Here is a 57671-nt window from a genome sequence, read left to right on the forward strand (position 1 = left end):
CTTCTGAATAAATCTTTCTTGGTCCTAAACGTTTTCCGCTTTTTATCATCTTTAAAATGGTTTTAAAACGGTCAACCTATATCAGGGAGTGACAGATAATGGATTTAAACTGGATAGATGCATTCTACATGACAGCCATCACCATTACAACGGTTGGCTACAGGGAGGTGGTATTACCTTCCGATGAAGCAAAAATATTCATCACTATACTTATACTCTCAAGTGTTGTTATCCTGGGGTTTGTAGTTTCAGTGGTGACTGAATATTTTATATCTTTCAGTTCTTTGAATGATTTAAGGCAAAAACGTAAATTGAAAAATATTCAAAAAATGGAAGATCATATTATTGTTTGCGGGTATGGAAGAAATGGCCAACAGGCAGCAAGTAAGCTTATGGAGTTTCATAGAGATTTTCTGGTTATAGATAAGGACCAGGAGGTTTTGGAGAAAAGCGACCTTAATCCTGAACAGTACCTGGTTGGAAATGCAAATGATGACGATGTTTTACTCACTGCAGGGATTGAAAAAGCCAGTAATCTTATCACGGCTTTACCTGACGATGCCGATAATTTATTTATCGTGTTAAGTGCCCGACAACTCAATAAGAACCTGAGAATCATTTCCCGAGCTACGGAAGAAACAAGTTATAAAAAGCTAAAACTGGCTGGTGCAAATAATGTCATCTTACCGGATAAGATTGGAGGCCAGCACATGGCCTCTTTAATTGTTAGTCCGGATTTACTGGAGTTTTGGGATAATTTAAGTTATGGGGACAGTAAAAGCGTTAACCTTGAACAAGTCTCTTTTGAGCAACTCTTTGACCACGAAACACCATCTACAATCCTGGAACTGGACTTAAGACAAAAAACAGGATGTACCATTATAGGTTTTAAGACTGCAGATGGAGAATACATCGTCAATCCCAATCCAAAAATTCAACTCACACCAAATTCAAAAATTATTGTGATCGGAAATTCTGATCAAATCAAGACTTTACAGGAAATTTATTCAATATAGCCTTTTTCACGCATCCAGTCATCGTTAAACATTTTACCTACATAACGGCTTCCATGATCGTGGAATAAAACGACCACTACATCCTCTTTTTTGAAGTGTTCCTTCAGCTGTAAAAGTCCTTTCACGGCGGCTCCGGCAGAATTCCCCAGAAACATACCCTCTTCTTTAGCCAGCCGCTGTGTATACACCGCAGCATCCTTATCGGTCACTTTGGTAAAGCCATCGATGCCATCAAACCTGACGTTTAAAGGCAGAATATCCTCTCCAATGCCTTCCGTTACATAAGAATAAATCTCATTTTCATCAAAAATACCCGTTTCATGGTATTTTTTGAATACGGAACCGTAGGTATCAATACCCCAGACTTTAATGTCCGGATTTTTCATTTTCAAATAACTGCTCACGCCTGAAATCGTTCCTCCTGTTCCTACTCCAACCACAAAATGCGTGATTTTACCATCGGTTTGTTCCCAAATCTCAGGGCCGGTAGTTTTGAAATGCGCTTTACAGTTAGAAGGGTTATCGTATTGATTTACATACCAGGAATTTGGCGTTTCCTTGGCCAGCCGCGCAGAGGTTGAATAATAAGAACGCGGATCATCTGGTGCCACATCTGTAGGACAGACATGCACGTCACAGCCCACAGCTCTTAAAATATCCATCTTCTCTTTACTTTGCTTATCACTCAGGACACAAACTACTTTGTAACCTTTAACGATGGCCACCAAAGCCAGTCCCATCCCCGTATTTCCTGAAGTTCCTTCTATAATCGTTCCTCCGGGCTTCAAAGCTCCGCAGGCTTCAGCATCTTCGATCATTTGCAGAGCCATTCTGTCTTTTACAGAGTTCCCGGGGTTGAAGGTCTCATACTTAGCCAAAACCAAAGCATCAATTTCTTCAACCATTTTATTCATTTTTACCAGTGGTGTTTTACCAATAGTTCCAAGGATATTTTCAGCGTAATCCATAATTTTTATTTAGTAGCGCAAATATAAAAAAGTAATATTCAAATTTTGAATTTTCAGCTTTAGACTAATTCCAATCTAGCTTTATTCAAACTTCATGGCTTTCACCGGGGAAATTTTAGTAATGATGACCGAGGGAATCAACAGCATCAATACACATAAGAGCAAAGTTCCTAAGTTGATGACTAAAATATAATCCAGACTGAGATAAATCGGAGCCTGTGAGACATAATAGGTTTCAGGATTGAGTGGAATCACTTTTAAATATTTCTGAATCAGTAACAAGGAGATTCCGATGAGATTCCCCCAAAACAAGCCTTTGAAAATCAAAAACCCGGCATTGTAAAGAAAGATTTTTCGGATAGACCAGTCTGAAGAGCCCAGGGCTTTTAAAATTCCTATCATCTGGGTACGTTCCAGAATCAACACCAGCAAAGCCGTAATCATATTGATGCCTGCTACCAAAATCATGATGCCAATGATGAGTATGATATTGAAATCGAACATTTTCAACCATTCAAAAATGGAGGGATAGAGTTCGATGATGGTGCTGGCATTCAGAAAAGAATCCACTTCCTGATACACTTTATAGCCCACCTCCTGAATCTCTGAAAAGTCTTCTACAAACAATTCAAACTGACCGATTTGATGGTCTTCCCAGTTGTTTAATCTTTGGATTTGTCTCAAATCGGCAATCACATAGGTTTCATCGAATTCTTTGAATCCTGAATCGAAGATTCCTGAAATCGTGAGGCCTAAAGACCTTGGAAGACGATCCTGGTTTTCTCTTACAAAGTAAACCACAAGTTTGTCACCGACCTGAAAGCCCAGGCGACTGGCCAGGTAATCTGAAATCAGCACTTCTTTGCTAATCTTGTCATCAAAAACCGGAAGCTGGCCTTTAACCAGATATTCTTCCAGATACTTCCAGCGGTAGTTCTCTCCTACGCCTTTCACGACAATGCCTTCAAAATCGGTTTCGGTTCTGATGATGCCGTATTTGGTAGCTACCTTCTGAATATGCTCAATTTCGGGAACTGCAGTAAATTCAGGATAAAAATCCTGCCGGGTAGAGATCGGGTTTTGGGTGACGTTTGACTGGTTGTTGGAAAAATTATTGATAACCATATGACCATTGAAAGCCGCAATCTTTTCCCGAATCTTATCCTGGAGTCCAAACCCGGTGCTAATCGCTACAAACATCATGATAATCCCAATGGCTATCGCAGAAACAGCAATTTTAATTATCGGAGCCGATATGTTACTTTTATGATCGGTTTTAGTAACGAGGCGTTTAGAAATAAAATATTCAAAATTCAAGTTGAGCTATGGTTTTAAAGAGATTCAAAAATACAGTTTATTTTATTCTTTTGGCATGTATTTCTTGCACGGCACAAGAGTCTAAAACGAAAGCCTTTAGCAGCCTTGGTGTCGCAGCCAACCGGACGGAAGCTTATCTGGATTTACTTCAGGATAAAAAAGTGGGGGTGGTAGGCAATCAGACCTCTGTAATCTTTACTTCTGAACTGGAATACGTTCACCTGGTCGATTCACTTTTGAATCGTAATATCAACATCAAAAAGGTTTTTGCTCCGGAACATGGATTTCGAGGCACTGCCGATGCCGGCGAACTCATCAAAGATGGCATAGATTCCAAAACAGGCATTCCTGTCATTTCACTGTATGGAAGTCAGAAGAAACCCAATCCGGAGCACCTGGAAGATATCGATATCATGGTCTTTGACATTCAGGATGTGGGGGCGCGCTTTTACACCTATATTTCCACTTTACATTACATCATGGAAGCCTGCGCCGAGCAGGGTATTCCGCTGCTCATTCTGGATCGGCCAAATCCAAACGGACATTATATAGACGGACCGGTTCTGGAAGAAGAATTCAAAAGTTTTGTAGGCATGCACCCTGTCCCGGTGGTGCATGGACTCAGCATTGCTGAATATGCTCAGATGATCAATGGAGAACACTGGCTCAACAACGGCATTCAATGTGAATTGGAAATTGTGGACATGGAAGCTTATTCACCGTCGATGGTCTATGATTTGCCCATCAAGCCTTCGCCAAATCTACCCAATGCCAAATCCATCAACCTGTATCCGAGCTTGTGTTTTTTTGAAGGGACCAATGTGAATGCCGGTCGGGGAACGTCCATGCAGTTTCAGGTCTTTGGCTCTCCATTCCTGGATCCTTTGGTTTTTGATTTTGAATATGTCCCCAAATCCACCGCTGGTGCCAAATATCCTAAACATGAAAATGAACTCTGTTTTGGCAGAAATCTTCAAAATCACAGCGATCTCGATTATGTAAATTTGGAATGGCTGCTTCAGGCGTATCATCACACCCAGGACCCGGCCTCATTTTTCAATGATTTTTTTAATAAACTAGCGGGAAATTCAAGCCTGCAGGAGCAAATTCAGCAGGGAAAAACAGCACGGGAAATAAGAGCGGGCTGGCAAACTGACCTGGAAGCCTACAAAGTCAAAATCCAGCCGTATTTCATGTATGAGAGAAGCCTCCCCTAACCCCTCCCAAGGAGGGGAATTGACTCACTGGTCTCTTTTTAAAATGTGATATTAAAACCTACTCCCTAACTCACTTACTCAAAAACTACTCCCCCTAAAACCTACCCCCTACGACCTAACTACCTACTCCAAAACCTCCCCATTCAGCTCCACCTTGTACTGAATATCTACGGTCTGGTCCAGCATCTTGGAAACCGAACAGTACTTCTCGAATGACAACTGAGCCGCACGCCGGGCTTTATTGGCAGGGATATCGCCTTTCAGTTTTACCAGTAATTTAATGGTATGGAAAATTTTGGGATCGGTGTCCTTTCTAAAACCTTCCACCTCTACATCCAAATCCTCGATCTCCAGGTTTTGTTTTTTCAGAATATGCACAATATCGATGCTGCTGCAGCCCGCAGTTCCCATCAAAATCAACTCCATGGGGCTGGGTGCCTGGGGATTGGGAGCCGATGAATTGTATAGCTCAATCTTGTGCCCTAAGCTGTTTTCAGCTTCGAAATGCACATCACTTTCCTTTTTTTTATGTAAACTAATTTTCATGATAGTCTGTTTTCTACAAAAAAAAGCAATCTAATTCGTAACTCTGCTAAAAATAACTTAATACAATTTAGAATGCTTCAAATTTATTATGTTTGCACCGAGGAAGGATTTGACTGATTGCAACCTCTTTTTTAAAATGCTAAAGCAGTTTTCTTGAGACCGTAGTCATAGTATATCCTTCCCTCGACTATAACCTTAAACTTTACTTTATGTCATATTTATTTACTTCAGAGAGTGTTTCTGAAGGACATCCCGATAAAATCGCCGACCAGATCAGCGATGCTTTACTCGATTCTTTTTTAGCTTTCGATTCCTCGTCCAAAGTGGCCTGCGAAACTCTGGTCACCACAGGACAAGTGGTTTTGGCAGGAGAAGTAAGAAGCAATACCTACCTGGATGTACAGCAAATCGCCAGAGACGTGATCAACGATATTGGGTATACCAAAGGGGCGTATCAGTTTTCCGGAGATTCCTGTGGTGTCATTTCCTTGATTCACGAGCAGTCTCAGGATATTTACCAGGGGGTTGACAAGGAGTCTAAAGAAAACCAGGGCGCCGGTGACCAGGGAATGATGTTTGGTTACGCGACCAGGGAAACCGAAAACTACATGCCTTTGGCACTGGATATTTCTCATAAGCTGCTTATAGAGCTGGCCAAACTCCGCCGAGTTGGCGACGAGATTTCTTATCTAAGACCAGATGCCAAGGCACAGGTCACTATCGAATATTCTGATGATAATGTGCCCCAGCGTATCGATACCATCGTGGTCTCCACCCAGCATGATGAATTTGATGAAGATGAAGCCATGCTTAAGAAAATTGCCGACGACATCAAATCCATCCTGATTCCAAGAGTCAAAGCTTTGTTTGATGAAGACACCCAGGCTCTGTTTGATGACGATATCACTTACCACATCAATCCCACTGGGAAATTTGTGATTGGCGGGCCCCACGGCGATGCCGGTCTTACAGGTAGAAAAATCATCGTCGATACCTACGGCGGGAAAGGCGCGCACGGTGGTGGTGCGTTTTCCGGCAAAGATCCCAGCAAAGTGGACAGGTCTGCGGCTTACGCGGCCAGACACGTTGCCAAAAATATGGTAGCTGCCGGTATTGCCGACGAAGTTTTAGTCCAGGTGTCTTATGCCATCGGTGTAAGTGAACCCACCTCTATTTTGGTGAACACAACCAACAAGCACATCGACCTCAGCGATGGTGAAATTGCCAAGAAAATCAGACAGATTTTTGACATGCGCCCGGGAATGATCGAAGAGCGTCTTAAACTTCGCAACCCGATCTATCGCGAAACGGCGGCTTATGGTCACATGGGTAAAGAACCCAGAGTCGTCACCAAAATCTTTCGCTCAGATTATTCTGGAGAAGTCAAACATCAGGTCGAGTTATTCACCTGGGAAAAACTGGATTACGTCGATAAACTGAAACAGGCTTTCGACTTATAAATCGTTTTTTTTCTGAATTTGTTTTGAGTTGGCTTAAATCCATTACGAGACTCAGCTTAAAAGCTTAAGTTAATTTCAGCTTAGCGTCCAGGCTTGTAAACTTGTCCCAAAAGACGGGACAAGTTTACAAAGCTCAGTACGTATTACTGTGATGTCCGTCTTAGGATGGTGACTAATCTTAGACGCATCGCTTTTAAGATGTCAGGGCTAACGCCCCTCTCATATACCTCACCTTCTATTTGATTACGAATTTAATTTATGTACCGAGGGGCAGAGCCCTGACATCTAGGCTTGGAGAAAAGAATTAAGGCCTTGTCTTACAACTTATAAATCACCTTAAACAGCACAATCCTGGGCTGTACAAAAATCCGCCGGTCGGAGACGATAAACTCATTCACTGAGTTTTGACGTTTGAAGCCGATATCAAATAAATTGGTGGCATTGACTTCAAAGCCCCAGGCTGAATCTTCTTTGCCATAAAACAAAGACGTATCCGCCAGCTCAAAGCGATTGATATCTCCAGTGGTTTGATTTTCGAAATAGTTGTAATCGTAATTGAATTCAAATATAAAGTTACCAAAATCATATTCAAGATTAGCAAAAGGCGATAGAGTGGTGAATTTATTGTTGATAACATCAGAATTTAGTCTGGAAAAGCTCTGTCTAACTCCTGTTTCTATATTGGGTAGCTTATCAAAACGCGTTCTTACTTTGGCATTATAACCGAAGTTGATACTTTCATAATCCAATACCTCATCATTGATGATTCTGGAATAGTCTGACAAGCTGGTGTTTCCTCCTAAAGTAAAGGTAAAATCTGGAATGCGTTTATTGATCGTAGCATATACACTGTACGTATTTTCGGGTAAGTTGGTAAAAATACTGGTGCTGATCTGGTCGATACCTTCTATCTGAGTTTGATTCCGAATACTGCTTTCGCGATGCGTATAGGATAAACGCGCATTATAAAATAAGCCCTTGAACATATTAAACTGACTGTAAAGTAAACTCGCTGAGTGATACACTTGGTTTTGCAGATTTTCATTCCCACGCTGGATTCGGTTAAAGCTCTGGAGACTCAGTCTATTGGCATAACTGGAAGCATTTCCAAAATTGGTATAGCGGTTATAATTCAGTCGCAGTTTTTCTGAAGATTTGAATTCATATTCAGCATAAAATTCTGGTAACAGAATAGCCGTCTGGTCATTCACAAGTTCTTCATTAAATTGAGAAATGTTCCAGTTATAATTTTGGACCACCAGCCCTGGCCGTAACACCAGTTCTCCAATCTGAGTTTTATATTGAAATCCTAAAGAGGCCTTAAACAGTTTAAAATCCATTTGATTATTAAATCCTGCTGACTCAAAACTATTGGTGCTGCCATCGTTTAAAATCTGCTCATCGAGCGTGCTTAGGTTATAGTTGAAATAGTCCACCCCTGCTACCGGATAAATATGATGAAAATCGGCCAGCACCCAGTAGTGTTTTGCATTCACACTAAGATTGCTGACTTGCTTTTGGTTGAGTTGGTTGAGCCTAAAATCATCACCTTCATCTACCAAAGGGATGATATTGGTAAACAAAGCCTGGTTGAAATCCCAAAGTCTGTCGGTAGTTTGGTCTTCACTTTTGATTTTAGCTTCCAGTTTTAAGGTGTGTTTATACGAAAACTGTTTATTGAGATTGAAGGTTTGTAGGAACTCAAAATTTTCCGGCTGGGTATTGGTATTGATAAACCGACTAGAATTCCCCACTTCAGAAGTTAAAAGGGATTGCGCCTCGGCTGTATTGTATTTAAAATTGGTATTGGCCCGCAGGTCGGTATCATCATTATTGTCATACCTTAATTTGATCTTACTGATACTAAATAATAAATCGTTATCATTAGACTGGTCTCTCACTTCATCTGGCGCTTCTGTAGTTTGGTAAGTGATGTCCTGAAGCGTTTGTGTTCTCATCTTGCTTTTATTGAAAATACTGTAAGCATCCAAACTAAAATTTCCGCCAAGTTCCTGGGAGAGACTGGCCGCTCCAAAATCATTTTTATTGAAGACGAAATCATCTTCTCTTAAGAACTGAGCAAAATCATCGGAATACAATCTGGAATACGCTCCCTGGTCTTCCAGAGCCAAGGCCATACCCCCTTCAAAATCTAAATAATCCTGGATGGTAAAGGACTTTTGACCCGTATTATTAAAATCGCCAATCGCATTCACGGCGGTTTTAGGGCTGTAATAGAACAGTTTAGGATGCAGTAAAAAGCGATCTTCTACTCCTGCTCCCGCTTCTACGTCTCCGAATACAAATTTCTTTTTTCCGTCTTTGAGTTTGATGTTCAAGGCCATTTTATCGCTGTCTTCCAGACCTTTTAGAAAAGCCACTTCGCTATAATTATCCAGAGCTTCTACCTCATCCACAGCATCGGCAGGGATATTATTGACGCCCAACTTTTCATCTCCCGTAAAAAAAGCCTTACCATCTACCATGAGTTTGGTCACAGGCTTTCCGTTGACGGTCACATTGCCTTCCCGATCTACTTCAATGCCTGGCAGTTTTTTAAGTATGTCTCTCAGCTTGCGCTCCTCCCCGGTTTTGAACTGGTCGGTCCGGTACGTGATGGTGTCTTCTTTCACGATCACTGCCATTTCCTGTTTAATCAGGATTTCTTCCAAACTTTCGGTGCTTTCCTGCATCACAAAATTTCTGGATACGTTCTCAGATAATTGAACGGTATCCGTAATTTTTTTAAAACCCAAATGCGTGATTTCGATTAAATACGGTTGATTCTCTTCCAACTTCAGTCTATACTCTCCCTTGGAGCTGCTGATGCTAAACTTGATTTGGGCATTGGCCTGTTGTAAAGGCGTAGCAATCACATTGGTATTGGCTAGCGGGTTGTCTAGACTATCGCTGATAAAGCCTTCGAGCTGGAAGGATTGTGCAGATGTAACAGTTGTGAATATTGAAAGGATAAAAAAACATGCAAAACGTTTAAACATATATGGACTAGGTTAATGATTTTCTGGCAGGTAGGAAAAGCTTTTAATTATCCATGTAGTCTGAATGCGCTTTTTGAGCCCTTTTATCTAAAGCTTCATAAGTAGTTAATTCCTGACCTGATCTTAATTTTATTATTTGCGGCTTTTCTTTTGTCTCTTGAACTTCAATAGCCCTTAAAGTTGAGTTATGATTCTCCAATTCTAAAACTGCTCCTGGCAGATCTCCGAATACACTTGGGCTAGCCTTAAAATTTAGACCTGGTGCAAACCATACATGTACAGGCATAAAACTTGACTTAATGTTTGGTTTATTGGGATTTAATTTTGGTAGTGCTTTAAAACATTTAAAACCTAAAATAGTTTTAGTTTCATTTAAAATCTCCCATGTCAAATAGTCCTCATTATCAACCTCTACAACTCGATCTGAAAAAAGTAAATTATTAGCCAGACTCGTACCTCTATCGTAATAAATGGGATAAACCGAGGTGACTAGAAGTTTCGCAGATGTTAAAGAAGTAGCATCAAATTGATCACTTTCCATCAGTTTATTAAATGTGGTGTAGTACGTTTCACCGTTTGATATCATCACAACGTTCAAAAATTCACTGATTTGATTGTATCTTTTTTTTTCTTTTGTAAAGTGATCTACTAAGTATTTTCCTGTTTTCTCAGGAAAATCAGGTGGTGGTATTTCATATTCATAGGTTATTTTGAAATTTTGAGAATAACTCGTCAAGTAAAATATACAAACTAATAATGCTAGTCTTTTCATAGAATCAATTGTTAAACATTTTGTTGGAACGTTCTCTTATTCTTTCGTTATAAGTTTTATAGCTAATTGTTTCATAATCCTCTAAAACTAATTCTTTCACTTCTCGATCGGTTTGATTTACAGATATAGCTTTTATTAGAGCCCTTCCGGTTTTATATTCTAAAATGGCTCCAGGCACATCTCCAAAAACACCAGGAGAAGCTATAAAGTTCAATTCTGGTGCAAACCAAACTTCTTCTGGGATGAAAACTCTATCTGGTAATTTATAACCTTCGTTTATAACAGAAACAGCTTTAAAACATTTATATCCCAAAATGGTTTTTGAAACTTTAGTAATTTCCCAGTTGAAATACCCCTTTGAAATAGATTTAACTGCAACATCATCAAACGAAGATGAAAATCCAAAAGACACACCATCCCTATTGTATATTCTAGGAAAAGCTGAAATCCCATATTTAGCAGTTTTTAAATCCGAACCATTTAAGCCGTCAATAAGCATAACATCACTGAAGCTTATCATGTAAGAGTCAGAATTGGATATAACCTCTATTGTAATTAACTCAGAAAGTTTTTCGTTTTTCCTATTTAAATTTCGAACAAAAGCTTTTTGAGTTTTACCCAATTTTTCTCCTTGCTCTGTATTTAAATCAAAACCAACAATTGAGGCTTTATATTCAATTTTATAATTTTGAGCAAAACATAGTTGCAAGCAAAAAACGAATGAAACAATGAACGAGATTTTTTTTTTCATGGTATACTTTAAAATGTTGTTGAAATTTTACTGAGGTCCATTTTTATGAAAGCTTAAGTTGATCTGGTTTTTTGTAAGTTTTTAATCTGTTTGTTTTTTCACATTCGAATTAGTCTTAAAACCACCTGGGTCTTCACATTACCTGCAATAATTGAAAGATAAAATCATTTATTCATATGAAATTTATCGATGAGCATTTTAGTTAAAGTTGAACACATTTAAATGGTTCATTTTATGATATTATTGCCTTGAACCTTTCATAATATCTGTAAATTCTTTTTCAGTTATAGTATTATGATTTGGGATTATAATTTCCTTTTGTTTTGAAAAATCAATATTAACAAATTCAAAACCTGAATATGCCTCTCCTTTTTTGTTAAATTGCTTTGTTTGTATGACTAGGCCTGGTAAACCTACAGCATAAGATGGCCCTATACTCAAAGGTATGTCTGGCACAAACCATGCTTCCATTTTAATGTTTTCATTTTCATCAAATTGAATAGCTTTTTTACATGTGTAGCCTTTAATTAATTTTATATCGCCAGTTATTTTCCAATTGACATTTAATTTTTCTTTGACTAAAAAAGTTTGGCCGCTAATTTCAGTATAATCATATCGTGTATTATTGTTATAGTCAATATAAGTTTCTGGCAACATCGAAGTGAGTTGATTATGAGTTATAGATTTATCACCAACTCCCATTCTTTTTTCAATTTTAAAGACACTTTTAGATCCATCAAAAATCAGTACAAAAGGTAACTCTTCTATAATTTTTTGTAGGTCGTAACCTGGTGTTTTTTGTTTAGGTTTATTATCATCGCTTGAAATATATTGTTTTGTCAGATTTATATATCTATACTCAATTTTTGCCTGATCTTGACTAAAGCTTGAAATAGAAATTGATAAAATCAAAACAATAATAGTGACTTTATTTATCATTTGATTAAAAATTAGCCCCACTTAAGTGGGGCGTTATCATTATAGGCAATTTTCTCTGTAATATTTATCAGTTTCAATGTAAGCAATTACTGATCCCCACATTGTATCCACACCTCCTGCTTGTTCGCCAGCTTCTGTTCCAGCAGCCCAAGCTTCATCCATACATTCACTAGTATCACCGATTTCTTTTATTTCTTCGGTTTGAGCATTCATTCCTAATGCTAAAGTACTTAGTGCGAAAGTTAATATTACTTTTTTCATGATATTTATTTTAAAATTATTATAATAAAATTTCGATGGTTTACATCGAGTCTCAGCTCAAGGCTGTACACATCCTCATGAAAAATTCGTATCATTGCAATACGTTAGAGATATGAATTTTCATGTCTTAAATCTGTGGAGCGCTTTTCATCCCGAAAAGCGCTTCCTTTTTTTCTAGCTAGAAGAACACTTTCATATTGAATAGAGTTATAGTTTGTTGATTCAAACCTAAAAAAAAAAAAAACGGTAGAGCGTAATTTTTCGTGTTAAATTTTAGAATATCATCAATATTTACGGTTTAACCGTAACATAATTACGACTAAAACGTACTTTTAGCAATAATAATGTAATTAGTAAGTGGTTTATATGAAAAAGCAATAATGGTGAATAATTTCAATTTAAATGTCAGGGCTAACGCTCCTTATTATTGCATTCTATTATTCGTTTTACAAAGATTGCGGGGCTACGCCCCCTCTCACATACCTCACCTCACTTGGTCACATAGATCGTAGGGCTAACGCCCCTATCATGTTTACTCGCACTCTTACTAAGATGTCAGGGCTACGCCCCTCTCATATACCTCGCCATCTTAGGCTATGAAGATTGCGGAGCGATGCCCCTTCCAGGTGTTTTTCGTTATAAATATTATTGGGCTCACGCTTTCATATATGCATTCCCTTAGGACATGAAGACTATTAGGCTACGCCCTTAAAAAAGAGGGCAGAGCCCTCAAATCTTCGTAAAACATGCATAAAATATATGTACCAAGGGGCAGAGCCCTGGCATCTATATCGGTGAAAGATTAAAGAATTGGCCTAAAACCAGATTACAACTTATAGATCACCGTAAACTTCAAAGGTCTTAAGATGAGTTTTAAAACTCAAATTATAGGTGTAGAAAAGTTCAGCTTTTCTGTAGAGGTCCTCAGGATTTGGCAAATGTCTTCTGCGCTTTTCTGGTTGGTATCAATCCCTAAACAGGCCACGTTATAAGGCTCGTACATCGCTTTTACGGTGACATTAAACAACCCAATGGTAGGTGTGTTTGTCGCTGCAGCCAGATGCATGATCCCGCAATCTCCGGTAATGAAAAGCGACGTCTGAGAGATAAACGATGCCAGTTCTCTGATGTTTTTACTATAAAAAGCGGGGATTTTAAAGTCTAAGGACGACACATTTTCTACCGGCAAAGCTTCAATGATGTTATGATCGGGATACTCTTTTTTTAAGGCCAGATAAAGATGATTCCACCATACTTTTGAAAAGCATTTTTTACCTGTCGCAAAGGTGTACAGGCAAATCGTGGGTTTATTTGAATCAGCATAGGTCGCCAGTAATTGTTTTCCCTGACCTAATTCTTTACCGGTCATTTTAAGTTCTAAATCCGGCAGTGATTTCTCTACAAGAGACTGCTTCAGAAAGTAGCGTAAACTGTAAATGGGATATTTTGAGATATGAGCGACATCAGCCGCATCAAAAAGCTTCATTTCTCGCTCGTACCCGAAAAATTTGTGTTTAGCTCTCGCAACTTTGGTTGATAAACGTCCGGAGGATGAAGAGGCTTCCGCATTGATCACCAGATCATAGCTGTGCTGTCTCAAACTAAACCACGAGTTCAAATAACGACCCAGTTCTTTAAAGTGCTGTTTAGGTAATCTGATGATCTTATCGATATACTCATAGTTTTCAAAAAGAACTTTTCCCAGATTACCTTTGAGGTATAAATCGATTTTGGCCTCGGGAAATTGCAGATGCACTTCTTTTATCAAGGGCATAATAAGCAATTGATTGCCAAGCCGATGGTTTGGGCGCGTAATTAAAACACGCTTTATCTCATCCGGATTGAAAAGGCTGATGCTTTGCTGTTTGAGTAGTTTTTTGGTTACCGATTTGGTTGCTTGTTTACGAACAACATTAATTCTATTTTTTAAACTCAAGTCATACCAAATTAGATTTTTTTAGGGTGGCAATATTAGTGAATATTAAAAATTAATTGTCCCAGATTTCAAAGTATATTATAAATCAAAATAAAATCAACAGTAAAGCATCCTTACACCTGTTAAATAAATTCTTCTCCAAATCATTTTATTTGTAGAAGCCTTTTGCATCACCTAACTTTACTCAAAAATAAACTTATGAAACATTTTTCCCTTTTATTAGCATCCCTTCTGCTCCTGGTAGCCTGCAACCAGAAAAAAGATAAGTCAGAAGATTCAACTACAGAGACGACTTCTGAAGTTACTTCAGAAAAAAACTGGAGCATTCTGGAAGAAATTGCCTATGCCAACGGTTACGAGAACTGGTCTGAGGTAGATTCCATTTCCTACACCTTCAATGCACAAAGCGGCGATAATATCTCCAGCCGTTCCTGGAAATGGAAGCCTAAAACAGGCGAGGTGTCATTGTCGACTCCAGACACTACCCTTACGTATAACACCAATGGCTTTGAAGAAGAAATCGCTTATGTAGACAGAAGATTTGTGAATGATAAATACTGGTTGTTGTTCCCGTTTCAGTTGATCTGGGATGAAAATTTCAATTATGAAGTTGCGGAGCAGGTCGTCTCTCCGGTTTCGGGCGAAATGATGCAGGAAATCGCCATTATGTATAAAGATGAAGCAGGTTATACCCCTGGAGATACCTACCACATTTATGTAGATAAAGATAACATGATACGTGAATGGTCCTATACCCCAAGTGGAAGCGATGAACCAAGACTGGCAACCACCTGGGAAGATTACCAGGACTTCAAAGGCCTCAAGATTGCTGAAATGCATAACACCAAAGAAGGCCAGTTTAAAATTTTCTTTACCGATATAAGCGTCAATTAATTTATGAAATACGACAATTCCAGGGCTTTTGCAGAAGAACAGGATCAAAATGATCCTTTACACCACTTTAGAAATCAGTTTCACTTCCCGGTCAAAGCAGACGGTTCTCCCAAGATTTATCTGTGCGGAAATTCTCTTGGGCTCCAGCCAAAACAAACGGCCGACTATGTTCAGCAGGAATTAGACGACTGGGCCAGATTTGGGGTGGAAGGACATACGGATGCCAGAACTCCCTGGCTGACCTCCCATGAAGATTTAGCTATCCCCATGGCTAAAATCGTGGGTGCAAAACCAGAGGAAGTCGTCATCATGAATACCTTGACGGTCAATCTTCACCTGATGATGGTATCGTTTTACAAACCGACTGGCAAAAAATTCAAAATCCTGATCGAAAGCGATGCGTTTCCTTCCGATAAGTATGCGGTGGAGTCTCAGCTGAAATTTCACAACATCGATCCTAAAGAAGGCCTGATTCTCTGGAATCCCAGACCCGGAGAACACCTTTGCCGACACGAAGATTTTGAAGAGCTTCTGGAAACCCATAAAGATGAAATTGCTTTGGTGATGGTAGGCAGCACCAACTACTATTCCGGTCAGGCCTTTGACCTGCAACGCATTGCCAAAGGCTGTCAGGACGAAAACATCACAGTGGGTTTCGACCTGGCCCATGGAGCCGGCAACATTCAGCCTAACTTACACGACATCGGCGCTGACTTTGCCGTGTGGTGTACTTATAAGTATTTGAATTCCGGGCCTGGTAGTCTTGGGGGTTGCTTTGTTCATGAAAAACACATTCAAAATCAAAGCCTCAATAAATTTGTAGGCTGGTGGGGACATAACAAAGCATCACGATTCAATATGCGTAAGGATTTTGATCCTACCCCAACGGCAGAGGGCTGGCAGTTGAGCAATCCACCGATTTTATCCCTGGCCGGAACACGCTCATCTTTGGATCTGTTTGAAAAAGCGGGTTTTGATAAGCTGAGAGAAAAGTCGGTGAAACTGACGGGTTTTCTTGAATTTTTAATTGATGAACTCGATCATGAGGGTATTTCGATTTTGACGCCCCGGTCACCGGAAGAACGCGGATGCCAGCTATCTATCCAAATGAAAAATGCCGAGCGTTCCCTGTTTGATCAGCTCACAGCAAAAGGCCTTGTTGCCGACTGGAGGGAACCCGATGTGATTCGCATTGCTCCTGCCCCGCTTTATAATTCATTTACAGACGTCTATGAATTTGTACACCTTTTAAAACACTGTCTACATGACCACTAAAGAACATATACTCATCATCGGTGCCGGACTTTGTGGTTCACTCCTCGCATTGAGGCTCGCGCAGCTGGGATATCCCGTGACGCTAACTGAAAAGCGATCAGATTTACGCAAAGCGAAACTGTCCGCCGGCCGCTCCATCAATCTGGCCTTATCCAACCGGGGGCTTAAAGGGCTAAAAATGGTAGGTCTGGAGAAAGAAGTGGAAAGCCTTTGTATCCCGATGTATGGTCGAATGCTACACAACCCCCAGGGTGAGATGCAGCTTTCAAAATACAGTGGCAGAGAGGGTGAATACATCAATTCCATTTCCAGAACGGGGCTTAACGCCCTGCTTTTAGACAAGCTGGAAACCTATCCCAATGTCGAGATTCAATTTGGAAACACCTGTACCCACGTGGACCTGAAGCAGGCAAACGCCAGTTTTAAGCAGGCAGAGACACACCCGCCTGAATCTGGTAGTCGGACAGGTTCAGAATTTACCCTGCAGGCCGATTATATTATCGGGACAGACGGCGCGGGTTCTGTGGTGCGACAGCAGATGGAAAAGGAAAAAGGATTTTTATTTAGTCGTTCTCAGGATTTCCTGACCCATGGCTATAAAGAACTGACCTTTCCTGCATCCAAAGACGGTGATTACGCCACGGAAAAAGGGGCTTTACACATCTGGCCACGAGGTGAGAACATGCTGATTGCCCTGCCCAATATGGATAAGAGCTTTACGGTAACCTTGTTTCTGGCTTATGAAGGCGGTAAATACAACTTCAATAATTTGACTACTGAAGAATTAGTTGAGGAGTACTTTAAGGAAGTCTATCCGGATGCTTACCAACTGATGCCCGATTTAAAAACTGATTTTTTTGAAAACCCAACAGCCCCGCTGGGCACCATTCGCTGTTTCCCCTGGACCTATGGAAAAACCCTGTTGATGGGAGATGCGTCACACGCTATTGTTCCGTTTTACGGACAGGGCATGAATGCCTCTTTTGAAGATGTGGTTGAGTTTGATAAGATGCTGGCAGACTCTGATTTTGATCTTGAGGTCACTTTTGAGCAGTTTAGCAAACACAGAAAACCCGATGCAGATGCTATTGCTGATTTGGCCCTGGACAATTTCCATGAAATGAAATCGCATACGGCCGACAAAGTGTTTTTAGAAAAGCGAAAACTGGAACTGGATTTTGAAAATGAATTTCCTTCAGCATATTATTCCAAATATGCGCTGGTCACGTTCAGGGAAGATCTGCCTTATTCGAAAGCCATACGTCAGGGACGAGCTCAGGATCTGGTGATTCAGGAAATGCTGAGAAAAAATATCCTGAAACCTGAGATGAGTCTTAAAGAAAAATTAAATTTGGTCCTTGAAGTTTCCGAAAAAGCGGAACACGACGAACTGATTTTTGACCTTAATTCATAAGCCATGAAGTTACTAGACGGTAAAGCAGTCTCCAAAGAAATCCTAAAAAAAGTAAAAACAGATATAGACCATCATATCGAAAAAAAACATCTGGGCTACAATTTGTCCCGGCCAAGCATAGCTATTGTTATGGTGGGTGAAAATGCGGCAAGTGAGTCTTACGTTCGTGGAAAGATAAAGGCATGCGATAAAGCTGAGATCAATCACAAAGTGATTCGGTTTGAGGAGTCTATTTCTACCTTTGAACTGATTTCAGAAATCAAAAAATTGAACAAATCCCATTTTGACGGGTTCATCGTTCAATTACCACTCCCCGACCATATCGATCCTAACTCCATCATCAACGAAATCAGTGCCTATAAAGATATTGACGGGTTTCATCCCCTCAATTTTGGAAAAATGGCTTTGGGGCAAAAATCGATGCGTCCGGCCACGGCTTACGGCATTTTGAAACTGCTTCAGCATTATGATATTCAAACCAACAGTCAGCATGTCGTCGTGATTGGAAGATCCAATATTGTTGGAAAACCCATTTCCATCATGCTGGGAAATGACTTTGAAGTGGGCCGTTCTACGGTAACCTCCTGCGATATTCACACCCCAAAAGCGCTGCTCAAAGAAGAATCCCGGAAAGCGGATATTGTTATCGTGGCTGTCGGAAAGCCTGGTTTTTTGACTTCAGACATGATCAAGGAAGGGGCCGTGGTGATCGATGTGGGCATCAATCGTTTAGACTCAGGCAAACTGGTTGGGGACTGTGATTTTGAGGACGTTTCTCAAAAAGCAAGTTACCTCACTCCTGTTCCGGGAGGCGTAGGCCCTATGACTATTGCCGGACTTATCCTCAACACCTATGAGGCCTGGAAGATGAAAAATCTGATAGAGGATTAGAGGGAGAGATATTAGAAGTTAGAAGTTAGATAGTAGAAAATTTAAAACATAGAGATGTCAAAACGAAAACTAAGAATCAACGGTCATTCTCATCTGCTTCCTTATCCTGAAGAGATTCCGGATTTCATGCGTGAAAAGGAAATTTTCTGGATCGATGATGATAAAAAATTCATGCTTCAAAAAGGCTGGAAGCGTCCGGTTACCGATTCTAGTTTTTTTCTTAACGAGAAGCTGGAATGGATGGAGCGTTACAACATCGACCATGCCGTTGTTCTCAACTTATCTCAGCTATACGGAAACGGGCTTCGCGTGGAAGAAATGAAAAAAGCCCTGCGTTTTCAAAATGACTTCAATGCCAAGATTCAACAAAATCACCCCAATAAATTCACCTGTGGATTTGTCGTACATCCCGGTTTTGTGCGAGGTGCCCTTTGGGAAATCGAGCGCTGCGTGGAGGAGCTGGATCTAAAATTGCTTTGTCTGCCGACTCACTATATGGATAGCATAGGTACCTGGCGATGTATTTTTGATGAAGAAAATGAACCCATTTTTGAACTGGCGAGCAAGTATAACCTGGCCGTTGAAATTCATCCCTATGACGGTGAAAAATTCATCAAACTCGAAAACACATCCTGGCGCTTTCACCTCATCTGGATGCTGGCTCAGTGTGCCGATGCGTATCATTTTTTAACCCTGAACGGCTACCCGGACAAGTATCCCAATATGCGCGTGTGTTTTGCACACGGAGGTCAGCTGGCACAAATCAATCTGGGCAGACGTATTCAGGGTTTTGATGGTCGGCCAGATTTATTTGAAGGTAAAGTTCACCCCCGAAAATCGGTTGGACATAAAAATATATTCTTTGACACCCTGGTTCATGATACCCGGTCTTTAAAACTGCTTTTAGAAAACCAGAAAAGCTCCCAGATCCTCGCGGGTCTGGATGATCCCTATCCACTGGGCGAAATGGAAAGCGAGCCCCAGTCGTCCTATCCTGGGAAGATTCTGGACCTGGCTTTAGAGCAAAAGGTCATCACCGAAATAGAAAAAGATGAAATCTGGTCGGATAACGTTCTGCAGTGGCTTTTTGGTGACGATCAAAAGAAAAAAGAAGAATTAGTCAATAAGATCATCAGTTAATGGATTTTATTTCAAAAGAACTTCAAACTTATGTTGAAGCTCATACTGAAGATGAGCCTGAATTACTTCAACGCTTGACCAAAGAAACCTGGCAAAAAGTGCTTCAGCCCAGGATGCTGAGCGGTCACTATCAGGGCAGAATACTAAGCTTGATCTCGAAGCTGATTAAGCCTGCATCCGTTTTAGAAATAGGCACCTATACCGGATATTCTGCTTTATGCCTTGCCGAAGGTCTTTCAAAAGGAGGGAAAATACATACCATAGACCGCAACGAAGAGCTTTACGATTTGCAAAGAAAATACTTCGACCTAAGTGGACATGGACAGCAGATTTTTCAATATACCGGGGATGCCAGGCAGATCATCCCGGAAATCCATGCTGAATTTGATCTGGTTTTTATCGATGCCGATAAGACCTCTTACCCTCTCTACTTTGAATTAATCATTGATAAACTGAAGGCGGGGGGACTCCTCTTATCGGACAATGTGCTGTGGAGCGGCAAAGTTGTAGAAGAGCTAAATCCTAAAGACAAGGACACGAAAGCTTTACTGGAATACAATCTGAAGCTTAAAGAAGACCCCAGAATAGAGACTGTTTTACTCCCCGTACGAGATGGATTCACCATTTCACGAAAACGCTAAACCTCAGTGAAAATTTTTGGTTTTATTTAATGGTTTTTTCAGAAGTAATACGTGACATGTTAAATATATTTGACAAAAAACAAACCATCAGATTTCTATCTTTTTTCCTGTTTTTGTGTATGGTGCAACTTGGCTTCGGCCAGTCCTATGAATTGGCAGGAACAGTCACGGACGATTCCGGTGAACCTATAGCTGGAGCAAGTATCTTAATTGCTGAAAAAAATAGAGGAACGGTTACCGATAAAAAGGGAGATTACACCATACAACTTGGTGAAGGTACGTATATCGTGAAAGTCACGTATCTAGGCTTCAAAACTGTTGAAAAGCAAATCAATCTAAATTCAGATAAAACACTAAACTTCTCTCTTATTCCGCAGACGGAAGACCTGGAAGAAGTCATTGTTACCGATAACATAGAAGGCATCAACATTAGAGATCCTGAAATGAGCGTGGGTAAACTCGATGCTTCCAGCATTAAAAAAATTCCTGTCATTTTTGGCGAAGTGGACTTGATTCGGTCTTTACTTCAGCTTCCTGGAGTTTCCAATGCCGGTGAAGGTGCTTCGGGCTTTAATGTAAGAGGAGGAGCTACAGATCAAAATTTAATATTGATAGATGATGCTTTGGTTTATAACTCGTCCCACCTCTTTGGTTTTTTCTCTATTTTCAATGCAGATGCGGTAGATTATTTAAAGCTTTATAAAGGCGGTATTCCAGCTAATTACGGCGGAAGAGTTTCCTCAGTTTTGGATATCAAACAAAAAACAGGTAACACCCAAAGGCTTAAAGGTGAGGGTGGCATTGGAGTCATTTCAAGTAAATTAACGCTTGAAGGGCCAATTCAAAAAAACAAAAGTTCATTTTTACTCAGTGGTCGCGGCACCTATGCGCATTTATTTTTAAAACTGACGGATAATGCCAACTCCGCTTATTTCTATGATTTAAATACTAAACTGAACTTTAATATCGATGAGAAAAATTCTCTGAGTTTCTCCGGATATTATGGTTTGGACTATGTCAATATCAATGATAGTTTTACCAATATTTACGGTAATGCTTTTGGCATTTTAGACTGGAAACATAAATTCGATAAAAACACCAGTTCAAGATTGAATTTTTCCTTCAGCCAGTATAACTATGAGCTCGATTTAGCCCTGGTGGGCTTCAACTTCAAAAATAACATTTCCAACTTTAATGTGAGTTATCAAATTGACCAGGTCGTCAATCCTGCTTTAAGCCTTTCCTACGGATTAAGCTCAATCCGATATCAGGTTAACCCCGGTGAAATTGTACCCACCATACCCGACTCTCCTATAAACCCAAGAAGCCTGGATAATAAATATGCCTTCGACAATGCTGCTTTTATTTCTGTGAGTCAGTCCCTGAGTGAAAGGATAAATATCCAGTACGGCCTGAGACTCAGTGCTTTTTTGAGAATGGAAGACGAATCAATCGATATCTATACAAATGATAATCCGCTGTTGTACGATGAAATCCGGGATATTTATGTGGAAGCCGAACCCATCGAAACTATTGATGGTAACACTTCCGAAGTAAATGAAAGTTTCATCAATCTGGAACCTAGGTTTGGAATATCTTATCTTTTGGATGACGACACCTCTATTAAAGCAAGTTATAACAGAATGGTCCAAAACCTCCACCTGCTCTCCAATACATCATCCCCTACTCCATTTGATGTCTGGACTCCAAGTGGTACCTACATCAAACCTCAGAAATTAGATCAATATGCCCTGGGCTACTTTAAAGATTTTAAAAACCTCCCTTTTACGCTGGAAACCGAAGTGTTCTATAAATACATCGATAACAGGATTGATTATATAGATGGCGCCAATTTAATTGCCAATGATGCTATAGAGCGTGTCATCCTAAATGGTGAAAGCAGAGCTTACGGACTGGAGTTTTATCTTAAGAAAAATACGGGAAGACTCACGGGCTGGCTGTCCTATACCTTATCCAGAAGCGAGCAGCGCACTCCCGGAAGAACGCCTGATGAAATCGGGATCAACAACGGGAACTGGTATCTCAATGGATACGACAAAACCCATGACATCTCTTTGACCAGCAGCTACGAGCTCAATGATAAGTGGCAATTGAACAGTAATTTTGTGTTACAAACCGGACGTCCGGTCAATTTTCCAGTAGGTCAGTTCGAATTTCAGGACCTGAATATTCCTGTGTTTGAAGGAAGAAATTTAAACCGGTTACCCACTTTTCACAGACTGGATGTATCTGCTACTTACACGCCGGAACAGGGAAAAAAGAACTGGTCTTCGTCGTGGAATTTTGGAATTTATAATGTGTATAACCGAAGAAATGCGGCTTCGCTCAACTTTGAGCAAAACCCTTCCACAGGACAGAATGAAGCCGTAAGATTTTCTATTTTTGGGATAGTCCCTTCTGTGAGTTATAGCTTTAAATTTTAAATGATGAGAAAACTCTTGTTTTTACTAAGTTTTGTTTGTGTGTTCACAGCCTGCGAAGACGTTGTGGAAGTCGATCTGGAAGAAGCCAAGTCAAGACTTGTAGTGGATGCTATTTTGCAGTGGGAAAAAGGATCTACTGGAGCAAACCAAAGCATAGAGCTTAGCCGGACTCGTGGTTTTTTTGAAGAAGAACCCATTCCGGTTTCAGGGGCTAAGGTTGTGGTAAGCAATAGTTCCGGGCTTGAATTCACTTTTGTGGAAACATCTCCAGGTGAATATGTCACCGGTAATTTTCAACCCGCACTGAATGAGCTTTACAGCTTAAGCATAGAAGTGAATGGGAGCGTCTATTCAGCAGAGGAAAGCCTGAAACCTGTAGTTCCCATAGATTTTATAGAACAAGACGATGCAGGCGGATTTTCCGGGGAAAATATAGAACTAAAAGTTTTTTATACAGATCCTGAAGGCATTGAGAATTATTATTTATTCAAGTTTTTCGCTCCATTCTTGGCTTTCCCCGAGTTTGATATTAACGATGATGAATTTAGTGATGGTAATCAGATATTTGATATCTTTTCTGAAGAAGACCTGGAGCCTGGAATGCCTGTAACCATTCAGCTGCATGGAATTTCAAAAGGCTATTATAATTTCCTGGAGATTTTACTGGCCCAGGCGGGAAGTGCTGGTGGTCCTTTTGAAACCCAACCGGCTACAGTCAGAGGGAATATCAAGAATAATAATGATGCTGACGAATTAATTTTTGGTTATTTTGGACTATCAGAAGTAGATGAAGTCATTTATACCGTTCAATAATGAGTAAAGAATTTCAAAAGATCACAGAGCAGTCTTCAAAGTACAGACATCTGGAAAACATGTCGACCCATGAACTTCTGGAAAATATGAATACAGAAGATCAGTTGGTGCCATTAGCTGTTCAGAAAGAAATTCAGGCCATTGAAAGCCTGGTGGACGTGATCGCAGAACAACTTCAGAAGAGAGGAAGGTTATTCTACATCGGGGCAGGAACCAGCGGCAGACTCGGCATACTGGATGCCAGTGAGTGCCCGCCCACCTTTGGAGTTTCTGCTGACCTGGTCAACGGCCTCATCGCCGGGGGCGATAAGGCGATAAGAAAAGCGGTAGAACATGCCGAGGACGACACCGATAAAGCCTGGAAAGACCTTGAAAACCATCACATCCATAAAGAAGATGTGGTGATAGGTATTGCTGCTTCTGGAACTACCCCCTATGTTATTGGCGGCCTGAAAGCCTGTCAGCAACATGGAATCATAACCGGCTGTATAGTTTGTAATCCCAATTCACCCATTTCAAAAGTTTCCGATTTCCCGATCGAAGTTATCGTAGGACCTGAGTTTGTCACCGGGAGTTCCAGAATGAAAGCTGGGACAGCACAAAAACTGGTCCTGAATATGATTTCCACCTCAGTGATGATCAAACTGGGGCGAGTAAAAGACAACAAAATGGTAGATATGCAACTGAGCAATGCCAAACTCAAAAAGCGCGGAAGCCTTTTGATTTCTGAAGCTTTAGGAGTTTCTGAAGAAAAAGCTGCAGAATTATTGAAACTCCATGGAGGTGTAAGAAAAGCAATTGACCATGAAACACACCAATAAAGAAACCTTGGCCAAAGGCGTAAGATTTCTGGCCGGGGCTTTACCCCTGGCCTTTATAGGCCCTGCTGTGGTTTTTAGTGCCTTCAATAATCAGGATAAACCTTTGTACTGGTTTATTCTGATTTTGGGAATTTTAGCCTGTGCGGGAGCTATTTATTTAATGTTTCGGGGTATTAAAACCCTGATGAGAGCCTTGTTTGACGATTGATACAGGAATTTACTCCTTAAATGGCTTCTTAAGCTGATTCCAAAAGTCCTGAGGATAGTTTTCATCATTTTCAAACCCAAGTTCAATATCCTTTCCATTCTCAGGAACATGAGCTGTTCCAAAGAGATAATCCCAAAGACTCAAGCTTAAGCCGAAATTCATGCCGAAGGGATGCTCAACCGGTAAGGCTTTAGAATGATGCCAGATATGCATTTTGGGATTGTTAAAGATGTATTTAAAAGGGCCATAGTCCCAGCCCAGATTGGCGTGATTGAGGTGACCTATCAAAACGCCAAACATGTGTACGATAAAAAATTCCTGGATCCCAAAGCCAATCATGGCCAGAGGAATATACTGAATCGCTTTATAAATGAGGGTTTCCATAAAATGAAATCTGAACTGAGCAGCAAAGCCCATTTCTTTGACGCTGTGATGAACTTTATGAAACTTCCACAACCAGGAACGTTTATGCAACTGAATATGTACATTCCATTGTATAAAATCAGCTACCAGAAACAGGATTAAAAACTGAGACCAGATCGGGAAATTCTGAATATGAAAGGCTATTATATTTTCAATACCGAATAGACCCAGAAAATCATTAAACAATTCTACAAATACGTTGGATATCGCATTATAACCTATGAGCGAAAAAATAAAGAAATTGAAGAACACATAAAAAACATCAAGCCAGAAGCCCTTGCGAATAATTTTCTGATCTTTTCGCCAGGGAATGATGATTTCCATAGATAGCACCAAAACCGATAGACCAATCAGCCACCAAAAGTAATTGGTGAGCGATGGGTTTTGAATTTCATTCATCAGGTAGTTAAAATAACCCGAAAATGAATTCAAAAAAATGTCTGTATATTTTTCCATAATCTGTTGCAAATTTAAATCCTCCACTTGAGTTCTTATGTATCATAAATCACAATAGTCTTTTAAATTTTAAACTGATAATTAAGCTTTATTATTTTTTAAATTTACCCTGTCATCCTATTGAAAAGTCTTATTTTTAGACGAATCGAATACAAACCAAGCCATGGATTTTAAAAATAAAAATGTTTTAATCACAGGAGCTTCAAGAGGAATAGGTAGAGCTACCGCTATAGCTTTTGCCAGCAAAGGGGCTAAAGTAGGGATCAACTTTAAAAGCCGAATCGATGAAGCTGAAAAAACACTTGCCGAACTTTCTGGAGACGGACATGAACTTTTTCAATACGACATTTCAAAAAAAGAAGAAGCCGCAGCACTCATCGGTGATTTTATAAATAAGTTTGACAAAATAGATGTGCTGGTTAATAATGCAGGAATTGCGATCTCTCACAACCTGGAGGAGGTAAACTTTGATGACTGGACGTCGGCCTGGGAAAAAACGCTGCAAACCAATCTTTTCGCTGCAGCGAACCTGTCTTATATCGTGGCCCGGCATATGATTAAGGCTGGAGGCGGAAATATCGTTAATGTGTCTTCCAGGGGAGCTTTTCGAGGTGAGCCTGAGCAGCCCGCTTATGGCGCAAGCAAAGCCGGTCTTAATGCCTTAAGTCAGTCCCTGGCCAAAAAACTGGCTCCCCATAAGATTTACGTTGGCGTGGTAGCGCCCGGGTTTACAGAAACAGACATGGCAACCGAAACCTTAACTCCTGATGAAAGAGAGACCATGCTCAATGAAACTCCGTTTCATAGGATGGCCAAACCTGAAGAAGTAGCGCATGCCATTTTATTTCTGGCCTCAGATGAAGCTGCTTACTCATCCGGGAGCATCATTGACGTGAATGGGGCAAGTTATCTGAGAAGCTAGCACTTAAAATTTGGGGTAAAACCGGCCGGTCTTTGATTTGTAGGCTTTATAATCGTCAAACATAGATTCAAGAAGGGATTCTTCATAGTTTGTTTTGTAATAAAACAAGACTAAAATGGCCAGACTGATGCAAAGCTTATAACCATCACCCAGCCAAAACGAAAAGCTGAACATAAAAATCAAAATTCCTGTATACATAGGATGTCGGCTTAGCCTGTAGGCTCCGTTAGTGATGAGTTTGGAATTTGGCTTAGGGGTGGGAAATGGAGACAGATGCAAATTCATTTGCAAAAGCGCTGCCACGGAAATAACGACACCCACCATACCGAGATAAAACCACAGGAAATGCTCCATAAAGCTGATCGAAAACCAGTGAATGTCGAGAAAAAATGCCAGTATCAATAAAAACTGAACAGCGACCAGACTTATGTCTTTGATTTTGGGCATGTGGTCTTTTTATACAAATATACCAATCCTTTTTTGCACTATTTTGTTTTTTTACAGTTTGCTGATTATTATCATTTTATGAGATTAAAGCGCTCAGTATTTTTGAATAAAAGCAATGTACATGCAAGCCTTAATTCAGAAATACAATGTTCCGGGACCCAGATACACAAGTTACCCAACGGTTCCCTTTTGGGATGAATCCACTTACACTAGATCTTCATGGATCAAAAGTTTACAAAAAGAGGATGCATCACGTGAAATAAGCTTGTACATCCACCTTCCATTTTGTGAAAGCTTATGTACGTTTTGTGCCTGCAACAAACGCATCACCAAAAGACACGAAGTTGAACTTCCCTATATAGAAGCCTTATTGAAAGAATGGAGCATGTATCTTGAGATTCTTCAGGAAAAACCAGTTTTAAAAGAAATACATCTTGGAGGAGGAACCCCTACTTTTTTCGATCCAGAGCATTTAAAATATCTTTTAGAAACCATCAAGGGCTCCTGCGAACTGCCGGAAGACATTAGCTTCAGTTTTGAAGGACATCCCAACAATACCACAGTAAATCATCTTAAAACCTTAAGCAGTCTCGGCTTTGACCGGGTGAGTTATGGCATTCAGGATTATAACCCCAAAGTCCAGCTCGCTATACACAGAATACAGTCTTTTGAAACCGTCAAAAGCATCACAGAGCAATCCCGTGCTTTCGGCTACAAGTCTGTGAGTCATGACTTAATTTATGGTTTACCAATGCAAACCCTGGAAGATGTCATCGCTACCATAAATAAAACCACCGCCTTGATGCCAGACCGCATTGCCTTTTACAGTTATGCCCATGTTCCCTGGACCAAAGGAAACGGTCAGCGCGGCTATGATGAAAAGGATTTACCCTCGGCAAAATTAAAACGCCAACAGTATGAGATGGGTAAGAAAATGCTTGAAGAAAAGGGCTATATCGAAATTGGTATGGATCACTTCGCTTTACCAGAGGATGAAATGGCCATCGCTTTTCAAAATAAAAGCCTCCACAGAAACTTTATGGGGTATACCACAACCAAAACCGACAAAATGATTGGACTTGGTGTTTCTGCCATCAGCGACAGCTGGTTTGGCTTTTCTCAAAATCAAAAAAACCTGAATCAGTATTACGACAGCCTGACACAAAATGAATTACCCGTGTCCAGAGGTCACATTTTAGATGAAACTGATCTTATAATCAGAAGAAAAATCTTAAATTTAATGTGCCACTTTGAATCGAATCTGGATGGATTAGATATAAATACCCAATTAGAGATAAAAAATGACTTAGCCGAATTTGAATCTGATATGCTATTGACAGTGCAAGATGACTTTATCCGAGTAAACCCCGCTGGCAAAGCTTTTATAAGAAACATATGTATGGCATTTGATTTAAGGTTAAAAGCTAAAAAATCAGAATCACAATTATTTTCAATGACTATTTAAACCTACCACTATGAAAAAAATACTTGTTCCCGTTGATTTTTCAACACCCTCCGAAAACGCACTTAAGGTTGCGGCAGAGCTTGCCAAAAGAAACGATGCTGAGCTTCATGTATTACACGTGATTGAACTTGCAGAATCGCTTTTCGGCGCAGAACAGTTTAATGTCAATGACGAACAGATCGTTTTCTTCATGAAACTGGCCAAGGAACGTTTTGAAAATTTCTTAAAAAAGGACTATTTGAAAGGCATTGATCTTATAGATCACGTTGAACCTGGATCTACTTCCATAGCCATCAGCGAAGTCGTGGAAAAAAATAATATCGATATGATCGTAATGGGCTCCAGTGGTTCATCAGGTTTAGAAGAGATCGTCATCGGCTCAAACACTGAGAAGGTTGTCAGATATTCTGAAGTTCCTGTCCTTGTCGTTAAAAATGAGATTAAAGACATCTCTATTAAAACTGTAGTTTTCGCTTCTGATTTTGAATTAGAAAATATTGAACCCTATAGAAAAGCAAAAAAATTTGCTGAGAGTTTTGATGCAAAAATGCAAATGCTTTATGTGAATTTACCTGGGAATCAATTCAGCAGTACCCTGGAAATTCAAGAACAGATGCGCGTGTTCCTCAACAAAGTGGAAATGCCACTTAACAAAAAAAATATTGAAATCTTCAATGATTACAGCATTGAACAAGGAGTTATTAATGGTGCAGAATATCTTAAGGCCGATCTGATTATTATTCCAACGCACGGAAGAAAAGGACTTTCCCATTTCTTTAACGGCAGTATCAGTGAAGATGTAGTCAATCATTCAGATCGTCCTGTCCTGACATTAAAGATTTAAATTTGATAAGCCTTTTTAAACCAAAAAAGCACCTTTTAAAAGGTGCTTTTTAATGTAATGTCTAGAAATAATTTAAGAATTGGACTGTATCACCTGAACAATCTCATCTTTTTGCAGGACTCCACTTTGTCTCCACTTTTGTTCTCCACTTTTGAAAATAATCATAGTTGGCACGCCTCTTACCTGGTATTTGGCAGCTAACTGTTCGTTTTTATCAACATCGATTTTGATAATTTTCACTTTATCTCCAAGTTCTTCTTTGACCTCTTTTAAAATGGGGGCCAACATCTTGCAGGGTCCACACCAGTCTGCAAAGAAATCGATTAAAACGGGAGTTTCACTTTGTATAATTTCATTAAATTTCTGGCTCATAAGTATATATTTAAAATATTAACTGGATAAAATCTACTCTTTACACAGATTTAAAACGCTCGTAAGCAGCCTTGGTCAGACGCTCACGCTGATCTGGATGGGCAATGGAGATTAAGGCTTCCGCTCTTTGTTTTAAATTTTTGCCGTAAAGATTAACCACACCATATTCAGTAACAATGTAATGAACGTGAGCACGTGTTGTCGTCACCCCTGCGCCTTCATTTAAGAAAGGCGTTATCTTAGAAATGCCTTTATTGGTGACCGAAGGCATGGCAATGATAGCTTTACCTCCATCAGATAACGAAGCGCCACGAATAAAATCCATCTGACCTCCCACGCCCGAAAACTGCATTTTTCCAATAGTATCCGCACAAACCTGACCTGTAAGGTCAATTTCTATGGCCGAATTGATTGCCGTTACCCTGGGGTTACGTCTAATAATCGCCGTATCGTTGGTGTAAGCGGCTTCTTTCATGTGCACCAAAGGATTGTCATCCATAAAATCGTAAAGTTTTTGAGACCCCACTGCAAAACAGGTTACAATTTTACCTGTTTTTACTTCCTTCTGACTTCCGTTAATCACACCGCTTTCTACCAGCGGCAAAATTCCATCTGAAAACATTTCGGTATGAATACCGAGGTTTTTGTGGTTTCCTAAATTTTTGAGGGCAGCATTGGGAATACCGCCAATTCCCATTTGTAAAGTTGCCCCATCTTCAACAAGACTAGCCACATTGGCACCGATTTTACTTTCCAGTTCAGATACCGGTGCCTGTTCATGACCAAATATGGGCTCATCGACTTCTATTGCAAAATCCAGTTCATTCAGGTGAATAATGCCATCCCCATGAGTTCTAGGGACTTTGGGATTGACTTGCGCAATCACCAGTTTTGCTGTTTGAATGGCTGGAATTGTAATATCCACAGATACTCCAAGCGAGCAAAATCCATGTTTATCTGGTGGTGAAACCTGAATAAAGGCAACATCCAGTGGCAAAATTGAACGCCTAAACAGTCTGTGAATTTCGCTAAGAAAAATAGGGATATAATCTCCGTTTCCTTTTCTCAACGAATTCCTTACATTTCCGCCTACAAAAACACTGTTTATTTTGAAAGCTTTAGAATATTGCTCTTCCGAGTATGCCGCCTGTCCTTCGGTATGCATGTGCATGATTTCAACATTTTCCAAAGATTCATGTCTGGAGACCAAAGCATCTATCAATTTTAAAGGGGTCATTGCAGCACCCTGAATGAACACTCTATCTCCTGATTTTACTTTTGAAACAGCCTCTTCAGCTGTTACTTTATTGAGTTGATATATCATATCTTTTGATCTTATGTTAAATAACAAAAATACAGACTCAAGTGCAAGTTGGCTATGACTTGAACAAAGATTTATATGATTTCAGTCAGTTTTAAGAAAGGTTTTTAAAGCCTAAAGTAAACCGCGATAACTTCCGAAGAAAATGAATCAGTCCTTCTGAAGCTGGCTCCAGCACCACACCTGCGCATCTTTGTAAGTCGAAAACACTTCATAGGGAACAGGCTGCTTTTGAAGCAGAAAAATCATCTTCAAGACCCATTGTATGGTTTTGTTTGGAATGACGTAAGCAGTTCCTTTGCAGTAGTCCTGCATCAGGCTTGTATTTTCCTTTAACCAGTTGGCCTGCAGTATCTGATGAGAAATCCTGGGCACAACCGCTTGGCTGGCATCAAAAACAATAGCCAATTTTTGCTGGGCAAAATAACAGTCATCCAATTCCTTTAGGTAAGCCTTAAAATTGGCATTGGTGCTTTTTTCTCCTGTGAATGTCACCGTGATAAGTGGAAATGCTGTTTGGTCAACCCTGGCGTATGAAGTCGTTTTCAAAATTTTTCTCTAAAATAAAAATAAACTTTTAAACTTCAAGGCTTAAAAAGGAATCATTCTTAGAAGGCAGCTCTGTACTCCCCATCAGGTACTCGTCTACTTCCCGTGCGGCTTCTCTTCCTTCCGAAATAGCCCATACGACCAAAGACTGCCCCCTGCGGGCATCTCCGGCTGCAAAAATGGATTCTACATTGGTTGTATAATCAGTGGAATCTATAATTCCAGATTTGGTTTGAGAAACACCAAGATGCTCCAAAAGAGAACTTTCCGGCTGAGTAAAACCAACAGCCAGCAAAGCAAGCTCACAGGGAATTAAACGTTCTGTACCTTCTATTTCTTTCATCTGTTGTCTTCCGCCTTCATTAACCCATTCCAGATCTACAAGCTTGATGTGGGTAAGTTCAGCTCTATCATTACCTATAAATGCTTTAGTCAGGGTGCTCCATTTTCGTTCGCCACCTTCTTCATGAGACGAAGAAGTTCTCAGGGTCATGGGCCACATTGGCCAGGGGTCGTTTTCTCCTCTTTTGCTTTGTGGTTTGGGCATCAACTCGAGTTGCAAGACCGAAGCTGCTCCTTGCCTGTGGGAAGTTCCAATACAGTCCGATCCCGTATCTCCTCCACCGATAACAACCACGTTCTTGCCCTTTGCTGAAATCTTGTCGTCAAATTTGATTCCTGCTATCTCTTTGTTTTGTAAGCTCAGGAAATCCATCGCATAATGAATGCCTTTAAGCTCACGACCGGGAATAGAGAGGTTTCTGGGAACCGTAGAACCCGTACAAACCACTATAGAATCAAAGTCATCCTTAAGCATATCCGGATTGATGGTTTTTCCAACCTCAGCATTCACTTTAAACCGAACACCTTCCTCATCCATGATTTGGATTCTACGATCCACCACCCATTTTTCTAGCTTAAAATCCGGAATACCATACCTCAGCAAACCACCTATAGCCGGATCTCTTTCGTAAACCGTCACCCAATGTCCTGCCTTATTGAGCTGATCGGCTGCGGCCAATCCCGCCGGACCTGAACCGATCACTGCTACTTTTTTTCCTGTCCGCTGTTTTGGAGGAGTTGCTTTGATATAGCCTAGTTCATGCGCTTTTTCTGCAATTGATTTTTCTATATGTTCAATCGCCACAGGAGGCTTATTGATGCCTAATACACAACTGGCTTCGCAGGGTGCCGGACAAATACGTCCTGTAAATTCGGGAAAGTTGTTGGTAGAATATAAAATCGAAGCTGCATCCTTCCAGTTTTCATCATGAACGGCTTCGTTGAATTCCGGAATGATGTTACCCAGCGGACAGCCCGAATGGCAAAACGGAACCCCGCAATCCATACATCGGGCCGCCTGAGTTTTGGTCTTTTCTTCTGGAAACGGCTCAAATATTTCTTTAAAATCGCCTATCCTTAGTTCCGGGGGTCTGCTACTTGGCAACTCCCTGTCATGTTTCAAAAATCCGTCGTGTTGTCCCATTAGGCTACTATTTTTTGTTCTTGTTTTTCTTTTTCTTCCAAAATACGCTTGTATTCGTGTGGAATGATTTTGACGAATTGCGTTTTCATGGCTTCAAAATCATCCAGAATCCCTTTAGCTTTTTGACTCCCGGTCAGTTGAAAATGGGTTTCTATTAAGCTTTTAAGCTCGTTAAAGTTATCTTTTGAGGGCGTTTCCAGGCCGACCATAGCAATATTGCAGTTCTTCTTAAAGCTGGCTTTCTCATCCAGTACATAAGCAATACCTCCGCTCATTCCAGCAGCGAAATTTTTACCGGTTTCTCCCAAAATCACAACTTTACCGCCTGTCATATACTCGCAGGCATGATCTCCAACCCCTTCCACAACCGCTTCCACTCCAGAATTCCTGACGGCAAAACGCTCGCCAGCCATGCCGTTGATGTAAGCTGTTCCTGAAGTTGCTCCGTAAAAAGCCACATTGCCTACGATGATATTTTCTTCTGATTTAAATCCAGCTGACTTAGGGGGGTAGATGATCAATTTTCCGCCAGACAAGCCTTTACCAAAATAATCATTGGATTCTCCTTCAATTTCAAAGGTGACTCCCTTGGCTAGAAAAGATCCAAAACTCTGTCCTGCAGAACCTTCAAATTTAGAATGAATTGTATCGTCTTTCAATCCCTCTGCTTTGAATTTTTTACTGATTTCATTGGATAAAATAGCTCCTGTAGCCCGATCTATGTTTCTGATGGAATAGGATTTTTTGACCTGAGTTCCCTGTTCAAAAACAGGCCTGGCATCGTCAAGAAGCTGCCGGTCCAGGACGTTATCGATTTCATGGTCCTGTTCTATCTGTTTAAAAACACCCACCTGTTCTGCGATGTTCTCCTGGTATAAAATCGGGCTTAAATCCAGGTCTTTCAATTTCCAAAAAGGGACGTCCTTGCTTATTTTCATCACTTCCGAATGACCAACCATAGCATTGATGGTTTTAAACCCCAGTTGGGACATGATTTCCCGCAGATCTTCCGCCAAAAATCTAAAGTAATTGACCACATGGTCTGGATTACCCGTAAATAGTTTTCTCAGTTCCGGATTTTGTGTGGCCACCCCCACAGGACAGGTATTGGTATGGCATTTTCTCATCATGATACAGCCTTCCACAATCAATGCGGCTGTGGAAATCCCCCATTCTTCAGCGCCTAGTAAGGTGGCTATGGCTATATCTCTTCCCGTTCTCAACTGACCATCGGCCTGAACCGTTATTCTGCTTCTTAAATTGTTTTTTACCAGCGTTTGATGCGCTTCAGAAAGTCCCAGCTCCCAGGGTAATCCGGCATGCCGAATGGAACTTAACGGAGAAGCTCCGGTACCCCCGTCGGCCCCGGAAATTAAAACGACATCGGCATTGGCTTTAGAGACCCCAGCGGCTACAGTGCCAACTCCCGCCTGGGAGACCAGTTTTACATTGATTCTGGCATGTCTATTGGCATTTTTTAAGTCGAAAATAAGTTGTGCTAAATCTTCGATGGAATAAATATCGTGGTGCGGTGGCGGTGAAATCAATCCAACGCCTGGCGTGGAGTGCCTTACTCTGCCAATCCACTCATCTACTTTATGGCCTGGTAACTGACCTCCTTCTCCCGGTTTGGCTCCCTGAGCCATTTTAATTTGTAATTCCTCGGCATTGGTGAGGTAATAACTGGTCACCCCAAATCGGCCTGAGGCTACCTGCTTAATCGCTGAACGTTCCCATTCCCCATTGGGTTTTACTTCAAATCTGGCTTCGTCTTCACCGCCCTCTCCACTATTGCTTTTGGCACCAATTCTATTCATAGCTATCGCTAAAGTAGAATGGGCTTCATGGGAAATGGAGCCAAAAGACATAGCCCCCGTTGCAAAGCGTTTCATGATCTCTTCTGCAGGTTCCACTTCAGAAAGCGGTATGGGCGTTCGTTTTTTAAATTCCAGTAAACCTCTTAAGGTCAGCGTATCTTTAAGTTGATCGTTGACCGTTTTGGCGAATTTTTTATACAGTGAAAAATTGTCTGTTTGCGTGGAACGTTGAAGCAGGTGAATGCTTTCCGGGTTAAACAGATGCTTTTCACCTTTTCGCTTCCACTGATAAACGCCACCAACTTCCAGGCTTTTTTTAACCTCTTCATTTTGGGGATAGGCCTTCTGATGCCTTACCAAAACCTCGCGGGCTAAACCATCAAAGTCGATACCTTCTATTCTTGAAATCGTGCCTTTAAAGCATTTTTCTATCACCGTAGTATGCAAGCCCAGTGCCTCAAAAATCTGAGCACTTTGATAAGACTGCACCGTACTGATTCCCATTTTTGAAAGAATTTTCAGCAAACCATAACCTATAGCCTGCTGATAGTTGGCCTGGGCCTTCTCTATACTGATGTCTGCATCAAGTTTTCCCTGAGTTTGAAGATGATCTATGGATTGAAGCGCTAAATAAGGGTGAACAGCGCTTGCTCCATAACCGATAAGCGTGGCGTAATGATGCGTTTCTCTCACGTCTCCCGCCTGAACCACTATACCGGATTTGGTTCTTAAATTCAGTTTGACCAGGTGGTGATGTACTGCTCCGGTAGAAAGTAATGAAGGAATGGGCGCCCGTGTTTTGCTTATAGGCTTATCGGTTAAAATAAGAACTTTTTTACCCGATTTCACAGCATCTTCTGCAGCTTTACAGGCCGCATCGATACCTCTTTCCAGGCTTCCCGGTTTTCCATCTGCATCAAATACACAATCGATAAAGGCATAATCAAAGCCTTTATCCTTTAAATTTTTGAACTTTTCAATATCAGAGTCCAGCAATACGGGCTGGGAAATATGTATCTGTTTGGTATGCAATTCAGTTTCGTCAAGAATATTCAGACTTTCTCCTACTCTTGTGAATAAGGACATAACCATTCGCTCTCGAATAGGATCTATAGGTGGATTACTCACCTGTGCAAACAATTGCTTGAAGTAATTGGCCACATGCTGGCTTTGCTTGCTCAAGATGGCCAGTGGCGTATCTGCTCCCATAGAGCCAATCGGTTCTGTTGCCCTGACGGCCATATCAGCCAGAATAACTTTCAATTCTTCTGAAGTATAGCCGAAGGCATTTTGGAGATGAAGAAGCTGTTCACCGGTAAGCTGCTCTTTTTCAAATTCGGGTACAGGTTGCAGCCTTAATTTGATACGCTGATTAACAATCCACTGCTGGTAAGGTTTATCCTTAACAATTCGGTTTTTGATTTCATCATCATAAAGCACTTTATTTTGATTCAAATCAGCCAAAATCATACGTCCCGGCTGAAGTCTTCCTTTCTTAATAATTTCTGAAGATTTTACCGGAAGTGCTCCGGCTTCAGAAGAGATAATGAGACGATTGGTAGACGTAATGCAATATCTTGAGGGCCTTAATCCGTTTCTGTCCAAAGTTGCGCCTACGCGTTTACCATCTGTAAAAATAAGGGCTGCCGGACCATCCCAGGGTTCCATAATGGAAGCATGGTATTTGTAAAACGCCTTTCGCTCTGGATCAATAGATTTATTGTCCTGCCAGGCTTCCGGAACAAGCATCATCATGACATGTTCCAAGGGGCGGCCGTCCATGACCAGCATTTCAACAAGGCTATCCAGGTTGGCAGAATCTGAATGTTCCGGATTGGTTACGGGTAATAAGCGCTGAAGGTCCTCCTCCGAAAAGACTTTCGATTTGAAGTTAGCTTCCTTAGACTTCATTTTAGTCACATTCCCGCGAATGGTATTGATTTCTCCATTATGAGATATAAAGTGAAAAGGCTGAGCCAGTTTCCAGTTGGGAAAGGTATTGGTAGAAAATCGGGAATGTATAATAGCAAAAGCAGATTTAAAATTTGGATTTCTTAAGTCCTCATAATAGTCTCTGAGCTGACTGGTTCTGAGCTGTCCTTTATAAATGATCGTCTTTGCAGACATACTACAGACATAAAAAGCCTTATTATTTCCCTGAACATGATGTCCTATATAATGCGTTGTATAATTTCTAAACACAAAGAGTTTTCGTTCCAGGTCTTCCTCAGACATATTGTTTTTGGGCTGAATAAGAATCTGCTGAATCGAGGGCTCTACGGGTTTTGCTCCCATCCCAGGCACTTTGGAATCCACAGGAACTAAACGATAACCCAGGATTTTGAGATTTAGCTCCTCTGCATGTTTTTCTAAAATACCGATGCATTGATTAGCAACACTTTGAACTTTTGGAAAAAAAAGCATTCCTATGCCTATGGGTTTTTCAGGATCGGTATCCGCATGAATTTCTTCAGCAATTTCTTCGATAAAATCATTATCGATTTGAATAAGAATACCAGCACCATCCCCTGTTTCCGGATCGGAGCCAGTCCCTCCGCGATGCTCCATATTCTCCAGCATGGTTAAGGCATCATCAATCACTCGATGTTCTTTTTTACCATCGATATTTATGACGCTTCCAATACCACAGGCATCATGTTCAAAACTCTCATCATACATGGATTCTCTCTTCATAACAAACTACTATTCTAAGGATTATTTCCTAAAACTAGTTAATTGCCAATAATATCATTAGCTAAAGAGATATAATTTAGTATTAATTATGTTAAAATTGAGTTATTATTGAACTTAATCGTTTTCGAAGCTGCTTACAAGTAGATAAAATGAAAATAGAAGTTTAATGACATTCCATGGAAGAAGTCACTTGAGTTTGTGCAGGTTTTGGTGAAACATAAGGAATACCTAAACCTAAACCTCTTAGAATAAACAAAACACCAATAATGGCGATAGCAATAGGAATAAGGCGTTTGAGGTTAAATTTTAAAACGGAATTAAGCCATGCTTTGGCATAAATGACAATACTCATGAGCGGAACAGTTCCCAGCCCGAAGAAAACCATGTATAAAGAACTTTCAAGCAAGCCTGAAATGGCAACAGATCCAAAGACAGCCATGTAGACAAGACCACAGGGCAGCAGACCATTCAGGAAACCCAGATAAAAGAAGGTGTCGAGCTCTTTCTTTTTCAACGATGCGCCAAGCTCGGACTTTAGTTTTCCTACCCATTTGAATACGGGTTTGCTCAAGTTGAGCTTACCTAGAACAGATTCAGAAAAAACAAGAGAAGAAAGCATCATAACCCCAATGATAATGGAGACTTGCTGTTGGAAACCAAAGAGGGCAAAACTTTCACCAATAAGCCCAAAAACAAGTCCTATTAGCGCATAAGTGGTTATTCTTCCTAAGTGATACAAGAAAATCTGAAAAGCTTTTCGCCAGGGATTTTGCCGATCTACAGGGAGCATAAGGGCAATAGGTCCGCACATGCCCACGCAGTGAAAACTGCCCAAAAGTCCCAAAATAAAAGCCGTCCACAACATTTAGATCCTTATTTTTTTCTGAATCAAATAGTCCTCACCCTTATAATTGAATTTCAGGTTTACTTCCCACAAACCCAGTTTCATCAATGAGCGCGGCAACAGGTATTCTCTGTTTTCTAACTGGAGTTGAACCGTGAAATCCAGAGCCTTATCTGATGGCCTGTATAAATATACTTCCCCATCTATTTCAGAAACATTGAATTCTGAAGGAAAATTGATCTGAACCCCTTCAGAAACCACTTCCACAGTCACCTGTTGCTCTAAGTCTGCAGCGTTTTGGGCAGAGTCTAAGTCTTCCTGAAAGGTCAGTTCTTTTTGATAGTAGGACTCTACGACAAGGTCGTGTTCCAATTCAGCACTGGACATCATCTGCACTACCATAACCATGATAAATCCGATGAAAAGTACAAATGCAATAACGATAGATGTTCCCCAGTTTAATTTCATAATATTTTATCTAAAGGTTTGTGGTCCCATGAAGTTAGTTGTAGCCCGGTCTATGATCCGGTCCTTGCTGTACACCTCTATTTCAATCTCATTATTGGAATCGGTTAGCTGTGAAGGATCCACTTCTATAAAAAATGTTCCCTTTGCCATCCCGCTTTCACCTATGCTGAAATAGTCTTTTTTTACCATTTTGATTTCTCCGGGCATAGAAGCCAGTTTGAAATGAACGCTATCCATGACGGTATTGGTTTTATTCAAAAGTTTAAAGGTATATACATTGGAAATATGACCATTGTCTTTGAGTTCATACAGCTGACCAGGAAGTCTGAGCACTTTGGCTTCCACATCGCTTCTGATCAATAACAGACCTATTAGAAAGCCCGTAAGAATCACAAGAACTGCTGTGTAGCCTTTGAGCCTGGGAGTAAATTGAAATTTAGCTTTCTTTTCAATATTATTTTCACTGGCATAACGAATTAACCCCTTTGGCAAATTCACACTTTCCATAATAGAGTCGCAGACATCTATACAGGCAGTGCAATTCACACATTCCAGCTGCGTTCCATTTCTAATATCGATCCCTGTAGGGCAGACGTGAACACATTGAGAACAATCGATACAGTCCCCCACTCCTGCTGCGGCTCTGTCCTGATTTTTTCTAAACCTCTGACGTCCTTCCTCACGTTCTCCGCGTTTGTGGTCGTAAGCCACAACAATAGACTTTTCATCCAATAAGACACCTTGAAGGCGTCCATAAGGACAGGCTATGATACAGACCTGCTCTCTAAACCAGGCAAATACGAAATAGAAAACCGCTGTAAAAATGAGCAAGGGGATAAATGTACCTAAATGACTTGCCGGACCATTTGTGATGTATTTTATCAGCTCGTCACTACTAATAAGATAGGCCAAAAACACATTGGCAATAAGAAAGGAGATGATGGCAAAAATCGTCCACTTCGTTCCTTTTTTAAGAATCTTGTCTTTGTTCCAGGGTGCTTTATCCAAACGAATTTGCTTTCCGCGATCGCCCTCAATGGCATATTCAATTCGTCTAAACACCATTTCCATAAAAATGGTTTGCGGACAAATCCAGCCACAGAAAATTCGTCCAAAAGCAACGGTAAAAAGAGCGATAAAAATCACTCCGATAAGCAAAGCAATGACAAACAAATAGAAATCCTGAGGCCAAAAAGGAAAGCCAAAGATGTTGAATTTCCGTTCTAAAATATTAAAAAGCAAAAACTGATGGCCATTGATTTTTATAAAAGGCGCGGCAAACAGGAAAAGCAACAGGAAATAACTGACGTATTTTCTGTATTTGTAGAAGATGCCATGAGGTTTTTTAGGATATACCCAGGAACGTTTCCCTTCCTGGTCCAAAGTACCAATGCTATCTCTAAATTTTTCCTGATTATCCACTTATTCTCTGTTTTATAAATTTACTCCGTCGTTTCTTCAGTCCAAACTTCCCCTTCAGGTTCCTTTGGCTCAGCCGGCATGGTCCCCTGAAGTGAGAGTACATAACTCGCTACCTGCTGAAGTTCTGAAGGCTCAAAATCATTTTTCCAGGACACCATCCCTTTCCCGGGCCGTCCCCCTTCCAGCAGAGTTCGGTATACATTTTTGATACCACCGCCTAGAATCCAATACTCATCGGTAAGGTTTGGCCCGATTCCTCCGCCTGCATCCATTTTATGACAAGCCACGCAATTATTCATGAAGATCTGTTTACCAGCTTCTAAGTCTGAGGGCTCGGCCATCAGAGATACCGTTTCCACTGTAACTAAATCTTTGGCGGTTTCTTTATAACGCGCTATATCAATTTCTGCCTGAGCGACTTCGGCTTTGAACTCTTCAACTTGGGTTTCCCCATCAAAAATGTGATATCTCGCCATGTAAATAAATGCAAAAACAATAGACGCATAAAAACTATACAGCCACCAGGGTGGTAGTTTGTTGTCCAGCTCTCGAATACCATCGTAGTTGTGATCCAGCTCAATTTCATCTTCTTCTTCAACAGGTTTTGAGCGGGTTAAAAGTTCTGGAAGTTTTTCTAGTTTAGCCTTTAATTGCTCTCCGAGTTTATGTTCTGAAGCCAGAAATTTTTCTTGTTTTTCTTCTGAAAGTGATCTGAGCAAAGTAAACCGAAGGGCTGCAACGGAAACTTCTACAGCGACAGCTATCAAAAATATTAAACCGATAAAAATCAGGGTTTTAGGGTATTCTAAAACAGCCCATTGTCCCGGTTCTGTTTCAAAAAGAAGTTCAACGCCTCCCCAGGCTATTGCCGGCAAAGCTATAATTCTGAAAATGGATGCTAGATTTCTCATAATTCGGTGTCGTTTTTAGAATCTAAGGGAATTTGGCTCACCTCGTTCACATAGTCTTTTTTGGCGGTGAATACCCACCAAAAAAGCACTACAAAAAAGAGGAAAAAAATAAGCAGGGAAATAATAGGGTAAATTTCTATCCCTTCTATCGTTTCCATATGTCCTTTTATAAATTTCAACATAATTCAAAAATTTAGTTAGAAGTGGTAGCTTCTTCGTTAGTCTTTATTTTGATATCCGTACCCAGTCTTTGCAAGTAGGCGATAAGGGCTACAATTTCCCGGTTTTTCATCTCTACAAAGTCCAGGTTGTTTTCCTCTGCATAAATTTTATCGGCTTCATAAGCTCTTACAAAATCCGGATCTTTATAAAGGTTATCCTGAATCTCGCTGCCCTGAGCCAGCATAGACGCCTGCGCATTTTCTATTTCTTCTTCAGAATAAGGCACTCCCAAATCTGCCATGGTTTGCATCTTATCTTCTGTGTTTGACTTATCCAGTTTGCTTTTGATTATCCAGGAGTAATTTGGCATGATAGACCCGGGAGAAGTACTTTGAGGATCGTATAAATGCTTGAAATGCCAGCTGTCTGTATATTTCCCGCCAACTCTTAGTAAATCCGGCCCTGTGCGCTTACTTCCCCATAAAAATGGTCTGTCGTAAACAAACTCACCAGCTTTAGCATAAGGCCCATAGCGTTCCACTTCGCTTCGGAAGGGTCTTACCATTTGAGAGTGACACCCAACACAGCCTTCTCTTATATAAAGATCCCGGCCTTCCAATTCCAGTGGCGTATAGGGCTTAACTGTTGTAATGGTTGGAATATTGGACTTCACCAGAAGTGTAGGTATAATCTGAACAATTCCTCCAATAAGTATAGCTATGGTGGCCAGAATCGTTAGTTGAATTGGTTTTCTTTCCAACCAGGAGTGAAATTTTTCTCCTTTTTTTCGTTTACCTCCACGGCTTAAAGCGGCAGCTTCTGCCAGCTCATCCTCAACTTTGGAACCAGACCTGGCTGTTCTGATCACGTTATAAATCATTACAAAAGTTCCCAATATATAAAGACTACCTCCTATAGCTCTCATCCAGTACATCGGCATAATTTCAGTAACTGTTTCCAGGAAATTTCCGTAGACCAAACTTCCATTTGGGTTGAACTGCTTCCACATGGAGGCCTGTAAAAAACCAGCTACATACATTGGTAAGGCATACATCACTATACCCAGAGTCCCTAACCAAAAGTGAACATTAGCCAGTCCTGTAGAGAATAATCTGGTTTTAAACAAACGCGGAACAAGCCAGTAAACCATACCAAACGTAAGGAATCCATTCCAGGCCAAAGCTCCAACGTGAACGTGAGCGATAATCCAGTCTGTAAAGTGTGCAATGGCATTTACGTTTTTAAGAGACAGCATGGGTCCTTCAAAAGTGGCCATACCATACCCCGTAATAGCGACTACAAAAAACTTAAGAACAGGGTCTGTTCTTACTTTATCCCAGGCTCCACGAAGGGTTAAAAGTCCGTTGATCATCCCACCCCAGGAGGGCATCAGTAACATGACAGAAAAGGTGACACCAAGATTTTGAGCCCAGTCCGGCAAAGCGGTGTAAAGCAGGTGATGAGGCCCCGCCCAGATGTATATGAAGATTAATGACCAGAAGTGAATAATCGATAATTTATAGGAATAGATAGGCCTGTTAGCAGCTTTAGGTACAAAATAGTACATCAGCCCCAGGAATGGCGTCGTTAAGAAAAAGGCTACAGCATTGTGCCCGTACCACCATTGTACCAAAGCATCCTGAACGCCGGCGTAGGCGGAGTAACTCTTAAACAAATTGACCGGTAAGGCCAGACTATTAAAAATATGAAGTACGGCAACCGTTATAAAAGTGGCGATATAAAACCAAATCGCAACATACAAGTGGCGCTGACGTCTTCTTAAGATGGTACCGATAAGGTTCCAGCCAAACACAACCCAAACTACAGCGATCAAAATATCGATAGGCCATTCAAGTTCAGCATATTCCTTGGAACTTGTAAAACCAAGGGGCAGCGTAATTGCTGCCAGAACAATGATCAGTTGCCATCCCCAAAAGTTGATTTTACTAAGGGCATCACTAAACATCCTGGCTTTTAATAAACGCTGCGTGGAATAATATACTCCGGCAAAGATGGCATTCCCCACAAAAGCAAAAATGACAGCATTGGTATGTAAGGGTCTTAACCTGCCAAAACTCAACCAGGAAATACCGTCGGTGACATTGGGAAAAATGAACATAAATGCCAGTAAAAGGCCAACAGACATTCCAACAACACCCCAAATGATGGTGGCATAGAGGAAGTTTTTTACGATTTTATTATCGTAATGAAATTGCTGTAACTCCATAGTTAAGATTGTTTTGGTTGATTGTTTGAATTTTCTTTTGATTGATCATCTCCTTTTTCTTTTACCAGTTCATCGTCGAAAAGCATTCTAACTGATGGTGTGTAATCATCGTCGAATTGACCTTTTTTGACAGAAAAAATAAAAAGCCCTAAAAAGACTAGAGCAACAAGAATACTGATAGCGAGAAGTCCGTAAATGACGTTCATGAATTATTTTTGTTCAAAATTAGCTGTGTAGACTTCCTTAAAAAATGACCTTAGTCATATTTACAAAGTTTTATTTATTAAGAATAGGTTTAGAAATGTATTGTGTAGCCAAAGTGGTGAAAATCACAATGGATATGGAGCTCAAAGGCATCAATATAGCAGCGATGACAGGCTGAAGCTGTCCTGTGAGTGCAAAATAAAGGCCCACGACATTATAGAGGAAAGAAAATATAAATCCGAATTTGATGATTTGAATTCCTTTTTTAGTGATTTCTACATACCGGTCTAGTTTATAAAATTCTGAAGCATCCATAATAGCATCACAGGCGGGAGAAAAGACATTGACGTTTTCTGAAATAGCAATGCCTATATCGGCTTGTTTCAAAGCTCCGGCATCATTCAAACCGTCCCCAACCATGGCAACATGTTTATTTTCGGATTGAATTTTCTCTATCAGACGCATTTTGGAATCTGGTTTCTGATTGAAAAACATCTGCGTGGTTTTAGGTAACATTTTGGTAAGCACCGGCTTCTCCCCTTCGTTATCTCCTGAAAGGATAATCAGTTTATAATGAGTATCCAGAGACTGAAATAAGGATTCCACTCCTTTCCTGTAAATCGTTTCAAATTTAAATTTGCCTAGATAGTTTTCATCTTTGCTGACGTGAACCGCTGTGGCTAACGTTGAATCGTCTACATGATTGGCCACGAATTTTGCGGAACCCAGCCTGTAAGTATGATCGTTGTAAGACGAGATAATGCCTTCGCCGAGATGTTCTTCAAAAGTTTCAGAATCCTGAATATTCTGACTGCTCAAAAAGGAATAGAGCTCCCTGCTTAACGGATGGTTGGAATTCCTGAAAGAGTTTTTCAGAACCATTTTATCTTCTTCACTCAGGGTTAGACCCGAATAGGAAATATCGCTTTTCTTATTGGTCGTAAGCGTTCCTGTTTTATCAAACACAAACACATCCAGGTCCGCCATTTGTTCCAGGACATTGGTATTTTTGAGGTAAAATCCATTTTTGCCAAAAATCCTCAGTAAGTTCCCCATAGCAAAAGGCGTGGCCAGAGCTATGGCACACGGACAGGCAATGATAAGTACGGCGGTAAATACATTTAAAGCAAGACTTGCATCATAAAACAACCAAAACAACAAACCGGAAAAGGCAATGCTTAAAACAGCAATTGTAAATTTTTTACTGATTTTATCGATAAGACTTTGAAATTTTGGATTGTAATCTTTTTGAAATACGTCATTACTCCACAACTGAGTCAAATAGCTTTGTTCCACTGACTTTTCTGCTATAATTTCAACAGCGTTCCCTCTTTGTTTACCTCCAGCATATACTTTATCTCCGGAAACTTTAGTTACCAGCTTGGCTTCACCGGTTACAAAACTGTAATCAATTTCTGCTGAAGCTGACATCAAAATCCCATCTACAGGGAGTAATTCCCGGTTTCTAATTAAAAGCCGGTCTCCTCTCTCAATGTCATAAACCTGCGTATTCTCCTCTTTCCCTTCAGCATTTATCTTCGTGACGGCTATGGGGAAATACGATTTATAATCCCTCTCAAAAGACATAAACTTATAGGTCTTCTGCTGAACGATTTTACCTAAAAGTAAAAAGAAGACTAGTCCTGTAAGGCTATCGAAAAAACCAGAGCCTAAATTGAAAACAATATCAACTGTGCTTCTTACAAACAAAACAGTAATTCCTAAAGCTATAGGAATGTCAATATTAAGGATTCCGCTTTTCAGGCCTTTGATGGCAGATTTAAAATAATCTCGTCCTGCATAAAAAACGACAGGTAAGCTAAAGAAAAACATAAGCCATCTGAAGACAGGCTTATACTGCTCCAGCCAATATTCTGAAACTTCAAAATATTCGGGAAAACTTAAAAACATCACGTTGCCAAACGCAAAACCAGCAATGCCTATTTTATAAACCAAACTCCTGTCTATGCTTTTTGGAGCCTGTCCATAATTTTCTAAGCTTATGTAAGGCTCATAGCCTATTCTCGACATAAGTTCGACTAACTGCCTAAGAGAAAACTCATCGGTTTTATATGTGATGCTTACTTTTTTCTTAGGGAAATCTACCTGAGAAGATATAACCTGTGTATTCAATTTGTGAAGGTTTTCCAAAACCCAGATACAGGAGCTACAATGAATATGCGGTATGTAAAGTGTCACAATCTCAGTGGAATCTTCCTGAAAGTCAATCAGCTTCTCAACAATGTCTGACTTATCCAAATAGTCATATTTTCCGTTGATGTCGATTGGAGTAGCCCCAGGATTTTTTTCTAAATCATAATAACAGGTCAAATCGTTTTCAGAAAAAATTTCAAAAACTGTTTTACATCCATTGCAGCAAAACAATTTATCATCGTGATAAATTTTGGTCGTTGAGCAATCGTCACCGCAGTGAAAGCATTTGGTTATTGACATGAAATGATATTGGTATGGCAAAAATCTGACAGTTTATACCGATTAAAAATGATATGTATCAGTTCTAATGATATTGGAGCAATAAGTTTATATCTTTGTGGCAGTTAATAAGATATCTCATGAAAATTCTTTTAAACGCCTTCATAGGCCTTGCAATAACTCTGTCCAGCTTTGGTCAAACCTGGCTGGATAACTCCTGTCCCATTAAAGAAAAAATTTCGAATGAGGAGTACGCCTCTAAAAAGCCTAATAATGTGCTTAGCCTTATTATCAATCAAGAAGGTAAGCTACTGCTAAATGGTAAAAGGAATGAAGGAATGTCTGAAATACAATTCAAAGAATTTATTTATGATTTTTTGACCAACCCTTCAGATCACAAAGCAAAAGCAGATTCACCTAAACAAGCCATTATAGCTTTAGGGTCTTATGGAGAGCATGATTCTTATAATTTAATTCTGAAATATGTAAGAGAAGTGTATCTATACGTTTGGGATACAGCTGCGGAAGAAAGGTATAATACTATTTATATGAATCTGGATTGTAAACAGAGAGAAAAAGTTAGAAAACAAGGTTTTCCTTACAAGGTACTGGAATTAAATCATGGAGAGGATGAGAAAAAACCCAGTTTTTCCCCAGGTGTCCCCTCTTTTAGTGGTGATGTAAAGGATAATTAAATTTTCACATCAACAATATTAAAAACATGGCTACTTTCAGAATCTATTTCTAAATGCAGCGATATATAATCATCCAAATTGACGAGCTGTAATTCCCCGTGTTTGATGTGCTTAAAGCCCTCATCGGCAGTACCACCCAATTTACCATAAATAACTTTTTGATTTTGTAAACTATGGTTTTTGGAGTGAATTTCCTTAAATCGGGATGGAATCTGAAGATAGATTTCTTCCTTATAATCACTAAGTTTTTTGTCTTTAAATTGAATGAAAATCACTTGAAAATTTAAATCCTCTTCAAAGGAAATTTCTAAAATCCCCTCAGAATTTTCACTTATAATTAATTTTGTTTCTTTCAAAACCTGAACTTCACAATCGCCATTGTTAGGACAATCTTGAAGAAGAGGCATATCAGTTTGAGCACTTTTACAGGCAACCAGCATAAAAAGCAACATTAGGCTTTGGTATTTCATCATCATCTACTTCAATTTCCTGCAAATTAAAGCATACCTGTTTCAGGTAAATATCATATAAAGAATTATTTATCACTTTTGAAGGCTAAAAAGCTTTAATAATAACTTTTGTTTAACTCCAAAGATAATTCATTAAACATTTAAATAATTATTTTTGAACCATGATATATGAAATCAACACCCGTCAAAAATTACCAATCAACAAGCAGGAAGCTTGGGAATTTCTGTCGGATCCCAAAAACCTTCAAGAAATCATGCCTGATGATATGGGTTTTGAAATCTTGTCTGGAGCAGATAGAAAGATGTATACCGGCCAGTTAATACAATATAATGTAACTCCCTTACCTGGTTTTACTACCAAGTGGGTTACGGAGATTACACATGTAGAGAAGCTCAGTTATTTTGTTGACATACAACTTTACGGCCCTTATGCCCTATGGCATCACAAACACTTTATTCACGAAATTGAAGGTGGCGTTGAGGTTGAAGATTTGGTTCATTACAAGATACCCTTTGGAGCTTTGGGACGACTGATGCATCCACTACTCGTTAAACCAAAATTGAATAAAATTTTTAAAGCCAGAGAGGCTAAAATGGTCGAAAAGTTCGGTCATTTTGAAAATTAAATACATAAATAATTAATTATGAAAAAGAATATATTACTTATTGGAGGATCTAAAGGAATAGGTCTAGAAATCGTAAAACAACTAAGTGCAGATCACAATATTATCGTGGCCTCTAGAAGTGATGAAAACTTATCGGACTACGATGTAACATATCACAAATTTGATGCGTTAACCGATGATATCTCAGAATTGGATTTACCAGATACTTTAGATGGCTTGGTATATTGTCCTGGAACTATAAACTTAAAGCCATTCAAGATGATGAAGCCCGAAATTTTTGAGGAAGATTTTCAGCTTAATTTTTTAAGCCTGGTAAAAGTAACCCAAGGCGTTCTTTCAAAACTCAAAAATTCGGATCAAGCGAGCATTGTTTATTTCAGTACTGTAGCTGTTCAATCTGGAATGGCATTTCATACCAGCGTTGCTGCTGCAAAAGGCGCTATTGAAGGTTTTGCAAGAGCACTTGCCGCCGAATATGCTCCGTCTTTTAGAGTGAATGTGGTAGCTCCTTCGCTTGTAAACTCTCAACTTGCCGGAAAGCTTTTAGGAAGTGATAAGAAAAAGGAAAAAATGGATGAAAAGCATCCCCTGAAACGTGTTGGTGAACCCTCAGATATAGGTAAAATTGCAAGTTTCCTTCTTTCCGATGATTCCTCTTGGATTACTGGACAAGTCCTCGGAGTAGATGGAGGTATGGGTAGTTTAAATATGAATTAATTTTAACTGAATTTCCTATAATCTTCTTGTAAGTTGAATTCTTACAAGAAGATTTTTTAATTTAATACCCCGTAAAAAGTTAAATAATGAGTGAGAAAGTCAGAGTTTTTTGGTTTAGAAGAGATATGCGTTTTGAAGATAATGTCGGTTTATATCATGCCTTATCCGGAGACTTTCCGGTTCTTCCTGTGTTTATATTCGACCGGCATATCTTAGATGAACTACCAAAGGATGATGCTCGTGTGACTTTTATTCACGATGAATTACAAAAGATGAGGTCACATCTTCAAGACCAGTTTGGATCTTCAATAGCTACTTATCACGATACTCCAGAAAATGCTTTCAAGGAACTCATCGAAGATTTCGATATCGAAGCTGTTTACGCCAACAGGGATTACGAACCTTATGCCTACAAGCGCGATGCAAATATCAACGCCTTATTGGCTCAAAACGGTATTGAATTTCACGATTTTAAAGATCAGGTGATTTTTGAAAAAACCGAAGTGGAGAAAAATGATGGAGGCATGTACCTGGTTTTCACGCCTTATATGAAACAGTGGAAAAAAGAATTTGAAAATATCGATTTCAAAACTTTCCCTTCGGAAGACTTACTCGAAAATACTTATAAAAATTCGCGATTACCTAATCTCTCTTTATCGGATATGGGTTTTGAAAAATCTTCCATAAAAGTTCCTGAACATAATTTTGACAAAGAACTGCTTAAAAATTATGAAGATACCAGAAACATTCCTTCCATAGAAGGAACTTCAAGATTGAGTCCCTATTTGAGATTTGGCACTATAGGTTACAGAAAAGTGGTTGAAAAAGCCCTGTCTGTCAAAAATGAAGCCTTTTTAGATGAACTGATCTGGAGAGAATTTTACAAAGCCATTTTACACAATTATCCAGAGACTCAGGAAAGAGCTTTCAAGCCAAAATATGATCGTATAGAATGGAGAAATAATGAAGAAGAGTTTGAAAAATGGAAAACGGGTCAAACGGGCTACCCCATTGTAGACGCAGGAATGCGACAACTGAATGAAACGGGGTGGATGCATAATCGCCTGAGGATGGTCGTAGGAAGTTTCTTATGTAAGCATTTACTGATTGACTGGCGCTGGGGTGAAGCTTATTTTGCGGAAAAGCTTCTCGATTATGAAATGTCATCCAATGTTGGGGGCTGGCAGTGGGTAGCAGGTTCTGGTGTGGATGCAGCACCTTATTTCAGAGTATTCAACCCCTATTCTCAAACCGATCGGTTTGATAAAGATAAAAAATACATCAAGAAATGGGTTCCGGAATTTGATAGCGACAAATATCCCGAGCCTATGGTTGAGCATAAACCAGCGCGAGAGCGTTGTTTAGAAACCTATAAGGAAGCTGTAAAAAATTAAGCCTTTAATAGTTTGATGATGGTAAATGTTGTTTGGCTGAAAAGGGATTTGAGATTGCAAGACCATGCCCCACTTCATGACGCCTTACAGAAAAGCCAGCCTGTAGTCTTACTTTATGTCTTTGAACCTTTACTATTAAATGATCCGCATTACAGCAAGCGGCATTTTAGATTCATCAAAGAGTCTTTAAAGGAACTACAACAGGAGTTGACAGCCTGTCAGACTCAGGTTTTGATTGTAAAATCCTCTGCTGAAGAGGCTTTCCGAAACCTTCATGAGCAGTTAAAAATCAAAGCCGTCTATTCTCATCAGGAAACCGGCATAAATATCACCTACCAAAGAGATAAAAGATTAAAACTTTGGTTCAACTCTGAAGGCATACAGTGGAAAGAATTTATCACTAACGGCGTTATTCGGGGACTAAAAAACAGAAAAACCTGGGTGAACTCTTGGGAAAATTTCATGAATCAGGATCCTGTCCCTTTTTCTGCCAGTCCGGGACAGTTTATCAGTCATTCCAGCATACAAAAATTACAGTGCCATTTTGAGGATGTAGATATTTCGACTGAAAGAGATACGAATTTTCAAAAAGGAGGCCGATCTACTGCGCTGCGCTATCTCAGAAGCTTTTTAGAAGAACGCTATCCGAATTATCAAACTCACATTTCCAAACCCCTTTTAGCCAGAAAATCCTGCAGCCGTTTGTCGCCTTATATCGCCTGGGGAAATTTGTCGATGAGAGAAGTTATTCATGCCTCCATGCAGCTTGAATCCAAAACCAAATACAAACAAGCCCTGAGTCAGTTTCAATCCAGACTGAGGTGGCAGGCCCACTTCATCCAAAAATTTGAAATGGAATCCAAGGCCGAATTTCAAAATTTCAATTCTGCTTTCAATATCCTCAAACAACCCAAACAGGAAGAGTTAATCAAAGCCTGGAAAGAAGGTCAAACAGGCTTTCCCCTTGTGGATGCAAGCATGCGCTGCCTGATCCAAACCGGTTATCTCAACTTCAGAATGAGAGCGCTTTTGGTTTCCTTTTTCACCCACCTGCTTTGGCAAAAATGGCAGGAAGCCTCAGAGCATTTAGCCAGTTTGTTTTTAGATTTTGAACCGGGCATCCATTATCCTCAATTGCAGATGCAGGCTGGGACCACCGGTATTCACACCCTGCGAATTTACAATCCGGTTAAAAACTCATATAAGCACGATGCTGAAGGTGAGTTTATTCTGAAATATATTCCGGAATTAAAATCAATTCCACGAGAATTTATACATGAGCCCTGGAAATTAACCACCATGGAACAAGACATGTATGGTTTTCAACTTGGTGAAGATTATCCAAAACCCATTGTCGATCTGGAAGTTTCACGCCAATTTGCCTCCGATTCCATCTGGAGGATTATTCAGTCTGAACGATCTAAAGTTGAAGGTAAAAAAATCCTGAAAAGACATACGATAAGAGGCCGTCATTAATCGAATTTCAGCCTTGCTTTTTCCAGATCTTCAGGCGTATCAATGCCAATACTCACTTCTTGAGTTTCCACCATTTTGATGGTTTTCCCATTTTCCAAATAGCGAATGCATTCAATTTTTTCTGAAGCTTCCAGGGGGCTCATCGGTAAATTATAAAACGCCATTAAGGCTTCTTTTCTAAAGGCATAAATACCTACATGCTTAAAATAATCTACCTCTACATCTTTAGCCCTGTGAAACGGGATTGGGGATCTCGAAAAGTAAAGGGCAAAATTGTTTAAATCTGTTATGACTTTGACCTGATTTGGATTCACAATATCTTCTTCAGAAGTCAACTTAACTTTTAGTGAAGCCAAATCGATAATTTTATCGGTATCCTTTTCAAAAACATTCAGCAGCTGACTCAGTGCTTTTTCATTGATAAAGGGTTCATCGCCCTGTACGTTGATAACGATGTCCACATCCATAGATTCTACGGCTTCAGCAATACGATCACTGCCACACTCATGCTCTTTTTGACTCATCATAGCTTTGCCTCCCTGCTTTTCAATTTCAGAAAAAATAAGTTCAGAATCGGTCACAACATAAACTTCATCAAAAAGCCCGGTATTTTTGGCAGCCTCATAAGTTCTGACTATCACCGGTTTCCCGGCCAGGTCCTGCATTAATTTCCCGGGAAACCTTGCCGCCTGATAGCGGGCAGGAATCATGGCTATCACTTTAAAAGGTTTTGACATAATTAGTGTTTATAATATAGAATTCACAATTGTTTGTCGCTAAAGAAATCATCCTTAAAGCCGATTAAATACAGCTTTTCTTTAGCACGTGTACAGGCTGTATACAGCCATCTGAGATAATCTTTGGTGATTCCCTCCGGCAAATAGGGCTGTTCTACAAAGACGGTGTCCCACTGCCCCCCCTGCGACTTGTGGCAGGTAATGGCATAGCTGAACTTTACCTGCAATGCATTGAAAAATGGGTTCTGTTTCACCTTCAGAAATTTCTTGTATTTAGAGGTGATGTCCTGATAATCCTTCATGACTTCCTGATAAAGCTGGTTGGACTTTTCATAGGGCAGTGACGGAGAATTCAGACTTAAGGTATCCAGCATGATCACGGTTTCAAAGGGTTTCATTTTGGGATAGTCCACCATTTGGACGTTTACCTCCGCAAATCTAAACCCATATAGTTCTTTTATACCAAAAATCTCCAGGATTTCCACGATATCTCCATTGGCAATAAATCCGGCATCACTTTTAGGCTTGACCCAAAAATAATTGTTTTTGACAACCATCAAAAAGTCTCCCGGAGCGATTTCATCTTCTCTTAGAAGTATCCGACTTCGTATTTGTTCATTGTAAAGATTTGCTCTTTTGTTGGACCTTACAATGATAGCGGTTTCCTCGTGTCCCAGATTATCATAAGCTTCGTTGATGGCATCCAAAATTTCATAACCGTCCACAAGCCTGACCATATCGGATTTATCTGAAAGTTGAAATTTGAAACTTTCAAAATCCTCATCTTCAATGGTTTCCCGTATTTTGGTAGCATTCAAAAGGATACTGCTTTCCAGTCGCTGTCGGACTACTTCATCTAGCTCCACGGGTATCACGTCCATTTGGTAATGATTTGTCAAGGTTTTTTCATCTAAAGCCGGACTCAAATTAGATTTAACCGGGGGTAACTGTGCTGTATCCCCTATAAAAATCAACTTACAATTATCTCCGGAATAGACATACTCCATAAGATCATCCAAGACAGAGCCTTTGTTAAAAAGTTGATCACCACTGGGAAAATCTGGTATCATCGATGCCTCATCTACAATAAAAATGGTGTTTTTATGCTTGTTGACCTGGGGTACAAATTCAATTCCACCCCCTGTTGTACTTTTGGGCTGGTATATTTTACGATGTATAGTTTGTGCGTATTGATTGCTGTAATTTGAAATCACTTTGGCTGCACGTCCGGTAGGAGCTGCTAGAATTACCTTTTTTTTCACCTTCCAGATGTTCTTGACCAAGGTCCCTATGATGGTTGTTTTTCCTGTCCCCGCATAACCTTTTAGTAAGAAAATGCGATCCACTGAAGTTTCCAGCACAAATTTTGCCAGAAGTTGTAAAGTGAGATCTTGCTTGGGTGTAGGAAGATGTCCAAAATCAGATTTGAGTATTTTGTAAAACTCTTGATTATCCATAAATGAGGTTATCGTACAAAAATTTCAAATATAAGCACGATTTTTAAGTGCTATACTTTTGTGATTGAAAAAAAGTTGTAGTTTTGCTTTTATCAAAAAACTCTTAATTATAAGTTATGAAGATAGTATTACAGATTGTACTTTGGGTTGTCATCGGTGTTTTAGGCTATTATGTATATAATGCTGTTTATGGACCTGTAGAGTTTAACAAGATTAAAGACAAACGTTTCGTAGATGTTGTTGAGAAAATGAAAGACATTCGTGAAGCTCAATTAGCCCATGAAGAAATTATAGGCAATTATGAGGATAGTTTTGAGGATCTCATAAAATTCATTGACACTGCCCAATATGTTATCACGCAAAGAAAAGATACCACTTTCCTTGATGAAGAATACAGAAGAATCTACGGAGTCGACAAATATATTGAAGATGTGGTGATCGATACCTTAGGCTTTGCATCCGTTAGAGATTCTATTTTTGATGAGTCTGAAGATTACAGCGATTTGATGTATATTCCTCATACAGATAATAAAAAGTTTGAAATGAAAGCCGGCTATCTTGAAGAAGATGGGAAAAAGATCCCTGTTTTTGAAGTCAGAGCTCCAAAAGATTTTATCTTATCAGATCTTAATCAGGATCTTGTCATGCAGGAAAAACAAATCAAATCTGTGGACGGTGTAGATGGTCCTGCAATAACTGTAGGCTCCATGAATCAAGTCAACACCAGTGGAAACTGGCCTAAAAACTTTGGTAAAACTAAATGATGAGTGTAAGCTCAACATATCCTATACACAGATTATCCATCTTCATTTTACAAGATGGATTTTCTTTTTTATTCACAGACGCTCTTCATTCACCCCTTGCTTTTGAAAACTTCAATCTCGACGGCTCTCATTCAACTGCAAAACTCCTGAAGTTATTAAAAACACAGATTACTTCAGACTTCGTAGACACTAAAAAGGTAGGAACTCTAGAAGTTATTTATGCCAATCCACAATTCAGTATTGTTCCTCAGGCTTATTTTGAAGAATCTCATCTGCCTCATTACCTAAAATACAGCTCCAAGCTCATTGAAGGCGACGATTTTTCCTATGACGAGATCTTGTCTATTCAAGCCAACACGGTTTATATCCCGTATGTAAACATCAATAATTATCTTTTTGACGTTTTTGGAAGTTTCAAGTTTACTCACGTTTTTACAGGCTTAATTGAGAAAGCTTACAAAAAAAGTCTGTCTTACAAAGAGTACGTAAGAATTCATGTAAGTCGTCATCATATTTATTTTGCAGCTTTCAGAAATCAAAAAATGCTTTTGGCCAATGCCTTTGCTTTTGAAACCGCTGAAGATTTCGCCTATTATGTCCTGTTTACCATTAATGAATTAAATCTGAACCGCGAAGAAGTCAGCATTGAGTTTACAGGAGCCTTTAAGAATACCGAAGAAAATCCAGCTCTAAACATTCTTTATACCTATCTAAAACATCTTTCATTTTCCAATGCAGATGCTTTACCTCAATTTGAAAATCAAGAAGGGTTTCAAGAGCATTTTAATTTATTATAATCTATGAGAATTGTATCCGGACGTCTTAAAGGAAGACGATTAATCGCCCCCAAAAAACTTCCTGTAAGACCAACAACCGACATGGCTAAGGAAGCGCTTTTCAATATTTTAAACAACAGAATTCGCTTTCAAGAGCTTGAAGTCATTGACTTGTTTGCAGGAATCGGAAGTATTTCTTTTGAATTTATCTCCAGAGGAACGCAACGTGTCACTGCGGTTGACGCTAATATCGACTGCATTAAATTCTTGACCAAAACCTCAGAGGAGCTGGATCTGGACCTGGATATCATTAAAAGTGACGTCTTTGAGTTTTTAGAAAAAACAACACTCAAAGCAGATCTGATTTTTGCAGACCCTCCTTATGATTTACCTACTGAAGAATTTGAAAAAATTGAAAACATCATAAGAGAGCGTTCGCTTTTAAATGAAGAAGGGGTTTTGATCATTGAGCATTCAAAACACACCAGTCTTCAACATATAAACACCTATTCAGAACAAAGAAAGTACGGAAATTCTGTGTTTAGTTTTTTTAAAACTCAATCTTAATCCTCTATATCTTTTAAGGGAAATCATTTCTGAAAAGAATTTTAGAAACAGATTAATTACCTTTGTAAAAATTTGAATATGAAAAGCTTTTTGCCATCGGAATTAGAAACCAAAAACCTCTACGGGATGCTTTCTGGCTCTATTGGTCCACGGCCTATTGCTTTGGTGAGCACAGTAGATCAAAATGGAGCACCAAATCTTTCGCCTTACAGCTTTTTTAACGTGTTCAGTGCGCATCCTCCTATTTTGGTTTTTTCACCCGTAAGACGAGTGAGAGACAATTCTGTAAAACACACTTTAGAAAATGCCATGCAAACGAAGGAGATTGTGATCAATGTAGTGAACTGGGATATGGTGCAGCAAGTTTCTCTTTCCAGTACTGAATATGAACAAGGTATCAATGAATTTGAAAAATCTGGTTTTACAATGTTAGCGTCCGATCTGGTAAAACCCCCAAGAGTGAAAGAATCTCCAGTTCAATATGAATGTAAAGTGAAAGATACAATTGCTTTAGGCGAAGAGGGGGGTGCAGGAAATTTGGTCATTGCAGAAGTGGTTAAACTTCATATTCGAGAAGATTTGCTGGACGAAGGTTTACATATAGACCAATATAAAATTGATTTGGTAGCAAGAATGGGTGGTAACTGGTACTCTAGAGCGAATCAGGGGATGTTTGAAGTAGAAAAACCCATTTTGAAGCAGGGAATCGGTGTTGATCAGTTGCCAAAATCAATTCGCCTGAGTTCTATCTTAACAGGAAATGATCTTGGTAAGCTTGGAAACCTGGAAGAATTACCACACCAGTCTTCCGTTCAAAATTTTATTTCCGAACATCATTTAGTAGATTTTATAGAAGAGAATACAGATGAGCAGATTCATCTCATCGCTCAGGAATATATAGAAAAAAACGAGCTTGAAAAAGCTTTACACATTTTACTCGCAAAACAATAATTATGGAAGTACAAGGAAAAATTAAAGTCTTAGGAGAAACCAAAGAATTTGGTAGTAATGGTTTTAGAAAAAGAGAAATGGTTGTGACTACCGAAGAGCAATATCCACAACACATTTTAATTGAATTTGTTCAAGATAAAACCAACTTGCTAGATAATTTTAATGTTGGTCAAAATGTAAAAGTCGGTATTAACTTAAGAGGTCGCGAATGGGTAAGCCCGCAGGGAGAAACCAAGTATTTCAACTCTTTGAATGGCTGGAGAATTGAAAATGTAGATCAAAATAGCGCTGCTGGAGCACCACCTGTTCCGCCATCAGATCAATTTGAACCTGTACAGGATTTGAACGATGACGATGAAGATGATTTACCATTTTAAATAAATCCTTTCGAAAAAATTCAAGCTCTAGAAATATTTCTAGAGCTTTTTTTATTTTTACACCTCATATTTTAAACTTTGGATAAGTTGATAGCGAAATTAGAACTCTTTTTTGCCAAATTCCTGCCCTCTCCTTTTACACTCAGTATTTTGCTCAGCCTTATCACTCTCATTTTAGCTAGTCTATTTGGTGATTACCCGGGTAAAGCCAATCCAATCGTTTCTACATTTCAAGCCTGGGAATCTGGTTTATGGAATCAAGAATTGTTGGTTTTTGGTTATCAAATGATGCTGATACTGGTGCTTGGGCACGTACTTGTCTTGAGCTCTCCCGTCAATAAACTTCTTGAATTTATTACCAAAGGTGCTGTGGACACTAAGAATGCAGTTGTTCTCGTAAGTGTCAGCACGATGTTTATGGGTTTTTTCAATTGGGGCCTGGGCTTAATCTTTGGAGCTATACTAGCCAGGAAG

Annotated in this window: 54 protein-coding genes (1 of these 54 running past the window's edge); 27 read left to right on the forward strand and 27 right to left on the reverse strand. The window is 39.8% G+C overall.

Annotation, left to right across the window (positions count from 1 at the left end; translation table 11 throughout):
* Positions 1 to 98 precede the first annotated feature (98 nt).
* Positions 99 to 1016 carry a potassium channel family protein gene (locus BLP81_RS10700; RefSeq protein ID WP_093368467.1) on the forward strand — a complete coding sequence of 306 codons (918 nt, stop codon included), beginning with the start codon at positions 99 to 101 and terminating at the stop codon, positions 1014 to 1016.
* On the opposite strand, the gene BLP81_RS10705 is transcribed toward BLP81_RS10700, so the two are convergent.
* A complete protein-coding gene (locus tag BLP81_RS10705) occupies positions 1004 to 1984 on the reverse strand; it encodes a PLP-dependent cysteine synthase family protein (RefSeq protein WP_093368468.1) in 981 nt (326 codons plus the stop codon). The genes BLP81_RS10700 and BLP81_RS10705 overlap by 13 nt on opposite strands.
* An 81-nt stretch (positions 1985 to 2065) precedes the next feature.
* Complete coding sequence (locus BLP81_RS10710; RefSeq protein ID WP_093368469.1) at positions 2066 to 3301, reverse strand: ABC transporter permease; 1236 nt, start codon at positions 3299 to 3301, stop codon at positions 2066 to 2068.
* Positions 3302 to 3309: 8 nt separating this feature from the next.
* On the opposite strand from BLP81_RS10710, the gene BLP81_RS10715 reads away from it, so the two are divergent.
* Positions 3310 to 4518 (forward strand): exo-beta-N-acetylmuramidase NamZ family protein, encoded by a 1209-nt coding sequence (locus BLP81_RS10715; protein ID WP_093368470.1) that lies wholly within the window; start codon positions 3310 to 3312, stop codon positions 4516 to 4518.
* Between the two features lie 123 nt (positions 4519 to 4641).
* Here BLP81_RS10715 and BLP81_RS10720 read toward each other — a convergent pair whose 3' ends face one another.
* A complete protein-coding gene (locus tag BLP81_RS10720) occupies positions 4642 to 5064 on the reverse strand; it encodes an OsmC family protein (RefSeq protein ID WP_093368471.1) in 423 nt (140 codons plus the stop codon).
* A 209-nt stretch (positions 5065 to 5273) separates the two neighbouring features.
* On the opposite strand from BLP81_RS10720, the gene metK reads away from it, so the two are divergent.
* On the forward strand, positions 5274 to 6524 hold the full coding sequence (gene metK / locus BLP81_RS10725; protein ID WP_093368473.1) for a methionine adenosyltransferase: 1251 nt from the start codon (positions 5274 to 5276) through the stop codon (positions 6522 to 6524).
* Between the two features lie 317 nt (positions 6525 to 6841).
* Here metK and BLP81_RS10730 read toward each other — a convergent pair whose 3' ends face one another.
* From BLP81_RS10730 to BLP81_RS10755, 6 genes are all read right to left on the reverse strand, one after another.
* Positions 6842 to 9523 carry a TonB-dependent receptor gene (locus tag BLP81_RS10730; protein ID WP_093368476.1) on the reverse strand — a complete coding sequence of 894 codons (2682 nt, stop codon included), beginning with the start codon at positions 9521 to 9523 and terminating at the stop codon, positions 6842 to 6844.
* Positions 9524 to 9566: 43 nt separating this feature from the next.
* Positions 9567 to 10295: a GLPGLI family protein gene (locus tag BLP81_RS10735; protein ID WP_093368480.1), complete on the reverse strand. Its 729-nt coding sequence runs from the start codon at positions 10293 to 10295 to the stop codon at positions 9567 to 9569.
* A 4-nt stretch (positions 10296 to 10299) separates the two neighbouring features.
* Positions 10300 to 11046, reverse strand: coding sequence for a GLPGLI family protein (locus BLP81_RS10740; RefSeq protein WP_093368483.1), 747 nt, complete (start codon positions 11044 to 11046; stop codon positions 10300 to 10302).
* A gap of 240 nt (positions 11047 to 11286) precedes the next feature.
* A complete protein-coding gene (locus BLP81_RS10745) occupies positions 11287 to 11985 on the reverse strand; it encodes a GLPGLI family protein (RefSeq protein ID WP_093368486.1) in 699 nt (232 codons plus the stop codon).
* Positions 11986 to 12024: 39 nt separating this feature from the next.
* A complete protein-coding gene (locus BLP81_RS10750; protein WP_093368489.1) occupies positions 12025 to 12246 on the reverse strand; it encodes a hypothetical protein in 222 nt (73 codons plus the stop codon).
* An 880-nt stretch (positions 12247 to 13126) separates the two neighbouring features.
* The gene (locus tag BLP81_RS10755) at positions 13127 to 14182 is read right to left on the reverse strand and encodes a glycosyltransferase family 9 protein (RefSeq protein WP_093368492.1); all 1056 of its coding nucleotides are present in this window, start codon (positions 14180 to 14182) and stop codon (positions 13127 to 13129) included.
* A gap of 198 nt (positions 14183 to 14380) precedes the next feature.
* Between BLP81_RS10755 and BLP81_RS10760 the strand changes: the two genes are divergently transcribed.
* From BLP81_RS10760 to BLP81_RS10805, 10 genes are read left to right on the forward strand one after another with little or no spacing between them, the layout of a single operon-like run.
* On the forward strand, positions 14381 to 15076 hold the full coding sequence (locus tag BLP81_RS10760; protein WP_093368495.1) for a hypothetical protein: 696 nt from the start codon (positions 14381 to 14383) through the stop codon (positions 15074 to 15076).
* A gap of 3 nt (positions 15077 to 15079) precedes the next feature.
* On the forward strand, positions 15080 to 16351 hold the full coding sequence (gene kynU / locus BLP81_RS10765; protein ID WP_093368498.1) for a kynureninase: 1272 nt from the start codon (positions 15080 to 15082) through the stop codon (positions 16349 to 16351).
* Positions 16341 to 17765: an FAD-dependent oxidoreductase gene (locus tag BLP81_RS10770; RefSeq protein ID WP_093368501.1), complete on the forward strand. Its 1425-nt coding sequence runs from the start codon at positions 16341 to 16343 to the stop codon at positions 17763 to 17765. Before kynU ends, BLP81_RS10770 begins: the two co-directional genes overlap by 11 nt.
* 3 nt (positions 17766 to 17768) lie before the next feature.
* Positions 17769 to 18656, forward strand: a complete 888-nt coding sequence (locus BLP81_RS10775) for a bifunctional 5,10-methylenetetrahydrofolate dehydrogenase/5,10-methenyltetrahydrofolate cyclohydrolase (RefSeq protein ID WP_093368504.1) — start codon at positions 17769 to 17771, stop codon at positions 18654 to 18656.
* A gap of 54 nt (positions 18657 to 18710) precedes the next feature.
* Entirely contained in the window at positions 18711 to 19796 is a 1086-nt protein-coding gene (locus BLP81_RS10780; protein ID WP_093368507.1) for an amidohydrolase family protein, read from the forward strand.
* On the forward strand, positions 19796 to 20437 hold the full coding sequence (locus tag BLP81_RS10785) for an O-methyltransferase (protein ID WP_093368510.1): 642 nt from the start codon (positions 19796 to 19798) through the stop codon (positions 20435 to 20437). The genes BLP81_RS10780 and BLP81_RS10785 overlap by 1 nt, the downstream gene beginning before the upstream one ends.
* Positions 20438 to 20493: 56 nt before the next feature.
* Positions 20494 to 22881 (forward strand): TonB-dependent receptor, encoded by a 2388-nt coding sequence (locus tag BLP81_RS10790; RefSeq protein WP_093368707.1) that lies wholly within the window; start codon positions 20494 to 20496, stop codon positions 22879 to 22881.
* A 3-nt stretch (positions 22882 to 22884) separates the two neighbouring features.
* Positions 22885 to 23694, forward strand: a complete 810-nt coding sequence (locus tag BLP81_RS10795; RefSeq protein WP_093368514.1) for a DUF4249 domain-containing protein — start codon at positions 22885 to 22887, stop codon at positions 23692 to 23694.
* A complete protein-coding gene (murQ, locus tag BLP81_RS10800) occupies positions 23694 to 24515 on the forward strand; it encodes an N-acetylmuramic acid 6-phosphate etherase (protein WP_093368517.1) in 822 nt (273 codons plus the stop codon). The genes BLP81_RS10795 and murQ overlap by 1 nt, the downstream gene beginning before the upstream one ends.
* On the forward strand, positions 24499 to 24723 hold the full coding sequence (locus BLP81_RS10805) for a DUF6095 family protein (protein WP_093368520.1): 225 nt from the start codon (positions 24499 to 24501) through the stop codon (positions 24721 to 24723). The genes murQ and BLP81_RS10805 overlap by 17 nt, the downstream gene beginning before the upstream one ends.
* A 9-nt stretch (positions 24724 to 24732) precedes the next feature.
* Here BLP81_RS10805 and BLP81_RS10810 read toward each other — a convergent pair whose 3' ends face one another.
* Entirely contained in the window at positions 24733 to 25602 is an 870-nt protein-coding gene (locus tag BLP81_RS10810; RefSeq protein ID WP_093368523.1) for a sterol desaturase family protein, read from the reverse strand.
* 163 nt (positions 25603 to 25765) lie between these two features.
* Here BLP81_RS10810 and BLP81_RS10815 point away from each other — a divergent pair, with 163 nt between their 5' ends.
* Positions 25766 to 26524: an SDR family NAD(P)-dependent oxidoreductase gene (locus tag BLP81_RS10815; protein ID WP_093368526.1), complete on the forward strand. Its 759-nt coding sequence runs from the start codon at positions 25766 to 25768 to the stop codon at positions 26522 to 26524.
* A 3-nt stretch (positions 26525 to 26527) separates the two neighbouring features.
* Here the strand turns inward: BLP81_RS10815 and BLP81_RS10820 are convergent, their stop codons facing one another.
* Positions 26528 to 26971 carry a methyltransferase family protein gene (locus tag BLP81_RS10820; RefSeq protein WP_093368529.1) on the reverse strand — a complete coding sequence of 148 codons (444 nt, stop codon included), beginning with the start codon at positions 26969 to 26971 and terminating at the stop codon, positions 26528 to 26530.
* Positions 26972 to 27092: 121 nt separating this feature from the next.
* Between BLP81_RS10820 and hemN the strand changes: the two genes are divergently transcribed.
* Both hemN and BLP81_RS10830 read left to right on the forward strand, forming a co-directional pair.
* Positions 27093 to 28436 (forward strand): oxygen-independent coproporphyrinogen III oxidase, encoded by a 1344-nt coding sequence (gene hemN / locus BLP81_RS10825; protein WP_093368531.1) that lies wholly within the window; start codon positions 27093 to 27095, stop codon positions 28434 to 28436.
* 10 nt (positions 28437 to 28446) lie between these two features.
* Complete coding sequence (locus BLP81_RS10830; protein WP_093368534.1) at positions 28447 to 29280, forward strand: universal stress protein; 834 nt, start codon at positions 28447 to 28449, stop codon at positions 29278 to 29280.
* A 72-nt stretch (positions 29281 to 29352) separates the two neighbouring features.
* On the opposite strand, the gene trxA is transcribed toward BLP81_RS10830, so the two are convergent.
* The 13 genes from trxA to BLP81_RS10895 form a co-directional block, all read right to left on the reverse strand.
* The gene (gene trxA / locus BLP81_RS10835; protein ID WP_093368537.1) at positions 29353 to 29652 is read right to left on the reverse strand and encodes a thioredoxin; all 300 of its coding nucleotides are present in this window, start codon (positions 29650 to 29652) and stop codon (positions 29353 to 29355) included.
* Positions 29653 to 29692: 40 nt separating this feature from the next.
* Entirely contained in the window at positions 29693 to 30976 is a 1284-nt protein-coding gene (locus BLP81_RS10840) for an acetyl-CoA hydrolase/transferase family protein (protein WP_093368540.1), read from the reverse strand.
* 147 nt (positions 30977 to 31123) lie between these two features.
* On the reverse strand, positions 31124 to 31522 hold the full coding sequence (locus BLP81_RS10845; protein WP_093368543.1) for a hypothetical protein: 399 nt from the start codon (positions 31520 to 31522) through the stop codon (positions 31124 to 31126).
* 28 nt (positions 31523 to 31550) lie between these two features.
* Positions 31551 to 33008: a glutamate synthase subunit beta gene (locus tag BLP81_RS10850; protein ID WP_093368545.1), complete on the reverse strand. Its 1458-nt coding sequence runs from the start codon at positions 33006 to 33008 to the stop codon at positions 31551 to 31553.
* Positions 33008 to 37519 carry a glutamate synthase large subunit gene (gene gltB / locus BLP81_RS10855; protein WP_093368547.1) on the reverse strand — a complete coding sequence of 1504 codons (4512 nt, stop codon included), beginning with the start codon at positions 37517 to 37519 and terminating at the stop codon, positions 33008 to 33010. The genes BLP81_RS10850 and gltB overlap by 1 nt, the downstream gene beginning before the upstream one ends.
* A 163-nt stretch (positions 37520 to 37682) precedes the next feature.
* Positions 37683 to 38384, reverse strand: coding sequence for a sulfite exporter TauE/SafE family protein (locus BLP81_RS10860; RefSeq protein WP_093368549.1), 702 nt, complete (start codon positions 38382 to 38384; stop codon positions 37683 to 37685).
* Positions 38385 to 38831 carry a FixH family protein gene (locus tag BLP81_RS10865; protein WP_093368551.1) on the reverse strand — a complete coding sequence of 149 codons (447 nt, stop codon included), beginning with the start codon at positions 38829 to 38831 and terminating at the stop codon, positions 38385 to 38387.
* Positions 38832 to 38837: 6 nt separating this feature from the next.
* Positions 38838 to 40253 (reverse strand): cytochrome c oxidase accessory protein CcoG, encoded by a 1416-nt coding sequence (gene ccoG, locus BLP81_RS10870; protein WP_093368553.1) that lies wholly within the window; start codon positions 40251 to 40253, stop codon positions 38838 to 38840.
* A 20-nt stretch (positions 40254 to 40273) separates the two neighbouring features.
* Complete coding sequence (locus BLP81_RS10875) at positions 40274 to 41164, reverse strand: cbb3-type cytochrome c oxidase N-terminal domain-containing protein (protein WP_093368555.1); 891 nt, start codon at positions 41162 to 41164, stop codon at positions 40274 to 40276.
* Complete coding sequence (locus BLP81_RS10880; protein ID WP_093368558.1) at positions 41161 to 41346, reverse strand: CcoQ/FixQ family Cbb3-type cytochrome c oxidase assembly chaperone; 186 nt, start codon at positions 41344 to 41346, stop codon at positions 41161 to 41163. The genes BLP81_RS10875 and BLP81_RS10880 overlap by 4 nt, the downstream gene beginning before the upstream one ends.
* An 11-nt stretch (positions 41347 to 41357) precedes the next feature.
* Complete coding sequence (gene ccoN, locus BLP81_RS10885; protein ID WP_093368560.1) at positions 41358 to 43553, reverse strand: cytochrome-c oxidase, cbb3-type subunit I; 2196 nt, start codon at positions 43551 to 43553, stop codon at positions 41358 to 41360.
* Between the two features lie 2 nt (positions 43554 to 43555).
* Positions 43556 to 43759, reverse strand: coding sequence for a cbb3-type cytochrome oxidase assembly protein CcoS (gene ccoS, locus BLP81_RS10890; protein WP_093368562.1), 204 nt, complete (start codon positions 43757 to 43759; stop codon positions 43556 to 43558).
* A gap of 70 nt (positions 43760 to 43829) precedes the next feature.
* On the reverse strand, positions 43830 to 46211 hold the full coding sequence (locus BLP81_RS10895; RefSeq protein ID WP_093368565.1) for a heavy metal translocating P-type ATPase: 2382 nt from the start codon (positions 46209 to 46211) through the stop codon (positions 43830 to 43832).
* A 119-nt stretch (positions 46212 to 46330) separates the two neighbouring features.
* Between BLP81_RS10895 and BLP81_RS10900 the strand changes: the two genes are divergently transcribed.
* Positions 46331 to 46885: a hypothetical protein gene (locus BLP81_RS10900; RefSeq protein ID WP_093368568.1), complete on the forward strand. Its 555-nt coding sequence runs from the start codon at positions 46331 to 46333 to the stop codon at positions 46883 to 46885.
* On the opposite strand, the gene BLP81_RS10905 is transcribed toward BLP81_RS10900, so the two are convergent.
* Positions 46882 to 47292 (reverse strand): hypothetical protein, encoded by a 411-nt coding sequence (locus tag BLP81_RS10905; protein ID WP_245686457.1) that lies wholly within the window; start codon positions 47290 to 47292, stop codon positions 46882 to 46884. The two genes, BLP81_RS10900 and BLP81_RS10905, sit on opposite strands and share 4 nt — an antisense overlap.
* A gap of 224 nt (positions 47293 to 47516) precedes the next feature.
* On the opposite strand from BLP81_RS10905, the gene BLP81_RS10910 reads away from it, so the two are divergent.
* The 4 genes from BLP81_RS10910 (at position 47517) to BLP81_RS10925 (ending at position 51568) form a co-directional block, all read left to right on the forward strand.
* Positions 47517 to 47981, forward strand: a complete 465-nt coding sequence (locus BLP81_RS10910) for an SRPBCC family protein (RefSeq protein WP_093368571.1) — start codon at positions 47517 to 47519, stop codon at positions 47979 to 47981.
* Positions 47982 to 47999: 18 nt separating this feature from the next.
* On the forward strand, positions 48000 to 48698 hold the full coding sequence (locus tag BLP81_RS10915; protein ID WP_093368574.1) for an SDR family NAD(P)-dependent oxidoreductase: 699 nt from the start codon (positions 48000 to 48002) through the stop codon (positions 48696 to 48698).
* A gap of 86 nt (positions 48699 to 48784) precedes the next feature.
* Entirely contained in the window at positions 48785 to 50092 is a 1308-nt protein-coding gene (locus tag BLP81_RS10920; RefSeq protein WP_093368577.1) for a cryptochrome/photolyase family protein, read from the forward strand.
* 18 nt (positions 50093 to 50110) lie between these two features.
* The gene (locus BLP81_RS10925; protein ID WP_093368580.1) at positions 50111 to 51568 is read left to right on the forward strand and encodes an FAD-binding domain-containing protein; all 1458 of its coding nucleotides are present in this window, start codon (positions 50111 to 50113) and stop codon (positions 51566 to 51568) included.
* On the opposite strand, the gene kdsB is transcribed toward BLP81_RS10925, so the two are convergent.
* Complete coding sequence (gene kdsB / locus BLP81_RS10930; RefSeq protein WP_093368582.1) at positions 51565 to 52305, reverse strand: 3-deoxy-manno-octulosonate cytidylyltransferase; 741 nt, start codon at positions 52303 to 52305, stop codon at positions 51565 to 51567. The two genes, BLP81_RS10925 and kdsB, sit on opposite strands and share 4 nt — an antisense overlap.
* Before the next feature lie 23 nt (positions 52306 to 52328).
* Positions 52329 to 53762: an ATP-dependent DNA helicase gene (locus tag BLP81_RS10935; protein ID WP_093368585.1), complete on the reverse strand. Its 1434-nt coding sequence runs from the start codon at positions 53760 to 53762 to the stop codon at positions 52329 to 52331.
* A gap of 116 nt (positions 53763 to 53878) precedes the next feature.
* Here BLP81_RS10935 and BLP81_RS10940 point away from each other — a divergent pair, with 116 nt between their 5' ends.
* The 6 genes from BLP81_RS10940 to BLP81_RS10965 form a co-directional block, all read left to right on the forward strand.
* Positions 53879 to 54526, forward strand: coding sequence for a hypothetical protein (locus tag BLP81_RS10940; RefSeq protein ID WP_093368588.1), 648 nt, complete (start codon positions 53879 to 53881; stop codon positions 54524 to 54526).
* On the forward strand, positions 54526 to 55323 hold the full coding sequence (locus BLP81_RS10945) for a DUF3822 family protein (RefSeq protein WP_093368591.1): 798 nt from the start codon (positions 54526 to 54528) through the stop codon (positions 55321 to 55323). Before BLP81_RS10940 ends, BLP81_RS10945 begins: the two co-directional genes overlap by 1 nt.
* Positions 55324 to 55326: 3 nt before the next feature.
* Positions 55327 to 55869 (forward strand): RsmD family RNA methyltransferase, encoded by a 543-nt coding sequence (locus BLP81_RS10950; protein WP_093368594.1) that lies wholly within the window; start codon positions 55327 to 55329, stop codon positions 55867 to 55869.
* Positions 55870 to 55947: 78 nt separating this feature from the next.
* On the forward strand, positions 55948 to 56820 hold the full coding sequence (locus BLP81_RS10955; RefSeq protein WP_093368596.1) for a flavin reductase family protein: 873 nt from the start codon (positions 55948 to 55950) through the stop codon (positions 56818 to 56820).
* 2 nt (positions 56821 to 56822) lie between these two features.
* Positions 56823 to 57197 (forward strand): DUF3127 domain-containing protein, encoded by a 375-nt coding sequence (locus BLP81_RS10960; protein ID WP_093368599.1) that lies wholly within the window; start codon positions 56823 to 56825, stop codon positions 57195 to 57197.
* 87 nt (positions 57198 to 57284) lie between these two features.
* A protein-coding gene (locus BLP81_RS10965; protein ID WP_093368713.1) for a short-chain fatty acid transporter crosses the window boundary here: on the forward strand, positions 57285 to 57671 show its start. It continues 993 nt past the right edge of the window; the window shows 387 of its 1380 coding nt (coding positions 1–387); its start codon is at positions 57285 to 57287; the stop codon falls past the right edge of the window.

Origin of the sequence: Psychroflexus sediminis (assembly GCF_900099815.1) — a bacterium.
Lineage (GTDB): Bacteria > Bacteroidota > Bacteroidia > Flavobacteriales > Flavobacteriaceae > Psychroflexus > Psychroflexus sediminis.

Bases quoted from the DNA above. Each gene is read 5' to 3' on its own strand.
- BLP81_RS10700 (WP_093368467.1), top strand. From the start codon at position 99: ATGGATTTAAACTGGATAGATGCATTCTACATGACAGCCATCACCATT.
- BLP81_RS10705 (WP_093368468.1), bottom strand. From the start codon at position 1,984: ATGGATTACGCTGAAAATATCCTTGGAACTATTGGTAAAACACCACTG.
- BLP81_RS10715 (WP_093368470.1), top strand. From the start codon at position 3,310: ATGGTTTTAAAGAGATTCAAAAATACAGTTTATTTTATTCTTTTGGCA.
- BLP81_RS10720 (WP_093368471.1), bottom strand. From the start codon at position 5,064: ATGAAAATTAGTTTACATAAAAAAAAGGAAAGTGATGTGCATTTCGAA.
- metK (WP_093368473.1), top strand. From the start codon at position 5,274: ATGTCATATTTATTTACTTCAGAGAGTGTTTCTGAAGGACATCCCGAT.
- BLP81_RS10730 (WP_093368476.1), bottom strand. From the start codon at position 9,523: ATGTTTAAACGTTTTGCATGTTTTTTTATCCTTTCAATATTCACAACT.
- BLP81_RS10735 (WP_093368480.1), bottom strand. From the start codon at position 10,295: ATGAAAAGACTAGCATTATTAGTTTGTATATTTTACTTGACGAGTTAT.
- BLP81_RS10740 (WP_093368483.1), bottom strand. From the start codon at position 11,046: ATGAAAAAAAAAATCTCGTTCATTGTTTCATTCGTTTTTTGCTTGCAA.
- BLP81_RS10745 (WP_093368486.1), bottom strand. From the start codon at position 11,985: ATGATAAATAAAGTCACTATTATTGTTTTGATTTTATCAATTTCTATT.
- BLP81_RS10750 (WP_093368489.1), bottom strand. From the start codon at position 12,246: ATGAAAAAAGTAATATTAACTTTCGCACTAAGTACTTTAGCATTAGGA.
- BLP81_RS10760 (WP_093368495.1), top strand. From the start codon at position 14,381: ATGAAACATTTTTCCCTTTTATTAGCATCCCTTCTGCTCCTGGTAGCC.
- kynU (WP_093368498.1), top strand. From the start codon at position 15,080: ATGAAATACGACAATTCCAGGGCTTTTGCAGAAGAACAGGATCAAAAT.
- BLP81_RS10770 (WP_093368501.1), top strand. From the start codon at position 16,341: ATGACCACTAAAGAACATATACTCATCATCGGTGCCGGACTTTGTGGT.
- BLP81_RS10775 (WP_093368504.1), top strand. From the start codon at position 17,769: ATGAAGTTACTAGACGGTAAAGCAGTCTCCAAAGAAATCCTAAAAAAA.
- BLP81_RS10780 (WP_093368507.1), top strand. From the start codon at position 18,711: ATGTCAAAACGAAAACTAAGAATCAACGGTCATTCTCATCTGCTTCCT.
- BLP81_RS10785 (WP_093368510.1), top strand. From the start codon at position 19,796: ATGGATTTTATTTCAAAAGAACTTCAAACTTATGTTGAAGCTCATACT.
- BLP81_RS10790 (WP_093368707.1), top strand. From the start codon at position 20,494: ATGTTAAATATATTTGACAAAAAACAAACCATCAGATTTCTATCTTTT.
- BLP81_RS10795 (WP_093368514.1), top strand. From the start codon at position 22,885: ATGAGAAAACTCTTGTTTTTACTAAGTTTTGTTTGTGTGTTCACAGCC.
- murQ (WP_093368517.1), top strand. From the start codon at position 23,694: ATGAGTAAAGAATTTCAAAAGATCACAGAGCAGTCTTCAAAGTACAGA.
- BLP81_RS10805 (WP_093368520.1), top strand. From the start codon at position 24,499: ATGAAACACACCAATAAAGAAACCTTGGCCAAAGGCGTAAGATTTCTG.
- BLP81_RS10810 (WP_093368523.1), bottom strand. From the start codon at position 25,602: ATGGAAAAATATACAGACATTTTTTTGAATTCATTTTCGGGTTATTTT.
- BLP81_RS10815 (WP_093368526.1), top strand. From the start codon at position 25,766: ATGGATTTTAAAAATAAAAATGTTTTAATCACAGGAGCTTCAAGAGGA.
- BLP81_RS10820 (WP_093368529.1), bottom strand. From the start codon at position 26,971: ATGCCCAAAATCAAAGACATAAGTCTGGTCGCTGTTCAGTTTTTATTG.
- hemN (WP_093368531.1), top strand. From the start codon at position 27,093: ATGCAAGCCTTAATTCAGAAATACAATGTTCCGGGACCCAGATACACA.
- BLP81_RS10830 (WP_093368534.1), top strand. From the start codon at position 28,447: ATGAAAAAAATACTTGTTCCCGTTGATTTTTCAACACCCTCCGAAAAC.
- trxA (WP_093368537.1), bottom strand. From the start codon at position 29,652: ATGAGCCAGAAATTTAATGAAATTATACAAAGTGAAACTCCCGTTTTA.
- BLP81_RS10840 (WP_093368540.1), bottom strand. From the start codon at position 30,976: ATGATATATCAACTCAATAAAGTAACAGCTGAAGAGGCTGTTTCAAAA.
- BLP81_RS10850 (WP_093368545.1), bottom strand. From the start codon at position 33,008: ATGGGACAACACGACGGATTTTTGAAACATGACAGGGAGTTGCCAAGT.
- gltB (WP_093368547.1), bottom strand. From the start codon at position 37,519: ATGAAGAGAGAATCCATGTATGATGAGAGTTTTGAACATGATGCCTGT.
- BLP81_RS10860 (WP_093368549.1), bottom strand. From the start codon at position 38,384: ATGTTGTGGACGGCTTTTATTTTGGGACTTTTGGGCAGTTTTCACTGC.
- BLP81_RS10865 (WP_093368551.1), bottom strand. From the start codon at position 38,831: ATGAAATTAAACTGGGGAACATCTATCGTTATTGCATTTGTACTTTTC.
- BLP81_RS10875 (WP_093368555.1), bottom strand. From the start codon at position 41,164: ATGAGAAATCTAGCATCCATTTTCAGAATTATAGCTTTGCCGGCAATA.
- BLP81_RS10880 (WP_093368558.1), bottom strand. From the start codon at position 41,346: ATGTTGAAATTTATAAAAGGACATATGGAAACGATAGAAGGGATAGAA.
- ccoN (WP_093368560.1), bottom strand. From the start codon at position 43,553: ATGGAGTTACAGCAATTTCATTACGATAATAAAATCGTAAAAAACTTC.
- ccoS (WP_093368562.1), bottom strand. From the start codon at position 43,759: ATGAACGTCATTTACGGACTTCTCGCTATCAGTATTCTTGTTGCTCTA.
- BLP81_RS10895 (WP_093368565.1), bottom strand. From the start codon at position 46,211: ATGTCAATAACCAAATGCTTTCACTGCGGTGACGATTGCTCAACGACC.
- BLP81_RS10900 (WP_093368568.1), top strand. From the start codon at position 46,331: ATGAAAATTCTTTTAAACGCCTTCATAGGCCTTGCAATAACTCTGTCC.
- BLP81_RS10905 (WP_245686457.1), bottom strand. From the start codon at position 47,292: ATGCCTCTTCTTCAAGATTGTCCTAACAATGGCGATTGTGAAGTTCAG.
- BLP81_RS10910 (WP_093368571.1), top strand. From the start codon at position 47,517: ATGATATATGAAATCAACACCCGTCAAAAATTACCAATCAACAAGCAG.
- BLP81_RS10915 (WP_093368574.1), top strand. From the start codon at position 48,000: ATGAAAAAGAATATATTACTTATTGGAGGATCTAAAGGAATAGGTCTA.
- BLP81_RS10920 (WP_093368577.1), top strand. From the start codon at position 48,785: ATGAGTGAGAAAGTCAGAGTTTTTTGGTTTAGAAGAGATATGCGTTTT.
- BLP81_RS10925 (WP_093368580.1), top strand. From the start codon at position 50,111: ATGGTAAATGTTGTTTGGCTGAAAAGGGATTTGAGATTGCAAGACCAT.
- kdsB (WP_093368582.1), bottom strand. From the start codon at position 52,305: ATGTCAAAACCTTTTAAAGTGATAGCCATGATTCCTGCCCGCTATCAG.
- BLP81_RS10935 (WP_093368585.1), bottom strand. From the start codon at position 53,762: ATGGATAATCAAGAGTTTTACAAAATACTCAAATCTGATTTTGGACAT.
- BLP81_RS10940 (WP_093368588.1), top strand. From the start codon at position 53,879: ATGAAGATAGTATTACAGATTGTACTTTGGGTTGTCATCGGTGTTTTA.
- BLP81_RS10945 (WP_093368591.1), top strand. From the start codon at position 54,526: ATGAGTGTAAGCTCAACATATCCTATACACAGATTATCCATCTTCATT.
- BLP81_RS10950 (WP_093368594.1), top strand. From the start codon at position 55,327: ATGAGAATTGTATCCGGACGTCTTAAAGGAAGACGATTAATCGCCCCC.
- BLP81_RS10955 (WP_093368596.1), top strand. From the start codon at position 55,948: ATGAAAAGCTTTTTGCCATCGGAATTAGAAACCAAAAACCTCTACGGG.
- BLP81_RS10960 (WP_093368599.1), top strand. From the start codon at position 56,823: ATGGAAGTACAAGGAAAAATTAAAGTCTTAGGAGAAACCAAAGAATTT.